Annotated in this window: 48 protein-coding genes and 1 pseudogene (1 of these 49 only partly in view); 28 read left to right on the top strand and 21 right to left on the bottom strand. The window is 41.6% G+C overall.

The genetic code is table 11. The features are described from left to right. Window positions 1–27: 27 nt before the first annotated feature. Both CWB72_RS11815 and radA read right to left on the bottom strand, forming a co-directional pair. The gene (locus tag CWB72_RS11815) at window positions 28–951 is read right to left on the bottom strand and encodes a hypothetical protein (protein ID WP_138631609.1); all 924 of its coding nucleotides are present in this window, start codon (window positions 949–951) and stop codon (window positions 28–30) included. Window positions 952–966: 15 nt separating this feature from the next. Further along, complete coding sequence (gene radA, locus CWB72_RS11810; protein ID WP_138631607.1) at window positions 967–2,337, bottom strand: DNA repair protein RadA; 1,371 nt, start codon at window positions 2,335–2,337, stop codon at window positions 967–969. 206 nt (window positions 2,338–2,543) lie between these two features. Between radA and CWB72_RS11805 the strand changes: the two genes are divergently transcribed. Then, the gene (locus CWB72_RS11805; RefSeq protein WP_138631605.1) at window positions 2,544–5,045 is read left to right on the top strand and encodes a PilZ domain-containing protein; all 2,502 of its coding nucleotides are present in this window, start codon (window positions 2,544–2,546) and stop codon (window positions 5,043–5,045) included. Window positions 5,046–5,074: 29 nt separating this feature from the next. Here CWB72_RS11805 and ampE read toward each other — a convergent pair whose 3' ends face one another. Next, window positions 5,075–5,926, bottom strand: coding sequence for a beta-lactamase regulator AmpE (gene ampE, locus CWB72_RS11800; protein WP_138631603.1), 852 nt, complete (start codon window positions 5,924–5,926; stop codon window positions 5,075–5,077). A 7-nt stretch (window positions 5,927–5,933) separates the two neighbouring features. Continuing rightward, window positions 5,934–6,479 (bottom strand): 1,6-anhydro-N-acetylmuramyl-L-alanine amidase AmpD, encoded by a 546-nt coding sequence (gene ampD, locus CWB72_RS11795; protein ID WP_240700924.1) that lies wholly within the window; start codon window positions 6,477–6,479, stop codon window positions 5,934–5,936. A gap of 140 nt (window positions 6,480–6,619) precedes the next feature. Between ampD and nadC the strand changes: the two genes are divergently transcribed. The 7 genes from nadC to yacG all read left to right on the top strand — a co-directional run bounded on the left by nadC (window position 6,620) and on the right by yacG (window position 13,367). After that, window positions 6,620–7,486, top strand: coding sequence for a carboxylating nicotinate-nucleotide diphosphorylase (gene nadC / locus CWB72_RS11790; RefSeq protein WP_138566895.1), 867 nt, complete (start codon window positions 6,620–6,622; stop codon window positions 7,484–7,486). A 390-nt stretch (window positions 7,487–7,876) separates the two neighbouring features. Continuing rightward, window positions 7,877–8,377: a pilin gene (locus tag CWB72_RS11785; RefSeq protein WP_138631601.1), complete on the top strand. Its 501-nt coding sequence runs from the start codon at window positions 7,877–7,879 to the stop codon at window positions 8,375–8,377. Window positions 8,378–8,428: 51 nt separating this feature from the next. Further along, window positions 8,429–9,664, top strand: coding sequence for a type II secretion system F family protein (locus tag CWB72_RS11780; protein ID WP_138566893.1), 1,236 nt, complete (start codon window positions 8,429–8,431; stop codon window positions 9,662–9,664). A gap of 35 nt (window positions 9,665–9,699) precedes the next feature. Continuing rightward, complete coding sequence (locus tag CWB72_RS11775) at window positions 9,700–10,587, top strand: prepilin peptidase (RefSeq protein ID WP_138631599.1); 888 nt, start codon at window positions 9,700–9,702, stop codon at window positions 10,585–10,587. An 18-nt stretch (window positions 10,588–10,605) separates the two neighbouring features. Next, window positions 10,606–11,217, top strand: coding sequence for a dephospho-CoA kinase (coaE, locus tag CWB72_RS11770; protein ID WP_138631597.1), 612 nt, complete (start codon window positions 10,606–10,608; stop codon window positions 11,215–11,217). A gap of 133 nt (window positions 11,218–11,350) precedes the next feature. Beyond that, window positions 11,351–13,033 carry a type IV-A pilus assembly ATPase PilB gene (gene pilB, locus CWB72_RS11765; RefSeq protein WP_138631595.1) on the top strand — a complete coding sequence of 561 codons (1,683 nt, stop codon included), beginning with the start codon at window positions 11,351–11,353 and terminating at the stop codon, window positions 13,031–13,033. A gap of 94 nt (window positions 13,034–13,127) precedes the next feature. Continuing rightward, window positions 13,128–13,367, top strand: coding sequence for a DNA gyrase inhibitor YacG (yacG, locus tag CWB72_RS11760; RefSeq protein ID WP_138631593.1), 240 nt, complete (start codon window positions 13,128–13,130; stop codon window positions 13,365–13,367). A 72-nt stretch (window positions 13,368–13,439) separates the two neighbouring features. On the opposite strand, the gene CWB72_RS11755 is transcribed toward yacG, so the two are convergent. Continuing rightward, window positions 13,440–13,874, bottom strand: a complete 435-nt coding sequence (locus CWB72_RS11755) for a Spy/CpxP family protein refolding chaperone (RefSeq protein WP_138631591.1) — start codon at window positions 13,872–13,874, stop codon at window positions 13,440–13,442. Window positions 13,875–14,023: 149 nt separating this feature from the next. On the opposite strand from CWB72_RS11755, the gene CWB72_RS11750 reads away from it, so the two are divergent. Genes CWB72_RS11750 through CWB72_RS11740 form a run of 3 tightly spaced genes read left to right on the top strand, consistent with a single transcriptional unit; the run spans window position 14,024 to window position 17,056 of the window. Next, on the top strand, window positions 14,024–14,707 hold the full coding sequence (locus CWB72_RS11750; RefSeq protein ID WP_130254650.1) for a response regulator transcription factor: 684 nt from the start codon (window positions 14,024–14,026) through the stop codon (window positions 14,705–14,707). Then, window positions 14,688–16,085 carry an ATP-binding protein gene (locus CWB72_RS11745; protein ID WP_138631589.1) on the top strand — a complete coding sequence of 466 codons (1,398 nt, stop codon included), beginning with the start codon at window positions 14,688–14,690 and terminating at the stop codon, window positions 16,083–16,085. The genes CWB72_RS11750 and CWB72_RS11745 overlap by 20 nt, the downstream gene beginning before the upstream one ends. Further along, on the top strand, window positions 16,082–17,056 hold the full coding sequence (locus CWB72_RS11740; protein WP_138566886.1) for an alpha/beta fold hydrolase: 975 nt from the start codon (window positions 16,082–16,084) through the stop codon (window positions 17,054–17,056). The genes CWB72_RS11745 and CWB72_RS11740 overlap by 4 nt, the downstream gene beginning before the upstream one ends. On the opposite strand, the gene CWB72_RS11735 is transcribed toward CWB72_RS11740, so the two are convergent. Next, window positions 17,005–17,907 carry a cation diffusion facilitator family transporter gene (locus tag CWB72_RS11735; protein WP_138631587.1) on the bottom strand — a complete coding sequence of 301 codons (903 nt, stop codon included), beginning with the start codon at window positions 17,905–17,907 and terminating at the stop codon, window positions 17,005–17,007. The genes CWB72_RS11740 and CWB72_RS11735 overlap by 52 nt on opposite strands. A 110-nt stretch (window positions 17,908–18,017) precedes the next feature. On the opposite strand from CWB72_RS11735, the gene trmL reads away from it, so the two are divergent. Both trmL and CWB72_RS11725 read left to right on the top strand, forming a co-directional pair. Beyond that, window positions 18,018–18,482 carry a tRNA (uridine(34)/cytosine(34)/5-carboxymethylaminomethyluridine(34)-2'-O)-methyltransferase TrmL gene (gene trmL, locus CWB72_RS11730; RefSeq protein WP_130254646.1) on the top strand — a complete coding sequence of 155 codons (465 nt, stop codon included), beginning with the start codon at window positions 18,018–18,020 and terminating at the stop codon, window positions 18,480–18,482. Window positions 18,483–18,571: 89 nt separating this feature from the next. Continuing rightward, the gene (locus tag CWB72_RS11725) at window positions 18,572–22,234 is read left to right on the top strand and encodes a bifunctional diguanylate cyclase/phosphodiesterase (protein WP_171037283.1); all 3,663 of its coding nucleotides are present in this window, start codon (window positions 18,572–18,574) and stop codon (window positions 22,232–22,234) included. A gap of 80 nt (window positions 22,235–22,314) precedes the next feature. On the opposite strand, the gene gpsA is transcribed toward CWB72_RS11725, so the two are convergent. From gpsA to CWB72_RS11705, 4 genes are read right to left on the bottom strand one after another with little or no spacing between them, the layout of a single operon-like run. Beyond that, window positions 22,315–23,322, bottom strand: a complete 1,008-nt coding sequence (gpsA, locus tag CWB72_RS11720; protein WP_138631583.1) for an NAD(P)H-dependent glycerol-3-phosphate dehydrogenase — start codon at window positions 23,320–23,322, stop codon at window positions 22,315–22,317. Window positions 23,323–23,326: 4 nt separating this feature from the next. Further along, complete coding sequence (gene secB, locus CWB72_RS11715) at window positions 23,327–23,809, bottom strand: protein-export chaperone SecB (RefSeq protein ID WP_138479843.1); 483 nt, start codon at window positions 23,807–23,809, stop codon at window positions 23,327–23,329. A gap of 36 nt (window positions 23,810–23,845) precedes the next feature. Next, window positions 23,846–24,103, bottom strand: a complete 258-nt coding sequence (gene grxC / locus CWB72_RS11710; RefSeq protein ID WP_138631581.1) for a glutaredoxin 3 — start codon at window positions 24,101–24,103, stop codon at window positions 23,846–23,848. A 13-nt stretch (window positions 24,104–24,116) separates the two neighbouring features. Further along, window positions 24,117–24,548 (bottom strand): rhodanese-like domain-containing protein, encoded by a 432-nt coding sequence (locus CWB72_RS11705; RefSeq protein ID WP_138631579.1) that lies wholly within the window; start codon window positions 24,546–24,548, stop codon window positions 24,117–24,119. 215 nt (window positions 24,549–24,763) lie between these two features. Here CWB72_RS11705 and gpmM point away from each other — a divergent pair, with 215 nt between their 5' ends. The 5 genes from gpmM to CWB72_RS11680 all read left to right on the top strand — a co-directional run bounded on the left by gpmM (window position 24,764) and on the right by CWB72_RS11680 (window position 30,031). After that, entirely contained in the window at window positions 24,764–26,308 is a 1,545-nt protein-coding gene (gpmM, locus tag CWB72_RS11700; protein WP_138631577.1) for a 2,3-bisphosphoglycerate-independent phosphoglycerate mutase, read from the top strand. Beyond that, on the top strand, window positions 26,308–27,441 hold the full coding sequence (locus CWB72_RS11695) for a murein hydrolase activator EnvC family protein (RefSeq protein ID WP_138631575.1): 1,134 nt from the start codon (window positions 26,308–26,310) through the stop codon (window positions 27,439–27,441). Before gpmM ends, CWB72_RS11695 begins: the two co-directional genes overlap by 1 nt. Window positions 27,442–27,481: 40 nt before the next feature. Next, the gene (locus tag CWB72_RS11690) at window positions 27,482–28,714 is read left to right on the top strand and encodes a S41 family peptidase (RefSeq protein WP_138631573.1); all 1,233 of its coding nucleotides are present in this window, start codon (window positions 27,482–27,484) and stop codon (window positions 28,712–28,714) included. 48 nt (window positions 28,715–28,762) lie between these two features. Beyond that, complete coding sequence (locus CWB72_RS11685) at window positions 28,763–29,509, top strand: divergent polysaccharide deacetylase family protein (RefSeq protein ID WP_138631571.1); 747 nt, start codon at window positions 28,763–28,765, stop codon at window positions 29,507–29,509. A 102-nt stretch (window positions 29,510–29,611) separates the two neighbouring features. Then, on the top strand, window positions 29,612–30,031 hold the full coding sequence (locus CWB72_RS11680; RefSeq protein ID WP_138566875.1) for a CBS domain-containing protein: 420 nt from the start codon (window positions 29,612–29,614) through the stop codon (window positions 30,029–30,031). Window positions 30,032–30,112: 81 nt separating this feature from the next. On the opposite strand, the gene pepB is transcribed toward CWB72_RS11680, so the two are convergent. Further along, window positions 30,113–31,408, bottom strand: a complete 1,296-nt coding sequence (gene pepB, locus CWB72_RS11675; RefSeq protein WP_138631569.1) for an aminopeptidase PepB — start codon at window positions 31,406–31,408, stop codon at window positions 30,113–30,115. Window positions 31,409–31,490: 82 nt separating this feature from the next. Here pepB and sfsA point away from each other — a divergent pair, with 82 nt between their 5' ends. The 8 genes from sfsA (at window position 31,491) to CWB72_RS11635 (ending at window position 37,859) form a co-directional block, all read left to right on the top strand. Further along, the gene (gene sfsA / locus CWB72_RS11670; RefSeq protein WP_138631567.1) at window positions 31,491–32,195 is read left to right on the top strand and encodes a DNA/RNA nuclease SfsA; all 705 of its coding nucleotides are present in this window, start codon (window positions 31,491–31,493) and stop codon (window positions 32,193–32,195) included. A gap of 171 nt (window positions 32,196–32,366) precedes the next feature. Further along, window positions 32,367–32,810 (top strand): RNA polymerase-binding protein DksA, encoded by a 444-nt coding sequence (gene dksA / locus CWB72_RS11665; RefSeq protein ID WP_130254634.1) that lies wholly within the window; start codon window positions 32,367–32,369, stop codon window positions 32,808–32,810. A gap of 9 nt (window positions 32,811–32,819) precedes the next feature. After that, window positions 32,820–33,713 (top strand): tRNA glutamyl-Q(34) synthetase GluQRS, encoded by an 894-nt coding sequence (gene gluQRS, locus CWB72_RS11660; protein WP_138631565.1) that lies wholly within the window; start codon window positions 32,820–32,822, stop codon window positions 33,711–33,713. A gap of 390 nt (window positions 33,714–34,103) precedes the next feature. Next, window positions 34,104–35,471, top strand: coding sequence for a polynucleotide adenylyltransferase PcnB (pcnB, locus tag CWB72_RS11655; protein ID WP_138631563.1), 1,368 nt, complete (start codon window positions 34,104–34,106; stop codon window positions 35,469–35,471). Further along, entirely contained in the window at window positions 35,468–35,956 is a 489-nt protein-coding gene (gene folK, locus CWB72_RS11650; RefSeq protein ID WP_138631561.1) for a 2-amino-4-hydroxy-6-hydroxymethyldihydropteridine diphosphokinase, read from the top strand. The genes pcnB and folK overlap by 4 nt, the downstream gene beginning before the upstream one ends. Window positions 35,957–35,977: 21 nt before the next feature. Beyond that, window positions 35,978–36,772, top strand: coding sequence for a 3-methyl-2-oxobutanoate hydroxymethyltransferase (panB, locus tag CWB72_RS11645; RefSeq protein ID WP_138631559.1), 795 nt, complete (start codon window positions 35,978–35,980; stop codon window positions 36,770–36,772). Further along, window positions 36,772–37,620, top strand: coding sequence for a pantoate--beta-alanine ligase (gene panC, locus CWB72_RS11640; protein WP_138631557.1), 849 nt, complete (start codon window positions 36,772–36,774; stop codon window positions 37,618–37,620). Before panB ends, panC begins: the two co-directional genes overlap by 1 nt. A gap of 14 nt (window positions 37,621–37,634) precedes the next feature. Next, entirely contained in the window at window positions 37,635–37,859 is a 225-nt protein-coding gene (locus CWB72_RS11635) for a hypothetical protein (RefSeq protein ID WP_130254628.1), read from the top strand. A gap of 58 nt (window positions 37,860–37,917) precedes the next feature. On the opposite strand, the gene CWB72_RS11630 is transcribed toward CWB72_RS11635, so the two are convergent. The 10 genes and pseudogenes from CWB72_RS11630 to CWB72_RS11585 all read right to left on the bottom strand — a co-directional run bounded on the left by CWB72_RS11630 (window position 37,918) and on the right by CWB72_RS11585 (window position 49,728). Continuing rightward, window positions 37,918–38,886, bottom strand: coding sequence for a PstS family phosphate ABC transporter substrate-binding protein (locus CWB72_RS11630; protein ID WP_130254627.1), 969 nt, complete (start codon window positions 38,884–38,886; stop codon window positions 37,918–37,920). Window positions 38,887–38,990: 104 nt separating this feature from the next. After that, complete coding sequence (gene phoR, locus CWB72_RS11625) at window positions 38,991–40,298, bottom strand: phosphate regulon sensor histidine kinase PhoR (RefSeq protein WP_138631555.1); 1,308 nt, start codon at window positions 40,296–40,298, stop codon at window positions 38,991–38,993. A gap of 27 nt (window positions 40,299–40,325) precedes the next feature. After that, complete coding sequence (phoB, locus tag CWB72_RS11620; protein WP_058028827.1) at window positions 40,326–41,015, bottom strand: phosphate regulon transcriptional regulator PhoB; 690 nt, start codon at window positions 41,013–41,015, stop codon at window positions 40,326–40,328. Window positions 41,016–41,558: 543 nt separating this feature from the next. Further along, the gene (fba, locus tag CWB72_RS11615; RefSeq protein WP_138631553.1) at window positions 41,559–42,623 is read right to left on the bottom strand and encodes a class II fructose-bisphosphate aldolase; all 1,065 of its coding nucleotides are present in this window, start codon (window positions 42,621–42,623) and stop codon (window positions 41,559–41,561) included. Between the two features lie 154 nt (window positions 42,624–42,777). Beyond that, window positions 42,778–43,956, bottom strand: a complete 1,179-nt coding sequence (locus tag CWB72_RS11610; RefSeq protein WP_138631551.1) for a phosphoglycerate kinase — start codon at window positions 43,954–43,956, stop codon at window positions 42,778–42,780. A 42-nt stretch (window positions 43,957–43,998) separates the two neighbouring features. Next, window positions 43,999–45,012 carry an erythrose-4-phosphate dehydrogenase gene (gene epd, locus CWB72_RS11605; protein WP_138631549.1) on the bottom strand — a complete coding sequence of 338 codons (1,014 nt, stop codon included), beginning with the start codon at window positions 45,010–45,012 and terminating at the stop codon, window positions 43,999–44,001. A 109-nt stretch (window positions 45,013–45,121) separates the two neighbouring features. Further along, window positions 45,122–45,742, bottom strand: a complete 621-nt coding sequence (locus CWB72_RS11600) for an exonuclease domain-containing protein (RefSeq protein WP_138631547.1) — start codon at window positions 45,740–45,742, stop codon at window positions 45,122–45,124. Continuing rightward, window positions 45,743–47,529, bottom strand: a pseudogene (locus CWB72_RS11595) (DUF294 nucleotidyltransferase-like domain-containing protein). Window positions 47,530–47,728: 199 nt separating this feature from the next. Next, the gene (locus CWB72_RS11590) at window positions 47,729–49,453 is read right to left on the bottom strand and encodes a sodium:solute symporter family protein (RefSeq protein ID WP_138631546.1); all 1,725 of its coding nucleotides are present in this window, start codon (window positions 49,451–49,453) and stop codon (window positions 47,729–47,731) included. 11 nt (window positions 49,454–49,464) lie between these two features. Beyond that, window positions 49,465–49,728 (bottom strand): DUF4212 domain-containing protein, encoded by a 264-nt coding sequence (locus tag CWB72_RS11585; protein ID WP_058028820.1) that lies wholly within the window; start codon window positions 49,726–49,728, stop codon window positions 49,465–49,467. A gap of 379 nt (window positions 49,729–50,107) precedes the next feature. On the opposite strand from CWB72_RS11585, the gene CWB72_RS11580 reads away from it, so the two are divergent. Both CWB72_RS11580 and purU read left to right on the top strand, forming a co-directional pair. Further along, window positions 50,108–53,542 (top strand): PAS domain-containing hybrid sensor histidine kinase/response regulator, encoded by a 3,435-nt coding sequence (locus CWB72_RS11580; RefSeq protein ID WP_138631544.1) that lies wholly within the window; start codon window positions 50,108–50,110, stop codon window positions 53,540–53,542. A 76-nt stretch (window positions 53,543–53,618) separates the two neighbouring features. Next, window positions 53,619–54,395, top strand: the 5' portion of a protein-coding gene (gene purU, locus CWB72_RS11575; protein WP_138631542.1) for a formyltetrahydrofolate deformylase. It continues 54 nt past the right edge of the window; 777 of the gene's 831 nt are visible here — the first part of the coding sequence; it begins with the start codon at window positions 53,619–53,621; its stop codon lies off the right edge, out of view.

The following is a 54,395-nucleotide window of genomic DNA, read 5'->3' as shown; positions in this document are numbered from 1 at the left end:
TATACAGATCTGAGGTTAAATTAGCAATTAGCTGCCTTTAATTTCTAAATTAAATAATTCAGCCAACTTGTCAGGTTGCTGGGCAATCCCCATAACTTGCGCGGCAAGTTCTGAGACAGGCTTATGCTCTTCTAACTTCATCGAAATACTTAAGCTATTTAAGCCATTTACAAAATTCATCAATTCCATTTTGTAAGCCTCCTCTAGGGGCAACATATCAACTTGCATTTGCGCCTGCTGTACAAAGCTTAACTTATCTAATTGCACTGCAGATAGCTGCTGTTCAACTACACTATCAAACTGACCTTTATTATTAAAAGTAAAGCTAAATGACTGTGGCTTTAGCGCCTGCATTGCTGTCATCATTTTACTTTGTAATTGGAGCTCTTGCTCCATCGTTAACTGGCTTTGTTGCTGCATCTTTTGTGACTCTAAAGACACTTCCATAAACGATTGCGCGTTACCAAACGAAACTGCCATATCCATTGATGCAACTTTGCCCGCTACAAAACCAAGATCAAAATCACTTTGACCAGTTGATTCATCGTACTTTAAGCTAGAAGTAATGTCATAACTGGCATTTAATAACTCAGCAGGAGTCGTTTGCTCTGCCTGCTTAATCAATGATTCAGCTAAACGAAGGCCTTTTAAATCCATTGCTGTATAAGGACTTATTTTGTCTGTTTCATAGCCTTCAATAATTAGCTGATTGATACTAGCCAGCGCTTCACCTTCAGGACCTGTAAAGTTGATCCCTGTTAGGCTCACTTCTTGATTAAAAATCGAGTAATTCGCGTCTTGATACTCAACAGAAAAGCCTGATGTTTCTGTAAATGTTGAAATTTGCTTTTCGATTTCAACCGTCAATTTTTCGTTTATCTTATACTGAGCGACACCGTAGCCCGCAGCAAGAGTACCAACAACTGCAATTGCAATAAGCGGTTTATTCATGTTTTAACTTCCTAATTAAAATAATGCGTCTAGGGCTTCACTGAGGCTGTTCACACCTATCACTTCCATCCCTTCTATTAGCTGTTTGGGCTTATTCGCATTGGGGACAATAGCACGTTTAAAGCCGTGTTTTGCAGCTTCTCGCAGTCTTTCTTGACCACTGGGCACTGGGCGTATTTCACCACCTAGACCCACTTCACCAAATACTACTAGTTGTCTATCGAGAGCAAAGTTCTTAAAGCTAGATACCAAGGCTGTGATCAAGGCAAGATCAGCACTGGTTTCAGACACCTTGACTCCCCCTACGACATTTACAAATACGTCTTGATCAGAAACTTGCAAACCGCCATGGCGGTGCAATACAGCTAGTAACATGGCCAAACGATTTTGCTCTAAACCAACCGTAACACGACGCGGGTTAGCTAACTGAGAGTAATCAACTAAAGCTTGTACTTCTACAAGTAAAGGTCGCGTGCCCTCCCAAATTACCATCACCAATGAACCTGGTGTTTGCTCTTCACCGCGATTCAAAAATATCGCAGATGGATTTGAGACTTCTTTTAGCCCTTGCCCTGTCATGGCAAAAACGCCTAATTCGTTCACTGCACCAAAGCGATTTTTGTTGCCACGTAAAGTTCTGAATCGGCTATCACTACTGCCTTCCAATAAAATCGAGCAATCAATACAATGCTCTAACACTTTAGGGCCTGCCAACGTACCATCTTTTGTTACATGACCTACCATGATAATTGCGACCTGATTTTGCTTCGCAAAACGAGTCAAGTAAGCAGCACTTTCTCTGACCTGAGAAACACTGCCAGGTGCTGATTGAACATCGCTCATATGCATAACTTGAATAGAGTCAATCACCATGATGCTAGGCTTTTCTTGTAAAGCTAACTGACAAATAGTTTCAACATTAGTTTCTGCCAATGTTCTTAATTTGTTCGTTGGCAAACCTAAACGATTGGCTCGCATGGCAACTTGTTGCAGTGACTCTTCACCGGTGACGTAGAGGGTATTCATAGATTCAGCAAGTAAGCACATGGTTTGCAGTAAAACAGTACTTTTACCCGCTCCCGGTGAGCCACCTATTAAAATGGCACTTCCCGGCACAACGCCCCCACCCAAAACCCGGTCAAATTCTTTAAACCCTGTAGAGAATCGCGGCAGAGTCTCTAAATTGACTTCATCTAAAGTTTGCACTTTCGCGTCAACCATACCTGCATAGCCTGCCATAGCTGAGCTGATTGGTGCTGATTTTATACTAGGCACTCTAAACTCAGTCACCGTATTCCAAGCCTTACATTCAGAGCATTGACCTTGCCATCTGGCAAACTCCGCACCACATTCACTACAAACAAATGCTGTTTTTTTCTTTCCCATATAAAGGCACACTTCTTGCTTAAAAATCACTGAGTAAAATTATATTAAGTTTTGTCATATAAATCTGGCACTTTACTAATTTAATGCTCAAGAATAAGTTAAATATGTTCTATTATTGTCATAGTATTAACTCGATAACCTAAAAGAAAAAATTAATACCCAATTGAGCAAACTTTCAGTGCTCTGGGTTAGCATGACGGTTTTATATGGCTGAAGATAAGCTGCAACAATATCAACCTTTGATAGAAGAACTCAAGCAAGAGTTAGGCACTCCTGGCTTTGATCAGTTCTTTGCACAAAAAACAGTCCAATTATCCAAGTCAGACCAGTTTCTTTTAAAAATGGAAATGTCACGCTTATCTCAGCCTGTTGCTCGCTTTATAGATTTACGTGGTCAAGTTGCCGGTGAAGTAAAGCCATATATCTATGAGGGTAAGCAGCATTTTATGGACGACTTAGCCATAGCTGTATTTGAACAAGAAATTGTTAAGCATGGTAAGTACACTCTGGCCGTATATGAAGCCGTGATGCATACCGATAACAACTTCCGTGTAATGCAAAAACGCGCACAGCAAAAAGACGAGGAAGACGATGCGCCTGTTGTTGTCTCTAATCATGGCGCTAAATTAATAAAGTTTGCTTCTTACGAAAGCCGTATTGAAGAGCGCATGAACTATGCGATCAAGATAACAGTTGAAGTCTCTCGCAAGAACATTATTTCAGCCAGTACTTCTGATATTTCTTTAAGTGGTGCAAAAATTAAAGTGCACCCCAAAGCCGTCTTTGAGAAAGGTCAACTACTCACGATTAGGCTAGTTGGACTAGAGCAGGATTTTGAACTGGGTTTAAAAAGCGGCATTCAGTATGAAGTGGTTGCTGTAGAGCCTGTTAGCCGTGAGTATCAGCATGTGCGTTTAAAGCGCACCTTTGTTGAGAACAACCCTGGCTTTGATGAGTTTTTAAATAGTTTTATTCATGGCAATAAGCGTAGATACAAAATAAACCTAGATAACACTATGGATGCTGTTGTCTGTAAGGGCTATGAGCAATATTATTTACCTAGAGTTAGCTCACTCTTTGTATTTTTGAATAAAGTAAATGACAAGCTAACTCTGCCATCAATGGTACTTACTAATGAAAATAACGCCTATATTCATTACTACTTTGAAGATGAGAGAAAGAAATCCTGCCTTTACAGCATTTTCAATCAAAAGCGTCTAGCCCACTTAAATAGCCTACCCAGCGCGGTAAAAGAAGCCATTTTGTATACTTTTACTCATTCAGATGGTGGTAAAATTTATTACTACTCGGCTTTTGATTATGAACTCACTAAAGAGCCAGAACTGGCTTCATTATTTTTTGGCTTTGGCGCTAAAAAAGACAGCTGGCGTGCCTTCAAGGTACAAATAATGCCAAGCTATCATGAAGATGCATATATTCCACTATCTTTACCCAGCAGCGCAGGCAAGAGCTTAGAAAAATTAAATAAGCGCCCAACACCTAGAGTGCAAGGCTTTATTCAAGACGTACAAAATTTGATGCTGTTAACAGACATCACAGATCCAAGGCGCACAGAAATATATAAAAAGAACGCTTTTGCTCAGTCTCAGGTTAACTTACTTAAACACTTTGGGCATGGTAAAGCCAATACGCCTCCATACCTTGAGGTTGTCGCCCTTGAATATGTCAACCTTCGAGCGCATAAACGTTACCTATATAAAACTGGGGCTGTTTTTTATGTTGACACAACAACAGTGATTGAAGGACATACTCGAGATTTATCCGTAATGGGGTTACAAATAGAGGTAATTAACCCTATAGATGTAAAGAAAGGTGACTTAGTCAATATTGATTTACCTGAACTACAAACCATCACCAAAAAGCATAATTTAAAAGGTTTACGCTATAAGGTCATGGCAGTAAGTAAATCAAAGACCATCATTAATTTAAAAGTACATAAGGTGACTGAAAACAAACACCCTGCTATTGAATTTTTTACTCAATTAATTGAAAAAAACAAAAGCAAATTACAAGCCTGTGAAGAGTCTCCTAAAGTACCAGGGCTTTCAACAGCATTGCGTAACATGATTACCAAAAGTGTGTGTCAGTTCCCGCTTTATCTGCATAAAGAGTCTGCGCATTTTAACGTAGGGGCTGTTGGGAGAGGTCTTTACCCCACAAAACTGCACAAGGTGCTAGAGAGTTTCAATCAGAATAATCAAGAACACATTGAAATTTCACCGGTATTTCCGAGCAACTTTATCGAAGATGAACTATCTGACGCGCTGAGAAAACGCACTCGACAAGATAAACCTCTAAAGTACACCCTATTTCTGCGCTTTGACCCCGATAAGAAAACCCTATCTGAAGCAGTAAAGAGCCAAATATTGAAAGATGAAGATTCTCTGGATAGTTTATTTTTGTTTATCAAAAAAGCATTGCGTAAAGAAATCTTATTTGTTTTTCAATTGCATGTGTCTAAAACAGGCCGACCTGATACGGACTATTTAGCCAACGAATTAAAATACGTCAGTCACTATGCACTTCACAAAGCCAAAGACCTTGAAGAAGCATTATGGGATGTAACAGGCGTGTGTGATTTGATAGATATTACCGACGAAGTCTTACCTACGTTAGATATAGAAGCAAACCTAGTTACAGGTATGGCAGAAAAAAAGCGACTCTGGTTTGAGTCGCATACACTCTAATTTTGTTAGTGCTTTTCAGAATACATCATTTATGCCACACCGCCGAACAGCGTCAGCAGCGCAATCAAAGCTAAATAAAACAGGATATTACGCTTAACTAACCGCATCATACAGGTTGCTTCATAGGTACAGCCTTCATATTGCTGCTCTATTTGCTCTGCAGCCAAAGCTGTTGTTGTAACCACTTTTCTATTTGGCGTTTTAAAATCTAGCGCATATTTGATAAAGCAGCCTGTCCCTTTTGAAAAGTTACCAATAATTAAGTAGCCAAAACTGGTGATCCGCGCTGGCAACCAATTTAACCAAAACAGCATATCTGCAAGTACATGACTACGACTAGATAACAGGCTATTTTCGCTCTGTTGTGTATCGTCAAATAAACTTCTTATCACGGCATACATTATTGCGCCAGAGGCACCCAATACGACAAACCAAAAGATAACGGCACAATAATGCCTAAAGTTCACCCAAGCCAACGTTTGCCCTACCCATTCGCCCCCTTGCTCAGTTTCAGTACGCTGTTGACCTAACTGCAATGCGTATAAAGTGGCGGCCTCGTTATCACCTCTGGTTAAAGCGTTTAAATAACCTTTATATAGCCCACGAGGTTTTGCACAGCCAAAGCACACTAATAGAAAAAGTGCATTGAGTGCTAATTCAAATAGAAAGAAACCTGTTAAATCCATTAAGAAATAAACGCCAATAGCTGGCAACAACGTCCACAAAGCAAACGCAAATGAAGACTTAAATAGACCGTTGTTCGCCAGTAGTGATTGGCTCATAGCCACATAGCGACGACTGTAATGATCTATTTGCCAATGCGCATCTCTTGCACCTAACCGCTCAATGGCCAACGCTAAAATTATTGAGATTAAAATCATAGTTTACTCATTCATTTAACAAAGTTAGAAATTTTTGCCATGCAAACGCCTCGCCCGGATCTGTTTTTCTACCGGGCGCAATATCACAATGGCCGACAATATTATCTGGCGTTATATTTGGGTAAAGCTGCATTATATACTGAGTGCAAATCACTAATGAGGAATATTGCTCATCGGTATATGGCTGTGTATCTGTTCCTTCAAGCTCAATGCCGATACTAAAATCATTGCAACGTGAACGGCCTTTAAATTCTGAAACACCCGCATGCCAAGCCCTTTTATCAAAAGGAACATATTGCAGTACTGCGCCATTGCGCTGAATAAAGCAATGCGCTGAAACTTTTAACCCTTTCAAGTCAGTAAAACTTGGGTGAGCTGAACAGTCTATTTCCCCAGTAAAAAGCGCATCAACATGCTCTGTTCCAAATTGCCCTGCGGGAAGAGAAATATTATGTATCACTAATAAATCAACATCCATTTCTTGTGGGCGTTCATCAAAGAACGTGCAAGGTCTTTGCCTTGCCTCTGGCAAGTAAAAATCAGAGGTAGTCACGCGTAAAACCATTTACTTATACAATGACCTAACCTTAACAAGCTTTGTTTAATTTCACTAGCGCGATTGTCTTAAACTCATGGACACAGTAAAATTTAGTTCTCGCAAATGGCCTTAGACAACATAAGTGACGCTTATTTATGCAAAACCAACTTCTTACTTCAGATCTTATTTCAGAATTAGTAACTCAAGCTTTAAACGAAGATCTTAATTTTCAATCAGCTGCAGATGGCGATATCACAGCGCAATTGATCCCAGCGGAGCAACAAGCGCATGCTTATGTGTTCACCCGTGAAGATTGTGTTTTTTGTGGCAAAGCGCTAATTCTCGAAGTGTTTAAGCAAGTTGATGAAAGCGTTGAAGTAGAAGTGCTCGTTAATGATGGTGACCTTGTTACGGCAAATAGCCAACTATTTACTGCAACTGGTTCTGCCCGTGCCATCTTAACTGCAGAACGCACTGCACTAAACTTTGTTCAAACACTGTCTGGTACAGCAACAACCACAGCACATTATGTGAAAGCATTAAACAACAGCAGCACTCAGCTATTAGACACTCGTAAAACAGTACCGGGGTTACGTGCTTTACAAAAGTATGCGGTAGCATGTGGTGGCGGTAAAAACCACCGTATTGGTTTGTTCGATGCATTCTTAATTAAAGAAAACCACATTGCGGCCTGTGGCGGTATTGCAGCAGCAGTAAAGCAAGCTAAATTGAATCACCCATCAAAACCTGTTGAAGTAGAAGTTGAAAACTTAAACGAGCTACAGCAAGCGATTGATGCAGGCAGTGACATCATCATGTTAGATAATTTTAGCGTGCCACAAATACAACAAGCGGTAGAAGTGACAGCTCAACGCGCTAAACTTGAAGTATCAGGCAATATGACCATTGAAATATTAGCCGAATATGCACAAGCCGGTGTTGATTACATCTCTAGTGGCGCACTGACTAAAAATGTACAGAGCATCGACCTATCGATGCGTTTTAAAAATACGTCAATGTAATTGTGTGTAACAAGAATAAATTGTGCAATTATTGACAATTGCAGTTAAAGCTAATCTAATGAAACACTTAACACGAATATGGTAACAAATTATTAATTTATTTTGCTGTCATAGGTGTTATTATAAGCCCTTGTTTGTAGTGCAAGTTTAAAAAATAGGAATATACTATTATTTACACTTGTCGAGAACAGAGTTAACTATTAAGGTAGTGAAAACATTAACGCTAACCTAAAATAAGCCACTAATCTTTTTACTGGCTGAGTTAAATTAGCAAACACTTATTGTTGCATCGACTTTAATGATAAAGCGTAATAAACAGCGTTAAGTTACAATAATTTAATAATCTAGCTTACCAAGGTGAGTTAGCAATTTTCCTTTAGGAGACACATCATGACGCAAAATCAAAAGGGTTTTACCCTAATCGAATTAATGATTGTAGTTGCAATCATCGGTATTCTAGCTGCAATCGCATTGCCTGCTTATCAAGACTACACAGCTCGCGCTAAGTTGAGCGAAGTAATACTTGCTGGAACAACTTGTAAAACAGCTATTTCAGAAGTTTCTCAAACAGGCTTAAGAGCAGCTCCAACTGCCAATGGCTTTGGTTGTGGTGAAGCTGCACCTACAGGTGGTATTTCACAGTATGTTGCATCAATTCAAACGTCAGCTGACGGTGTAATCACTATCGCAGCTCAAAATATCCCTCAGCTAGGTACTAACGTAAACATTACTCTAACTCCCTACCTAAATGCTGACGCTAGTACTGCTGCAGCTGCAAAAAACTTTCACACAGCCACTGGTGGTGAATTATCTGCTGTGAGAGCTTGGGTTTGTGCTTCAGCTGGTACTAATGGTGTTGAAGCCAAATACTTACCAGCTAGCTGTCGTTAATTTTAACGCACTAACTTAAAGGGCTGTTTATTCAGCCCTTTTTGGTTATTTATGAAAAAAGATAAAGATAACGTAGATAAACTCGATACCTTTCAGTGGACCGGTTTAAGCGCACGAGGCAAAAAGCTCGAAGGCGAAATGACAGGTACTAGCATTGCCCTTGTTAAAGCGCAGCTTCGTAAACAAGGCATTACCCCCTCTAAAGTAAAACGCAAACCTAAACCTTTATTTGGTATAGGTGCAGGTGGCCAAAAGATTACCGCCAAAGACATTGCGATTTTCACACGACAAATTGCCACCATGCTGACCGCGGGCGTACCGCTTATTCAATCTTTAGAAATGATTTCATCTGGGGCAAAAAACAAAAGTTTAAGTAAACTCGTTGGTAGTATTGCCGATGAAGTAAAAGCCGGTCACCCTCTAGCTCAAGCTTTACGTGTATACCCCCGTTATTTTGATGAACTCTATTGCGACCTTATTCACTCAGGGGAACAGTCTGGTGCCCTTGATAAAATTTTTGACCGTGTTGCTGTCTATAAAGAAAAAGCTGAAGCGTTAAAGTCAAAAATTAAAAAGGCCATGTTCTACCCAATCGCCGTTGTTGTAGTGGCGCTGATTGTAACCTCTATTTTACTTATTTTTGTGGTACCCCAATTCCAAGATATTTTTAGCAGCTTTGGCGCTGAGCTCCCTGCATTCACCCTATTTGTGATTGGCATCTCTGAGTTTATGCAAGAGGCCTGGTGGATTATTGTAGGCATCATTGGTATTAGTATTTATTCTTATAAAGAAGCCCTCATTCGCTCCGCTGCTGTTCGCCACTTTAACGACAGACTGGTATTACAACTGCCTGTTGTCGGGATGATCTTACACAAAGCCGCGGTTGCCCGTTATGCACGAACCTTATCGACCACCTTTGCAGCAGGCGTCCCCTTGGTTGACGCACTTGATTCAGCCGCAGGCGCATCGGGTAATGTGATCTATAAAAATGCCATTACCGAAATCAAAGCTGAGGTGAGCTCAGGTAACCAAATGAACTGGGCGATGCGTAACTCTAAGCTCTTTCCTGACATGGTGATCCAAATGGTCTCGATTGGTGAAGAATCAGGTGCACTTGATGGCATGTTAGAAAAAGTAGCCAATATTTACGAACAGGAAGTCGATGATGCAGTTGATGGTCTTTCTAGCCTGCTTGAGCCTCTGATCATGGGTGTATTAGCCGTGCTGGTTGGTGGTCTTATCATTGCCATGTACTTACCTATCTTCCAACTGGGCTCTGTGGTTTAAGCCCCGTTTTCGTTTGCTTTTAAAGTGATGTTTTAATGCAAGAAGTAATTTATTTAATGCAAACCCAGCAGTGGTTTTTCCTCCTTACCATTGGCTTAGTTAGCCTATGTATTGGCAGCTTCTTAAACGTGGTGATTTATCGCTTACCTATTATGATGCAGCGTGAGTTTCACAATGAATGTCGACTCTCATTAGCTGATGAGCTGAAAAATAAAAATAAACTTGAAAATAGCACGAAACAATTCAACTTAATCAAACCCAACTCGACTTGCCCTCATTGCAAAACACCGATCAAAGCTTGGCATAATATCCCTTTGCTGGGCTGGTTAATGCTAAAGGGCAAATGTGCCAGCTGCTCGGCTAAAATCTCTATTCGTTATCCTTTAGTAGAACTTGGTACTGCGTTGGCTTCACTTTGGGTTGCCCTGCAATTTGGTGCAACTGAGCTAGGTTTACTTTATATTTTTATCACTTGGGTATTGGTCGCGCTTATTTTTATCGATATCGATCACATGCTACTTCCTGATCATCTCACTCTACCTCTTGTATGGCTTGCACTTATCGCCAGTGTATTGGGTTATACCATATCACCCAGTGAAGCCATTGTTGGTGCCGCAGTCGGTTATTTAAGCTTGTGGACGGTATTCTGGGCATTTAAGCTACTAACCGGAAAAGAAGGTATGGGCTATGGCGACTTTAAGCTACTTGCGATATTCGGAGCGTTACTTGGCTGGCAGGCTATTTTAACCATTGTTTTACTATCAAGTGTCGTGGGGGCTGTCATTGGTAGTATTCAGCTGGCTGTGCAAGGCAAAGAACATAGCACACCAATCCCATTTGGCCCTTATCTAGCAATTGCAGGTTGGTTAACCATTTTATATGGCGTAGAAATACAAACTTGGTATTTCAATCTTTTAGGCTAACATGGTTGAGGTCTCCCCATGAGTAATTGGATCTTAGGATTAACCGGTGGCATAGGCGCAGGTAAAACTTTAGTGTCTAACCATCTAGCGAGCTTAGACATTGATATTGTCGATGCTGACATTATTGCCCGAGAAGTTGTCGCGATTGGCTCTGAAGGGCTAGATAAAATCGTAACTCGTTTTGGTCAAGATATTTTGTTACCTGATGGCGCATTAGATCGCGCCAAATTACGTGAAATAATTTTTTGCGATATAGAGCAAAAAACTTGGCTTAATAATTTACTTCACCCACTGATCAGACAAAACATTACATCTCAATTGGCCAATGCAACCAGCCCTTATGTAGTATTAAGTGCACCGCTTTTATTTGAAAACCAATTAGATGCTTTATGTCACCATACTTTGTTAGTGGATGTGCCTGTAGAGGTGCAGATCACCCGTACCTCTGCCAGAGATATCGTCAGTAAAGAACAAGTTAAGAGTATTATCGCCGCGCAAATGCCTCGCGAAGAAAAGCGCCAAAGCGCAGACTCTATACTCAACAACCACCGCGACATAGACACCGTACTGGCAGAGCTAGAAGAATTTCATGAGACGTTTCTAAAACTAGCGGCCACAAGCAAGCGATAATTTGGTCTTTCTAATTCATTGTTTCGTAATAAGCAGCAAATGAGATAGAAAGTTAATACTTTGAGATAGGTCTGTTTTTTGCTTTCTAATTTTTTGCTAAGCTAAACACAGTTCAAGTCGTCATAGAGGCATTATGGAACATCACTCACCCCTTTTACGGAAGTTCATTACGCTCGGCCGAATTACAGCAGAGCAATTGAAATTAAAACAAGCTGAAGCACATTCGACGGCAGAACTTATTTGCTTGTGCAGTGGCATGACAGGTCAAGAACTTGCCGAGCAATGTTTAGATTTATTCCGTGTGCCCATGTTTGATCTCAGGGATTTTGATGTTGAACAGTTGTCAAAAGAGCTCATTAAAGAAAAACTCATTCGCCAACATCATCTACTGCCATTGGTTAAAAAAGGCAGAAAGCTCTTCATCGCCACCTCTGATCCGACCGATTATGGTGCATTTGAAAATTTCGAGTTTAGCACAGGCTTACAGTGTGAAGTTGTAGTCGTTGATTACAAGCAACTTGAACAAAAAATAGATCAACTGTTTGATGCCAACGGTGGCATCTCTATGAGCGAGGATGATTTTAAAGAATTCTCGGGCATGGATGTTGAAGATACTCAACAACAGCAAGACACCAACGATGAAAAAGACAAAGATGATGCCCCTATCATTGTCTACATCAATAAAATATTAATGGATGCCATTAAAAAAGGCGCATCAGATTTACACTTTGAGCCATACGAACACAAATACCGTATTCGCTTTCGTATCGATGGCATGCTACACGAAATGGCCAGCCCGCCAACCAGTTTATCAACGCGTTTATCGGCCCGTATCAAAGTTATGTCTCGCTTAGATATTGCCGAAAAACGTAAGCCGCAAGATGGCCGTATTAAATTAAAGATTTCAGATCGTAAAAGCATCGATTTTCGTGTCAGTACCCTACCTACCTTATGGGGTGAAAAAATCGTTATGCGTATTCTTGATTCATCAAGTGCCATGCTTGGCATTGATGTATTAGGTTACGAACCTGAACAAAAAGCCCTCTATATGAATGCACTGGCACAACCTCAGGGTATGATCTTAGTTACCGGTCCTACCGGTTCTGGTAAAACAGTTTCACTGTATACGGGCTTAAATATTCTCAATAAGCCGGAGCGAAATATTAGTACCGCTGAAGATCCGGTCGAGATCAATCTTGAGGGTATTAACCAGGTTCAGATCAACCCAAAAGCAGATATGACCTTCGCTAATGCGCTTAAAGCCTTCTTACGTCAAGATCCCGATGTGGTGATGGTTGGTGAGATCCGTGATTTAGAAACTGCCGAGATCTCTATTAAAGCAGCACAAACTGGTCACTTAGTGATGAGTACACTACACACTAACTCAGCGCCAGAAACCTTAACCCGCTTACTTAATATGGGTGTACCTGCCTATAACGTAGCGAGTTCTATCAGCTTGATCATCGCACAACGTCTAGCGCGTCGTTTATGCCCCAAATGTAAAACACCTGAAACCTTGCCTGAAGAAGAACTCAATCGCCAAGGTTTTGTGAAAGCGGGGATCAGTGATGTCACGCTATACAAAGCCAATGGCTGTGATCACTGTACTGAAGGCTATAAAGGTCGTGTTGGTGTCTATGAAGTTGTAAAAATCACGCCTGAAATCGCTCAAGTCATTATGGAAGGTGGTAACTCGATTCAAATCGCTGAAATGGCTGCAAAAGCTGGGTTTGCAAACTTACGTATTTCGGGTCTAAAAAAAGCCGCTGCGGGCGTCACCTCTTTGGCAGAAATAAACCGAGTAACCAGTTTCTAGATACTTAATTCTAGGCGCTATAATCTAGTATCTGGTAGCAAAGCGCATTGGTTTTAATTACACTGTGGCCAAACCGAATCAACAGAGAATGATGATGGCCACAGTTGTAAAATGCCCGACTTGCCAAGCAGATGTCGTATGGGGTGAGCAAAGCCCTCACCGCCCTTTTTGTTCAAAGCGTTGTCAGTTAATTGATTTAGGCGAATGGTCTGAAGAAAATAACAAGATATCAAGTAAGCTCTCTGCTAGCGAAGAGCTCGATGAGCAAGCTAAACAAGATATGATTGAAGACATTGAAGCTATGCTAGCCAAAAATGATAACTTCTTTCATTAAATTCACAGGTTATACAGAACAGCAAAAAGCATGACCGATATGGTCATGCTTTTTGCTTTGTAATGATAACAATTAATTATGGTGACTACCTTGCTTATTTTTTCGCTTTTCGCGCAATTCGGCTAGTTTTTCTCTTTGCTCAACGGTAAGCAACTGCCAAATTTGATGGCGACTTTTTAGATGAGCCAACATTTTTTCAGAACGCTCTGCTTTAATATCAGCCATTAATGCTTTAGCTTGTTCTTCATCAAAACTTTCGGCCTCCACTAAGGCTCGAAAGGCCTCTCTATTCGCTTTTCTCTCTGATTTAAATGCCTTTTTATCTACTCTCAATTCATCAATGATGGATTTGATTTGGGTCTGTTGGTCAACGGTTAAGTCAAGTGCAGCAACAGCACGTTTTGATAATAAAAAGTCTCCATGACCCTGACCTTTGGCATTTACCGCTAGGGTTGTCAAAATACTACCGGTTAATATCACAGCGCTCAAAATGGTTGATAATTTCATAACTTATTCTCTCTCGGGTTAACTTGATATTAAGCTTATCAAGTGCAATGCAAAGTAACGCAAGGGAACGTAAAGAGTGTGTAAAGTTCTGCAATCTGATGTGATAATCAGTACACTAAAACAATAACGTATTAGTTGTTAGGTATAGCATGAGCCAATTACTCCTCATAGAAGACGATCTCGAACTCAGTAACTTACTATGTGAATATTTGCAAAGTCAGGGGCATTCTGTATCTCAAGCATTCGATGGCGAAGCGGGTGTCTCAGTGGCACAAACTGAACAGTTTGATGTAATTTTATTAGATATTATGCTGCCAAAAATTGATGGCTTTGAAGTGTTAAAGCGCCTTCGAATGACCCACCTTACACCTGTGATCATGCTAACAGCCAAAGGAGATGACTTTGATCGTATTTTTGGTTTAGAGCTAGGTGCTGATGATTACATCTCAAAACCTTTTAATCATCGAGAATTATTAGCCAGAATAAATGCCATAACTCGCCGAGTTGAGTTTGTAAAACAATCTGAAATTGCCGAAATACTCGAATATAACCATGTATCTCTGAATTTAGCTGCTCGCACTGTTCACGTAAATAAGGCACAACTTACCTTAACCGGCACTGAGTTTTCTGTACTGCAATTATTAATGGCCCAAGTTGGCAAAGTTGTCACAAAAGAAACCATAAGCCAAGAAGTACTGGGGCGTCGGCTCGCACCATTTGACCGCTCAATTGATATGCACGTCAGTAATTTACGTAAAAAGATTGCGCAACATAGTGCAGCTAATTGTATTCAAACTATGCGAGGCAGCGGTTATGTCTTTTTGGCTCAGTAAAGCTGACTTTAAACAAGTTTTAAGTAGCCGCTTATTTTACAAAGCATTTGCTGGGTTTTGGTTAACCATTGCCTGCATCTTTTTACTGCTTGTATTATTCACACGAATTCAAGGCGAATTGCTGGACAATGCGCCTTTACAAGGTAGACATTTAGATAGCTTACAGCACTTAAAGCGAAATCTAGTTCGCCTTGTTGAGAACAGAGATAAAAGCTTACAGCAGGCTGTCGACCACCCTCGTTTGTCTCGCCATAGCTTAATTTTATTGGTCAATGATAATATCGATAAGAGCGTAGTCACGGGGAATAACGAAACAAACTTAAACCTATCAATCTTGAATGATATTGGCACTCAAAACCCGCCCAGCCAAACCAGGACGGCTCGCTATATCGCTTTTGGCCCTCTTGATGTGTCGATTCATCAAGAACACTATCGTCTATATCAAATAAAGCCGCTTCCAAAATCTATGATTTTTCATTCCATCCGAATGCTGCCTGTTTGGATGAAACTTTTAGCGGTATTTATTCCCTCGGTCATATTGAGTGTGTTCTTAACTATTTATTTGATCTTACCTCTTAACACCTTAAGTCGCAGTGCCAGACGATTAGCAGAAGGAGAACTTGATAGTCGAGTTGATGTAACTACTAAGCGTCAAGATGAGGTTGCTCAGTTGATCCATGACTTTAACTTTATGGCAGATAAGCTCACGCATAGTATTCAGGCTCATAAACAATTGCTGGCGGATGTATCCCATGAACTGCGAACACCATTAACTCGATTAAATTTAGCCAATGCCATGGCACAAGACAACGCCAATGAAACAACTCAAACTTACCTAGAGCGAATAGAAAAAGAAGCACATTGTTTAGATAAAATGCTGACTGACGTTCTCACTTTGTCACGTTTAGAATATACCAATCACCCACTCAATATTGCACCAATAAGTTTAACAAGCTTATTAAATGAATTGCTCTTAAACGCACAATTTGAAGCTCAACAGCATCAGAAAACCTTAACCCAAAATGCCATGCCAAACATTGAGCTTAGTTGTGATGCAATGCTGATAAGCTCTGCGATAGAAAATATCCTGCGAAATGCGATTAAATATGCACAATCAAATATACAATTTACTGCGTTAGAGCAAGGTAATAGGTTAGTAATTAGCATTCAAGATGATGGCCAAGGTGTCGATGAAACGACTTTGTGTGAGTTAGGCAATGCTTTTTATCGAACCGATAACGCTAGAGCTCGACAATCTGGTGGAATTGGCTTAGGTTTAGCCATTGCCAAACGGGCGCTTATCGCACACCGAGGCAATGTACAATTTGCAAATCATCAACCTCATGGACTGATCGTGACTATCACGCTACCAATATGACCTTTTACAGCTACTCAAATAAACTAGATGACCATATTCAAACCATAGAGCAACATTGGCAAAAAGGGATACATAAGCAGCTATCAGGCAAGAAAGGCCGCTTGTTTTACACTATACATACTCCCGAACATGTTGAGTATGCGGTGGTGTTAATTGCCGGCAGAATAGAAGCAAGCCATAAATATCGAGAGCTTATTTGGGAGCTAACGCAAAATAATATTGCGGTATATTGTTGCGATCATATTGGGCAAGGGCAGTCAGAACGTTTAACTACAAATAAGCAAATGGGCTATATAGAACATTTTGAAGACTATGCTGATGACCTAAATATATTTATGGAGCAAGTAGTAAAGCCTAGTACCAATAAGCATATATTTTTACTTGCTCACTCCATGGGTGGCGCAATTTGTTGTGATTATTTATCTCGCTATCAAAGCAATGCCATTGGCGCATTTATCTGTGCACCTATGCTGGGCATTAATACCGCACCTTTTCCAAACAAAGTTGCTCGATGGATAACCCAGTCAGCAAGTAGTTTGGGGTTTTCAAAGCACTATGCTTTTGGACAGTCTGACTACAAAGATAAGCCGTTCATTGATAACGACTTAACGAATAACCCTGAGCGATATGCTCAATTTAGAGCGCTCTATACTGAGCATTCACACTTACAACTTGGCGGGGTAAGTTTTGCGTGGTTACAAGCAGCCCTTAATTGGACCTCACAATTACCTAGCTTAAATAACCCGATTCCTCTTCATGTAGCTTTGGCTGAGCAAGATTCTATTGTAAATAACCAAGCAACCAAGTTATGGTTCAGTATGCAAAATAACTCGGAAGTAACCTTTTCAGAGTTTGCATTGTCTAAACATGAGCTACTAAACGAGGAAGACTCAATCCGCCAACCTTTATTACTACAATTTTATGATTTTTGTGAGTCACACACCTCTTCAGATATAGACACAGGATCTTGATGCACCATGATATCTATATGCTCCCCAAAAACAGTGCGTATCTTCTTGCACACTTGATCTGAAATAGAGTGAGCTTGTTGCAAACTGAGTGTCTGATCAAGTTCGATATGAAATTGTATAAACTTGAGTTTACCGCTTTGCCGAGTTCTTAAATCATGCACGCCATGTACGTCAGGATGTTTAGAAATCGTAGCAACTAACTGCACTTTTTCTTCGTCAGGCAATTCTTTATCCATTAAGTGATTGGCACTTTCTTTAGCGATTTCCCAGCAATTAAATAACAAGTAAATCGCTACACCGATCGCAAATATAGAATCAGCAAATAAATAACCAATAGAAGCTAAGTAGATACCTACTAGTACAGCAGCATTTAATAATAAATCTCCCTTGTAATGTAAAGAGTCAGCTTTGACAGCAATGGATTCTGTATGCTTAACAACATATTGCTGCACAGCCACGACCAAGAGCGTACAAACAATGGCAAAAGCACTTACCCATACACCTAATATTGATTGCGCCAAAGGCACCGGATTTATAAGTCGCTCAATACCATGAAAAGCAAGAAAGCACGCAGAACCAGATATAAAAGCTGCTTGACCAAGCCCAGCTAACGCTTCAGCTTTACCATGCCCAAATCGATGTTCATTATCTGCTGGGCGAAGCGCATAACTCAATACTAAAAAGCTCATCATAGAAGCTGAAATATCTAGCAAAGAATCAGTTAACGAGCCCAGCATCGCTGCACTGCCTGACGCTAACCAAGCCCAAGCTTTAGCAGCAATCATGATGCTGACTATCGCCATGGTAAACAAACTCGAAAAACGAACCAAAACATCATATTGACGGGGCATATACAGACTCCTTCAAAGCTCACCAAAACGATTACAAGCTAACACAGCTAAATAACTTATTGCTCAGTATACTTTTCGGTATACTTAGCTCAATCATTTTAGAGGTGAATATGTTAGATATTGTTTTATACCAGCCTGAGATCCCACCGAATACTGGGAATATCATTCGTTTATGTGCCAATACAGGCTACACGTTGCATTTAATCGAACCGCTAGGTTTTGAGTGGGACGACAAACGCATCCGTCGTGCCGGATTAGACTACCATGAATTTAGTGAAGTAAAGCGTCACCCATCTTTTGAAAGCTACTTAGAAACAGAACAGCCAAAACGTGTCTTTGCATGTACAACAAAAGGCAGTACTTACCACCATGAGCCACAATACCAAGCTGGTGATTGCTTAATGTTTGGTCCTGAAACGCGAGGCTTACCCGAAGACATTATTTTTTCACTACCGGCAGAGCAAAGAGTACGTATTCCTATGAAGCCAGATAGCCGAAGTATGAATCTATCCAACGCTGTTGCCGTATTTGTGTATGAGTCTTGGCGTCAATTGGGCTTCCCAAACTCGAAATAAATGATTATTTTTTAACAATTTACTCGCACAGCAATGAATTATTCACTAATATTGAATACTAACAAGGAGTGATGAGGTTATTTAATATTATGAAGTTATGGCATTCATTGCTGTTTTGCCTAATGGTTTTTTGCGCACCTCCGGCTGCGTCGCAACTTAATGCTTCCCCAATTACCATTGCAAGCGAGAATAAGCAGCATTGGTTTTTGTATGATAATGGCTTAGTTAAATTCGACGGTCACTCTCATTTTAATGCCCAGCAACTCACCCAAACACTTACACCACCATTTTTAAGTATTTTAGAACAGTCCCCTTTTCTCTGGATTGGTCATCAAAATGGACTAAGTCGGGTCAATACCCGCACATCCGAGTCACGAACCTGGTTACAAACCCCCGTATCTAAAATTAGTCAGACAACCGACAGCATTATTTTTCAAAGTAGACATCGTTTATATCAACTGAAAAATAATGCGGTTTCCTTACTGCCTATCGATGTGCAAGCCCAGCTTTGGCAAACCTCAAAGGATGGACTGACTTTTATTTCGAAAAGCAATGAATTATTTAGATGGAGTGCAGTATCAGGGAAGCAGCGTTTAGCGAGTCTTCCTTGGGAAGTTGACCAGCTATTACTTTATAAAGATAAGGTGATCCTAAAAAATGCACATAACCAAGTGTTTTTATTTTCAGAGGATTTAGCACATAAGCCATTATTAAATGCTGAAAATCTAAATATCTTTGACTCTCAGTTGTTTCATTTTGTCAAAAATGTCATTTATAGCTACGACCTAAATAACCATACTGAGTACCAATACCAAGTAAATAACTTGCCTATTGATGACTTAAAAGTAACGTCACAATCAATGTGGATATCTCAATTAGGAAAATGGCAAAAGTTTCAACCCACTCACTTGATATTACAAAATGACATTGCAAATTCCGAAGAGCTCAAGTTATACCAACAAGGTGTACAAGCATTTAACTTATTTGCTCAAAACCAACCTGTAAATGCTGTGAGATATATTGATGGTGGCCGTTGGGCGGTTGCCACAGCAAAACAGATTTTTATGTTTAATGGCGAAAAAGGCGACTTCTTACCATTGTTTGATAAAGTGGATACTCAAGCACTTTATTTCACAGGTGCAGGAAATTTATGGATTAAAGATGAGCACGGCTTTAGCCAATTTGACCTCAGCCGAAAGGTACAGCTTCATCAGTATGAAGTGCAACATATACATAGTGTCACCCAAGTCTCTAATACTCAATTTATCGCTTCAACCCCCGATGCACTGTGGTTATTAGAGAAGGGTCTAGCACATCAGCTCTCATTGCCTTTTAAAAATTTAGTTTTTGATGATGTACTTTATTCCAAACATAGTAACACGCTGCTGCTCAGCACTGAGTTAGGGTTATTTGAGTTATCATTGGTCAATAATCAAATAACTGGTTTTGTACAACGCAACCAATTCTCGGGAAAATATTTAAGTAATGCTGAAGAACAGGGTATATGGCAGTTTGATAAACAAGGTATAGCGCATTATCAAAACGGCATTACAAAACGCCTCATCGCACCATTTGAAAGCCAGCGCCAAGTCTTGAGCTTTAGGCAAAAACTGATGCTATTAAACGACAGCTTTTCGCTTATTGCCCAACAAGTCCAATCACAAGATATCCCTTTAACTTTATCTCATGTGAAATCTTATTATCAGGATAAAGTAACCGAATCTTTCAACCCTAGTTTACCGCTTGTTATTGAGCCTAACGCTAAACGCCTTAGTCTTTGGTTTTCTACTTGTGTACAATGCCAACTCAGTTATCGCTTATCTGATAACGTACCATGGCAATTGCTCGATAACCAGAAACTGACGCTAACCCCTACAGAAATGAGCTCATTAGAGGTATTAGCGTCGAGTAATAACGTCTCTAGAACACTTAGTATTACTTCAGCACAAGCACAACATGTCTGGTGGCATTGGTTACTCTTAGTCACCCCTTTTGCTGCGCTTGTTATTTGGTTATTAAAGCGCCAGCTACAGACTTCTAAGTCTAAGCTGACTGAGCATTTCAGTGATATGCTAATGACGCATTCCAAAGATGCCATTTGGCTTGCCGACGAACAATTTAATGTACTCAAAGTCAACCAAGCATATAGTGATATTACAGGTTTTTCAGCGGAAGCATTAGTGGGCCATAAGCCAAAAATTTATACTGAACAAGGCAGAAATAGAGCCTTAGAGCAGCATATTGTTGCCGAGAGCCAACTCAATGATTATTGGACTGGAGAAATTTGGACTCTAAATGCAAGCCATCAAAAGCTTGCCCTTGATGTTACCGTAACTAAGTTGACCCATGAAGAGCATCCTTCTGAGGTATTTTATTTAGGTGTACTCACGAATATTTCTGAACGAAAAGCGAACGAACAAGCGCTGCTCAATTTGTCCACACGTGACAATATTACTGGGCTTGCTAATAGAGCATTATTTATTGAGTCTTTAAACCAGGCCATCGCAAGCTGCAACAAAGCATTCCCTTCGCTATTAATCGTCCTTATCGACATTGATCATTTTAGAAAAATTAATGATTTAATGGGTCATGACAGTGGAGATGCACTACTTAAAGAAGTAGCTAAGAGACTATCTGAGCATTTAGATAAAGGATTCACACTCGCACGAGTAAGTAGCGATGAATTTGCTGTACTTATTCCTCCATATTTATTTTCTGGTATGACAATATTTTTTGCTAAAAAGCTCGCGGGTGACATTTTAAAATGCATTAACCATCCTTTTACACATCATGGTGTTGAAACCTCTGTCAGTGCCTCTTGTGGTCTGGCTATTTACCCTGATGATGCTATGGATAGTGAACACCTTATCCGCTGTGCTGATTCAGCTTTAGATCATGCCAAACATAAAGGCCATAATAGTTATCAGTTTTTTGATAAACAACGCCACCAACTTGATCCCACTATTTTATCCCGCGAGTCAGCTTTACTAAGAGCCATAGAAGACAAGCAATTTACATTGTTTTATCAACCAAAATATCAGGCTGATGAGCGAAAACTAGTTGGCTTTGAAGGGCTAGTTAGATGGCAACAACAAGACAGAACAATTGAAAGTCCAGCGAACTTTATCCCATTCGCTGAAGAGTGTGGCGCAATCATTCCTATGACTAACTATTTGCTTGAGGTTGCTTGCCAGCAAATAAGTCATTGGCGCATGTTAGGTCTCACAGGCAGCCATGTCGCAATTAATATCTCAGCTAAACACTTTGAGAGCGACTTTCTCGTCGACACAGTGAGAAATTGTTTATTGAAATATAAAGTGCCAGCTTATTGTTTAGAATTAGAAATTACAGAAAGCGCCATGATGGCTGATCCCGAACAAGCATTAAAAATTATGATGCAACTCAAAGCTCTAGGTATCACGATTGCGCTTGATGACTTTGGTACTGGGCACTCCTCATTGGGCTACCTGAAACGTTTCCCGATAGATGTTCTAAAAATAGATCGCTCTTTTATCGTCGACATTGAACATTCAGATCAAGACAGAAATATTACTGCAACAATTATACGGCTTGCCAAATATCTAAATATTAAAGTCGTTGCAGAAGGGGTTGAAAATGAAAGGCAGGCTTACCTATTAAACGTCATGGGTTGTGGCATTTTGCAGGGCTATTATTTCTCTAAGCCGCTTCCAGCTAATAAAGCTACTCAACTGTTAGAAAATGCGCTCGAAGAAACCGCAACACTAAGCTAGCATGCGCACCTCATTAAAACTTATAACACTTAAAAAACGGCGCAATTAAGCGCCGTTTTTTATTATTACTTTTTTGAGTGTTACTCAGACTTTTGCTCTCTACCTAACAGCGCCATGGCTGCCTCTTTTACATCTTTATTTTCATAAAGTACTTGGTAGATTTGCTCACAGATTGGCATTTCAATACCGCTGCGTTGAGCCAATAAATACACTTCTTTGGTATTGCGGTAACCTTCAACAACCTGTCCTATACTCTCCATCGCTTCGTCAACATCTAACCCCTTTCCAAGGGCAAGACCAAAGCGACGATTACGAGATTGGTTATCTGTACAGGTAAGGATCAGATCTCCCAGCCCCGCCATGCCCATAAATGTTTCAGGCTTAGCGCCAAGTGCACAGCCGAGTCTACAAAGTTCAGCCAACCCCCTTGTAATCAACATAGTACGTGTATTAGCACCGAAACCAAAGCCATCAGACATACCGGCACCAATGGCGATAACATTTTTTACTGCACCACCTAGCTGAATACCAATAAAGTCATCATTGCTGTAGACACGAAACGAACGACCACAGTGCAGTAATTTAGCTAAATCACTGGCAAACTCAGCTTCAGTTGCAGACACCGAAATAGCTGTCGGCAAGCCTGCCGCCATTTCTTTGGCAAACGTCGGACCAGACAACACCGCTAAAGGCACTGCTTCTCCGAGCTTTTCAACGGCAACTTCTTGCAGTAAGCGTCCAGTATTAGGTTCTAACCCTTTTGTCGCCCACACCACTTTAGCACCCGCATTGAGCATAGGTTGAATTTGCTCTAACGTTTTTGCAAAAGCATGGCTTGGCACAACCACTAAGATGATCTGACTAGACTTAACTGCTTTTGCTAAATCACTCTCAAGCTTTAAAGTTTCAGGGAAAGTAATATCGGGAAGATAACGTTGATTTTTACGCTCAGCTGCTAGCGTCTCAACATCATCGGCATTTCGACCCCATAAGGTTACTGCATGTCCATTTCGGGCAAAACTAATAGCAAGGGCGGTGCCATACGACCCCGCCCCTAGTACAGATACAACTGATTGTTCTGTTTTCATATAATTATGCGTCAGCTGGTTGCTCTGCTTGTGCTGCACGTTGCTGCATGTACTGAGCAAATAGCGCGTCAAAGTTTACTGGTGCTAGGTTAAGTTGTGGGAAAGTACCCTTGTTCACTAAACCTGCTACCGCTTCACGTGCATATGGGAAAAGAATGTTCGGGCAGAATGCACCTAGCATGTGTGCCATTTGTAGCTCTTCAAGTTCAGCGATTTGGAAAATACCCGCTTGTTGAATTTCACATAGGAATGCTGTTTCTTCACCGATAGAAGCGGTTACAGTCAGTGCTAGTACTACTTCAAAGATACCTTCGTCTAACTTGTTAGAGCGTGTATCCATGTCTAATTTTACTTCAGGCGTCCACTCTTTTTGGAAAATAGCAGGAGAGTTAGGCGTTTCAAAAGACACGTCTTTTGTGTAAATACGCTGAATTGTGAATTGTGGTCCTTCCTGCGGAGCAGCAGCTTGGTTTGCTTGTTCTGTCATGAGTGTTCCTAAAACTTGTATTTCTTAATGTAATTATTATGCGTTCAATAGGGTGTCAAGTATACCCTGCGCTTCGATTGCCATCATATCATCGCAACCGCCAATATGCGTGTTATTGATAAAGATTTGTGGAACGGTAGAACCACCATTTGCTTTTTCAATCATTTCATCGCGTAATTCAGGCTGAGCAGCAATATCATATTCAGTGTATGTTACACCTTTACTGTCTAATAATCCCTTTGCTCTGTGGCAAAAAGGGCAGTAATCTTTCGTATAAATAACAACGTTGCTCATAAAATCCTCTTGATTATTTTCCGGTCGCTACAGGCAGGTTAGCATTTTGCCATGCGCCCATACCACCGCTTAGTACATAAACATGCTCGAAACCCGCCTTTAACGCGTTGTTTGCGATACCATTTGCTGTCATGCCTGTTGTACATACCAATATAATGGGATTAGATTTAAACTTTTCAAGACTTGTAAAGTCACTTTGTTTCGCTTTTTCAGCGCTCAGTTGCACAGCACCTGCAATACGGCCTGCGTTAAATTCTTTTGCCGGGCGAATATCAACGACTTGACCTTCTTCTTTGTTGACCAGCAGTGTCAGTTGCTGCGGGTTAATTTGGCGAATTGCAGAAAATTTGCTTTTAAACCAGCTCATTACAATCATCGCAACAAGGGCCAACCAAATAATGCTTAGCACGGCATTATTGCCGATAAATTCAATATATTGTTCCATGAAATTTCCAACTACTCTGGATCTAATGATTTAGATCTTGTCTTAAAGCTCAATGACTGGGTAGTATACCGCTTGCTATTGTTTGGGTATACCCTTTTATATATGTGTTATTTACTTCACGCTAAGATGAAGATTATTCCTTTTCAAAGGGCTGAATATTCATACAAAACACGGTATGCTACTCGCAGAGTTCGTGCCTTAGTTTAGGAGCCCAAATGACTGCACAGAAAAAACCACTTGTTCTAATGATTTTAGATGGTTGGGGATACAGAGAAGAAAGCGAAAGCAACGCAATTTTAGCTGCAAATACGCCCGTTTTAGATAACTTATGGGCCACCCGCCCTCATACACTCATTTCAGGTTCAGGTTTGGATGTAGGTCTACCAGATGGGCAAATGGGGAACTCTGAAGTTGGTCACGTAAATTTAGGTGCTGGCCGTATCGTTTATCAAGACTTTACTCGTATTACTAAAGCAATCGACGACGGGGAGTTTGAGCACAACCCTGTATTAGTAAACAACATCGATAAGGCGGTTAATGCAGGTAAAGCAGTCCACTTAATGGGTCTATTAAGCCCTGGTGGCGTGCATAGTCATGAAGATCACATTATTGCGGCCATTAAACTTGCTGCAAATCGTGGTGCAAAAGCGGTTTACTTCCATGCCTTTTTGGATGGCCGTGATACACCACCTCGCAGTGCGCAAGCTTCAATTGAGAAAATCGAAGCGCTATTCACAGAATTAGACTGTGGCCGCCTTGCTTCAATTGTGGGTCGTTACTATGCAATGGACCGTGATAACCGCTGGGAGCGTGTAGAGTCAGCCTACAACCTAATGGTGTGTGCTGAAGGTCAACACACTTTCAACAATGGTGTTGAAGCTCTCTTAGCAGCCTACGACCGTGATGAAAACGACGAGTTTGTTGCAGCATCACTGGTTCAACCTGATGCAGCACCTGCTTCAACCATCAATGATGGTGACACTGTTATTTTCGTAAACTTCCGAGCTGACCGTGCCCGTCAAATGACGCGTGCGTTTATCGATGCTGACTTTACAGGATTCGAAAAGAAACAAGCACCTGAATTAAGTGCGTTCGTAATGATGACTGAATATGCTGCAGACATTAACGCACCTATAGCCTTCGCCCCTGAAAAACTGCATAACGTACTTGGTGAATGGCTAGCGAAACATGATAAGACACAACTACGTATTTCTGAAACAGAAAAATACGCACATGTAACCTTTTTCTTCAGTGGCGGTCGTGAAGAGTTATTTGCTGGTGAAAAGCGTGAACTGATCCCTTCTCCACAAGTTGCCACTTATGACCTGCAACCAGAGATGAACTCAACTATGTTGACTGATAAGCTGGTTGAAGCAATTGAAAGCGGTGAACATGATGTGATCATCTGTAACTATCCGAATGGCGATATGGTTGGTCACTCAGGTGTATTTGAAGCCGCAGTAAAAGCCTGTGAAGCCGTTGATGCATGTATTGGTCGTGTTGTTGAAGCGTTAGAAAAAGTCGGTGGTGAAGCACTGATCACAGCTGATCATGGTAACGCTGAGCAAATGACCAATGCAAAAACGGGTCAAGCTCATACGGCCCACACTAGCGAGCCGGTACCATTCATTTATGTAGGTCGTGATGCACACCCACACACAGGCAAAACATTAAGTGATGTGGCACCGACTATGCTACACCTACTTGGTATGGAACAACCTGCAGAAATGACAGGTTCACCTATTATGACCATTAAGTAATGCGCAAAAGCTTACGCATTATTTTCGGCATAACGACTATGTTGGTATTGGCTTTTGCCAATGCCAACGAGTCTCGTACTAAGCAAGATTTAAACGCGGTACAAAAAGAACTCGAAAAAAGCCAAAAAAGCTATCAACAACAAAACGAAAGATTCAATAAACTGAAACGCAAGTTACGTGATTTCGAATTACAAATTGCACAGCACGCTAAAGCACTGTCATTGACCGAGCAAGGGATCAATGAGAATCGCCAACAACAATATACCCTCGAAAGTGAGAACAAATGCTTAGAACAACAAAAAAGTAATCTACAAACACTTCTCGCAGGGCAATTAAAAAGCGCTTACATGACTGGCAGTCATGACTATTCAAAAATGTTACTCAATCAAGAGCATAGTGCTACGCTTGAGCGTACCTTGAGCTATTACGATTACTTCAATAAAGCCCGCATCACACAAATTGAAGCTTTAAAGAAAGTCATAGAACAACTAGCTGAAAACCAACAAACACTTGAACAGAAGCAACTGCAACTCAACGATTTATTTACACAGCAAACAGAGCGTTTAGCCGCACTCAAGGCCACCAAAGAACAGCGTCAAAACAGCCTTTCACAACTTAATAGCGCATTAAAACAAACACAAAGCGCCATCGCTTATTTGAAAGAGAATGAACAAACCTTAATCACCACACTCTCGCAATTAAATGAACAGCAAAGCGAGTCATTGGTGCCAGTAGAATTAATTGGGTTACGCAATAAAAAAGGGAAACTGCCTTGGCCGAGTAAAGGCCGCCTAAAACACCGCTTTGGCCAACGCAAACATGCTGGCATGAATTGGAAAGGAGTATTTATTGCAGCAAAAACAGGAGATAACGTTAAAGCCGTACAACAAGGCCAAGTTGTTTTTGCCGATTGGCTCAATGGCTTTGGTTGGGTCATTGTCGTCGATCATGGTCTTGGTTACATGAGTTTATATGGTCACGCACAAACGCTTTTAAAAGATGTCGGTGATCAAGTTCATAGCGGTGAAAGTATTGCATTAATAGGTCAGAGCGGCGGACAAGCTGATCCTGGTCTATACTTTGAGTTACGGCATAAAGGAAGCGCTGTCGATCCAGTAAAGTGGTGCAAATAAGTTAAAGAATAACCTTGCTGCACCTGACTAGGAGCAGCATATGAATTCATTCTTAATCAATTCAAAACCGTTAGATTGCCTTAAATCTAAATTTATTTTCTTATGCATGTTTATGATGCTGAGTTTATACATCAGTTGTTCAGCCATCGCATCTACAGCACAATTTACTCAGCAACAAACCAACGAAATTCTTTATCATATCCATACCTATTATGTGGATGATGTACCACTAAGTCAGTATCACAAAAGCAACTTAATCGATGTCTTTGACCAACTTGACCCTTACTCAAAGTATTTAAGTGCCAGTGAACTTGAAAGCTTATTCAGTGCCGCTAATGGCCGTTACACAGGCATAGGCATTGAAGTTGAAGAAGTTGACAATCGCATTGTGATTTTAGGGACATTACCCGGCTCACCCGCTGAGCAAGCAGGTATTGAAGGCGGCGATAAACTGGTAGCAATAAATTCTGAAGATGTCACTAAAAGAGACATTGCCCACGTTTCTAAGTTACTAAAAGACGCGGCTCTAAAAACCATCTACATAACCGTTGAGCGTGCAAAAAGCGAGTTAACATTAGCACTAAGACGTGAAGAAATTAATGTTGAAAGCGTATTTAGCCAGCTTTTAAGCAGCCAAAACGCCTATATTTCTCTGCAAAGCTTCAATAATCACAGTTACCATGACGTTGCACGTCACATCAACAAACTGACTTCAAATAACGGTGGCCCACTTGCAGGACTAATCATCGACCTACGTGATAACCCTGGTGGCACTTTAAGCAGCGCGGTGGCTATTTCTGATTTATTTTTGCAAGCAGGCACCATAGTCACCACTAAAGGGCGCTTTTATGATGCAAACCAAAAATTTGTCGCACAACATGGCGATATTTTAAATGGCGCCCCGATTGTGGTGTTAATCAACGAGCAGTCCGCTTCTGCAGCAGAAATCTTAGCTGGCGCTTTACAAGATAACCAACGCGCAATCGTCGTCGGTAGCAAGTCTTATGGCAAAGGCTCAGTGCAGTCACTGATCCCCATCGGCGATGGTACAACCGCACTAAAACTGACTACTGCAAAATATTTTACACCTTCTGGTCGCTCTATAGATGGAGTGGGTATTAAGCCTAATATTTTACTGGCTGAACAAGGGCTTTCACATTTAAATAAACGCGCTATAATGGCTGGTGAACTTTCGAGCAACATGGCTAATTTAGCTTTGCTAGACAAGCATTTAGTTGACGCAAAAAGTTACTATAAAGAAAAAATTAAATAAGAGAGTACTCACTCTCAAGCTACAGGCTCATAAATAGAAGAATACACTGTGCGCTCATTATTTTGGTTATTGCTAAGTTTTTTTTACTCAGCGTTACCTTTACATGCTAAACAAATTGCCATAGTGATCGACGATGTGGGAAACCACCAGCGCGATCTCAATTTGCTATCTCTGCCCGGTGAGCTGACTTTTGCCATCTTACCGCACACTCCCTATTCTCAAAAATTTGCATACCTAGCCAGCCAACAAAGTAAAGAGCTACTTTTGCATGTGCCTATGCAAGCAATTGAAGACAAAGCGCTCGGCCCTGGCGCATTGACTTTAGACATGGATAAACAAACGCTACAAATGACACTAGGTCACGCACTAGCCAGTTTACCTCAAGTCAGTGGCGTGAATAACCATATGGGCTCAGCATTGACTCAATATAGCGACCCAATGAAATGGACGATGGAAGTCTTACGCAAACGCGGTTTATATTTTCTTGATAGCCGAACAACTAATGAGTCACAAGCTCAAACTATGGCTGACTTATATGGTGTGGCTAATATTGCACGTCAAGTCTTTCTCGATAATGAGAAACAAGATGCCTACTTTGCTCAACAGTTGGCTGAAGCTAAAAGCATCTCCTTAAGAAATGGCCAAAGCGTACTTATCGCGCACCCATATCCTGAAACTGTGGCGTTTTTACACGAACAAATCCCACTATTACTTGCACAAGGCTACGAGCTCGTTTCCCTATCGCAACTCGTTCACACTCGCTATGTTCAACTTGCGAAAAACACGGGGCAATAGTGACAAGCATCACTGAGAAATAAAACTTTGATCTCGATTTAAGCAAGCCAGAATAAAATGGGTTATAACTTTATAAGTTGATCCAAATTAGGACTGTTTAAAATGCTTCATATTGTTTCTGAACTAATGACTGCCGATCCATTTGCAGTACATCACCAGTCAACCGTTAAAGAAGTGCACGACTTGATGCGCGAGAAAAACATTCGCCATATTCCTGTGATCGATGCACAGGGTATTTTAAAAGGCATGCTGACACAAAAGATCATGGTCGCACAAGTAATGAAAATTATGGCAACCTTTGGCCCTAATGCGATTGAAAGAAAGGAAAAACAAATCATTGCCCAAGACATTATGGCAACTGACTTTGCCAGTATTCGGCCGGAGCAATCACTCAGTGAAGTGGCACAGTTTTTTGCAAAAAACCGTCATGGTTGTATGCCTGTAGTCGACGAAGAAGGAAAGCTACTGGGGATTTTAACCTCATCTGACTTTGTCAGACTTGCAGCGGCCCTTTTGTCTTAATCCCTAAGCTATTTTAAGAACAAAAAAGGAGGCTTAGCCTCCTTTTTCAATGAACTTATGGCTTATAGCCTATGTAAAAGCTTACGCTTTTGCTTGTAGCGTTCTTGCTACGGTACGCATACCTAATGTTGTCGCACCAGCAGACCATAAGCTACCAGCGCTGTTTTGGAATGAAGCGGCTAGATCGATGTGTACCCAACCTTGACCTTCATTTGGTACAAAGCGCGATAAGAAACCCGCAGCATTCGATGCACCGCCGAAGCCGCCACCTTTTTGCGCTCGGCTATTAGCAGTGTCAGCGTAAGGTGAAGGACAGTTGTTTTGGTGCCACTTTTCAAGTGGTAATGGCCAAGCTGCTTCAAACTCATCTTCAGCGAACTGCTGAACTTCAGATACTAATGCTTTATCAAGACCGAATAATGCATTGTATTCTTGGCCTACGGCAACCAATGCAGCACCCGTTAACGTTGCCGCATCAATGATCAATGGTGCCCCCGTTTCACCAGCGGCCATTAGACCATCAGCCAGAACTAAGCGTCCTTCAGCGTCCGTATTTACGATCTCAACTGTTGTGCCGTTTTTATAAGTAAGAATATCACCTAGCTTGTATGCATGACCTGAAATTAAGTTTTCCGCACAACATAAGAACAGCTTGATGCGTTTGTCGATGCCGCGTTGAATGGCAATCGCTAAACCCGCAGTCACTGTGGCCGCTCCCCCCATGTCGCACTTCATTGATAACATGCCTTCACTAGGTTTAATTGAGTAACCACCTGAATCAAACGTAATGCCTTTACCTACAAGCGCAGCACTTACAGGCGCGTCTTCGTCACCTGTTGGGTTGTAATCAAGTTCAAGTAATACCGGCGGGCGTTCACTACCACGACCTACTTCGTGGATACCGATCCACTGATGTTCAAGTAGTGCGTTGCCTTTGATGATGTTGTAACTCACATGCTCAGGCGCTAGAGATTGAATAAACTCAGCCGCTTTGCTCGCTAGACTCTCAGGGTAAACATCTTCAGCCGTGCCGTTAATCATCTGTCGCGTCCAAGTTGCCGCATTTTTTAATGCAGCAAGTTCAACTAAATCTGACTGTTCATTGTCAACAAACTCAACACCATCAAGTTGCTTAGCAGTGACAAAACCTTGATAGAAAGCCCACTGTGATTCAGTGCACCAAGCTTCACTTTGTAATACCACTTGCTTAATACCTTGTTGAGAAAGGCTACGCGCTGCTTTTTGTACTAATTTAAGTGTTTCGTTTTGCTGCAGGTGAACAATGGCACCAAGTTGATCAAACGATAGTAATGCATCAGCACTCCATGGCGCTGTAGGTGCTTGTTCACTGATGCGAACAATGAATTTATCAGACATAGATTGTGTTCTCTTATACGCTTATTAGTAGCATTAAGTGTACACTAGCACCGAGTATCACCCAACCTATTGCGATTAAACAATGAAGTTCACGCCAAAGCTCGAAAAAGCCACCTTAACAAAGCGCTATAAACGCTTTTTAGTCGATCTAGAAACACCTAATCAAGCATTTACAGTTCATTGTGCTAATACAGGAAAAATGACCGGCTGTGCTGATCCAGGCTTTAATGCTTACTACTCAACCAGTGATAATCCTAAACGAAAATATGCTCACTCGTTAGAACTCACTGAGAATTCAGCAGGCGACCTTATTTGTGTGAATACCGCGATTGCAAACAAAATGGCGATTGAAGGTATAGAACAAGGTACAATTTCTGAATTGCATGGCTATGCGCATTTGCAACCCGAAGTGAAATACGGACAAGAAAATAGTCGCATTGATATTTTGCTTGAAGATGAACACAAGCCACTTTGCTATGTTGAAGTCAAATCAGTCACTTTATTAGAAGACGGACAAGGTTACTTTCCCGATACTCAAACTGTTCGCGGTCAAAAACACCTCAGAGAATTAATAAACATTACCCAACAAGGACATCGCGCTGTACTACTATTTATGGTGATGCATACGGGTATAAAGTCTGTAAAGGCAGCAGCCCATCTTGACTCTAAATACGCGCAATTGCTGAATGACGCACAGACTGCAGGCGTAGAAGTTATCGCTTATAACTGTGAAATAAGCCCGCAGAAAATAATCCTAAAGCACAAAATTCCCGTACTTAACTCTTGAATTAGTCATCTAAGCCCCCATATAGCCTGCCAATATTAAGTTGTTCTCTTAATCTGGCACCTACTGTATTTAACCAACCCACAGTAAAAAAGGTTTGCTTAGGGGAGCATATTTTGCTATTTATAGCCGCCGGCGATAGCCGCCGTTATGTTAAGGATTTAGGAGAATGCTATGCCAGACCAAAAAAAATTAGGGTTATTGGCTCAAGCCGGTTTACAACCATATCAAGAACAACCGGGCGAAGAATACATGAATGATGCACAACGTGCGCATTTCAAGAAGATTTTAGAAGCATGGCGTTTAGACCTTCGTAATGAAGTAGACAGAACAATGAACCATATGCAGGATGAAGCGGCAAACTTCCCTGATCCGGTTGACCGTGCTGCGCAAGAAGAAGAATTCTCTTTAGAGTTGCGTACCCGAGATAGAGAAAGAAAACTCATCAAGAAAATCGAAAAAACACTCAACTTAATCGAAGAAGATGACTTCGGTTACTGTGAGTCGTGCGGCATTGAGATCGGTATTCGTCGTCTTGAGGCTCGTCCAACTGCAGACCTATGCGTAGACTGTAAAACGATAGCTGAAATTAAAGAGAAACAGAACGGCCGCGCTTAATTACGGTATATGCATAGCGAAGCATTGTCCATTTCAGGGGGCTATCGAGGCCGATTTGCCCCTTCGCCTTCGGGCTCCCTTCACTTCGGCTCACTCGTCGCCGCTCTTGCCAGTTATTTAGACGCCAAAATACATCAAGGCTCGTGGCTTGTACGAATAGAAGACATAGACACACCTCGCGTCGTGAAAGGTGCTGATAGTGCCATCTTAACTGCTCTAGAAAAGTTTGGTTTACATTGGGACGAACAAGTTGAGTACCAAAGTCAACGTCACGCGCTTTATCAAGACACCCTATCACAGCTTAAACCCGATCTTTACGCCTGTAACTGTACACGTAAAATGATCAAACAAGCGGGTGGGCTGTATCAAGGCCATTGTAAATCACTTGCACTGGACTTTAATGATCATGCTATTCGTTTAACGCAAACGCATCCGGTTTATCAATTTACTGATTTACTACAAGGTCAGGTAAATGTACCCCATGCTTTGGCTGACGAAGACTATATTGTCAAACGTCGCGATGGCTTATTTGCCTATCAGTTAGTAGTCGTGGTTGATGATATTGAACAAAAGATCAGTCGTGTTGTACGTGGTGCCGATTTAATAGAGCCCACAGCAAGACAAATTAGCCTATTTAAACAGCTCGGTTACACAGTCCCTGAATATGCACATATACCTTTAGTTGTAACTGAGCCTGGCTTTAAACTCTCAAAACAAAATCATGCTCCCGCAATCAATATTAATGACCCGATCCCTGAATTATTGCGAGCATTAAGCTTTTTAGGACTCGACGTCAATGATGACATGAAACTCAGTAATGTTGATGAAATTTTGACTTGGGCAAGTACACAGTTTTCTCTTGCCGTTATTCCAAATGAACTCGAAAAGAGCATCAAAGTATAACTGGTTGCAATTCAAGCACATTCACACCTGATAACGATACACTAAACCCACTTTTAGATCAGTTTATTTCTTCTCCTAGCTTAATTTTTTAGTGACGCTAGTATATTATTAGCCACTTTAATTTTACCTATATAAGCTGAGCTGTGGTTAAGAGATTTTCTAATTTATTGATATTGAATTAGTAAACGTTTTTTCAGTCTGCAGCCGGAAACTTTTAGGGATAACAAGGCGAATTTACGCGTCAATAGCTGGCCTATTGCAAGTAAATTCAACGTAGTTAGCGTTAAAAGTAACCGCTGGAGATAGATTTATTATCCAGAGCTCAGGTTATTAAATAGGTCACCAACTGAGCGTTTTAGGAGACGGGTCATTATTTCCAAGCTAATTAACATGTGCAAAAAGTGGGTCAAGCCAGACTCAGCAGATGCACACCATACAACCTCGGCAACACCCGCTTTAATCACTCGTGCCGAGCATGGTATCTCGCGCAAGCAATTTAGCCCGAATGCCATCAAAGTTTTGTATCGCTTGAAAGATGGTGGCTACGACGCTTACCTCGTTGGTGGTTGTATTCGTGATATTTTAATGGGGATCCAGCCAAAAGATTTCGACGTTGTTACCAATGCTACACCAGAAGAAATCAAAAAATTATTTAGAAATTGTCGCCTGATCGGCCGTAGGTTCCGCTTAGCGCACATCGTTTTTGGGCGAGAAATTATTGAAGTCGCCACCATGCGCGGCCATCATGAAGCCGATGAGCGCAAAAATGCGACCAGCCAATCAAGCGAACATGGCCAACTGCTCCGTGACAATGTATACGGCAGCATCGAAGAAGATGCTCAACGTCGCGATTTCTCAATAAATGCCCTTTATTACTCGATTAATGACTTTAGCATCCATGATTTTGCACGTGGTGTCGAAGCTATTAACGCGCGTAAAATTGAACTGATTGGCGACCCTGAAACTCGTTACCGTGAAGATCCAGTGCGTATGTTACGTGCGGTACGCTTTGCAACCAAGCTCGACATGGAAATTGCGCCTGGCACGAAAAAACCTATTTTTAAGCTCGCTGATTTACTGGGTAATATTCCACCTGCGCGCTTGTTCGAAGAAACACTAAAACTATTTTTAAATGGCAAAGCGGTTGAAAACTACTTACAGCTTCGTGAATTTAGCCTATTCAAACAGTTATTCCCTGCATTAGATGAAATCTTAGAGCAGAGTGAAACCGGCTTTGAAGCGCGCTTTATTGAGCAAATGTTTGCCAATACCGATACGCGTATTAATCAAGATAAAAAAGTCACGCCAGCATTTGTCTATGCAGCGTTACTTTGGTTCCCGCTGCAACAACGTACTCAACAGATCATCGAGCAACAAGGCATGTCAGAGTTTGACGCTTTCAATCAGGCTATGAATCAGGTGTTGAGCCAAAATGCCCAGCACGTGTCTGTGCCAAAACGCTTTACATTAGGTGCACGTGATATCTGGCATATTCAAATGCGTTTAGACAAACGCTCAGGTCAACGCGCTTATCGCTTAAGCCTGCAGCCTCGTTTTAAAGCCGCTTATGACTTCTTACTGCTGCGCGTAGAAAGTGGCGAAGACGCTCAGCAAGCGTTAGCTGACTGGTGGACTGAATATTTAAAATCAGATGTCACAGGTCAAAAAGAGCTTGTCAAAAACTTAGGCCAGTCTGATAGCAAAAAGCCGCGTCGCCGTTACCGCAGAAAGCCAAAGAAAAAAACAGGTGATGCATGATCCCAGTTTATATTGGCTTAGGTGCCAACCTTGAAGCACCTGTTGCACAGCTGCACAACGCGGTTAAAGCCCTAAGTACACTTGTTGACTGTGAGCTTGAAAAAGTTTCACAGTTTTATTCATCTAAGCCTATGGGGCCGCAAGATCAGCCTGATTATGTTAATGCCGTCGTATTACTCAATACCACGCTTGCACCAGAAGCTCTACTTGATAAATTACAACGCATTGAACTTGAACAAGGTCGTCAGCGTAAAAATGAACGCTGGGGCCCAAGAACCCTAGATTTAGATATTTTGCTATTTGGCGAGCAAACCATAAACACCGAGCGCTTAACCGTGCCGCATTATGGTCTATGTGAACGTGAGTTTGTGGTATATCCACTATTAGAAATCTCACCTGAACTTAAGCTCCCCAATGGTAATACACTGGCTGATATCGCTCAGCAAGTGCCACTCAATGGTTTAATACCGTTAGAGTTGAATTAAATTAACCCTAAGAGGAACAACATGGCTAAAGTGACCGTCTCTACACTGGCTAAAATGAAACAAGAAAAACAAAAAATTACCGCATTAACGGCTTATGATGCGAGTTTCTCTCAGCTTTTTCACAACCAAGGTGTTGATGTTGTTTTGGTTGGTGATTCACTGGGCATGGTTTTGCAAGGCGGTGACGACACGCTTGCAGTTACCACTGATGACATTGCCTATCACACCAAATGTGTTCGCGCAGGATCAAAAGATTTATTTGTGATCGCAGATATGCCATTTATGAGCTATGCCAACGTAGAACAAGCTTGTAACAATGCTGCACAGTTGATGCGTGCTGGTGCAAATATGGTGAAGTTAGAAGGTGGTGAGTGGTTACATGACAGCATTCGTACACTTACTCAGCAAGGCATTCCAGTATGTGGTCATTTAGGCTTAACACCGCAGTCTGTTCACGTATTCGGTGGTTTTAAAATTCAGGGCCGAAAGTCTGAGCAAGCAGATAAAATGGTTGCAGACGCACAAGCACTAGAAGCTGCTGGCGCACAACTGCTGGTCATTGAGTGTATTCCTTCAGCGCTGGCTAAACGCATCACTGAGTCTGTAAACATTCCTGTGATTGGTATTGGTGCAGGCAAAGACACTGATGGCCAAATCTTAGTGATGCATGACCTTGTGGGTATTTCAGCGGGTTACATTCCTAAGTTTTCGAAAAACTTCTTAGCCGAAACAGGCAACATGCACGATGCAGTTAAAAAATACTGTGATGACGTTAAGTCAGGTGCCTTCCCAAGTAGTGAGCACGAGTTTAACTAATGCAGTCAGTCAGTGAAATAAAATCGCTTCGCAGCCAAATTAAGGCTTGGCGTCAACAAGGCTTAAGTATTGCGTTTGTACCAACCATGGGCAATCTTCATCAAGGCCACTTTTCACTTGTTGAAAAAGCGAAAACGCTTGCGGATAAAGTAGTTGTAAGTATTTTCGTCAATCCAATGCAATTTGGTGCCAACGAAGATTTAGACAGCTACCCAAGAACATTAGACGCCGACAAACAAGGTCTTGCTGAAATTGGTACGGCGCTCGTGTTTACGCCGACTGTTGATGTTATGTATCCAAATGGCCTGGATGCGCAAAGTTACGTAGACGTACCTGATGTTTCTATGGGCTATTGCGGTGGTGCGCGACCTGGTCATTTCAAAGGCGTAGCAACCGTCGTTACCAAGCTATTCAATATGGTACAGCCAGATTTTGCTTTTTTTGGTGAGAAAGACTTTCAACAGTTGCAGGTTATTCGCGCTATGGTTCGAGACCTGTCTATGCCAATTGAAATCATTGGTGTACCAACACAGCGAGAAGTGTCTGGGCTGGCGATGAGCTCTCGTAATGGTTATTTATCAGAACAAGAGAAAGACACAGCCAAAGTGTTGTATCAAACCCTGTTAAATGCGGGTCAATCGCTTGAGCAAGGCAACAAAGCGTTCGAGGCGATTGAACTTGAAGCAAAACAAACACTTGAACAGGCTGGTTTAAAACCTGATTACTTTGCCATTGCTGAAAAAGACAATTTAAAACCTGCTACACTTGAAACAAAAGAGTTTGTTATTCTTGCGGCCGCTTTCTTAGGTAAAGTGAGACTGATCGATAACTTACAAGTTTCTGCGTAGAAGGATAATTAAAAATGAAAGCTTTGCTTATTGTCGTCTCTGTTTTGTTAGTGGGCTGTGGAGCAACCAGCAGTGAACTCAATCAATGTGCACAACAAAACTATCAATGTGAAAGTAACTGTGCGCAGCGTCATACTGAAAACACGCTAGGGCATCAGATCTGTAGCAATGAGTGTATTGACGGTTACAACAGCTGTAAGGCCGAAACCGAAGCTTTACTAAATAAAACTTTAAACTAATTTTTCAGACAAAAAAAACCGCTGAACTTCAGCGGTTTTTTATTTTTAATCTATTCGATTAAAGAAGACCTAGCTTCTTCATTTCTGTAGCAGCAACCTTGCTAGGAAGTGGTACATAACCATCTTTCTCTACGATTTGCTGACCTTCTCTAGAAAGTACCATCTTTAAGAATTCAGCTTCGATTGGTGAAAGTGGTTTGTTAGGGTGCTTGTTCACGTAAACGTATAAGAAACGTGATAGTGGGTATTTGCCCTTAGAAACATTATCTAAAGTTGCATCTACGAACTTATCACCCTTTTTCGCTAGTGGTACAGTACGAACACCTGAAGTCTTATAACCAATGCCTGAGTAACCAATTGCATTGATTGAAGAAGAGATAGACTGTACTACTGATGCAGAACCTGGTTGCTCATTTACGTTATTACGGAAGTCACCTTTACATAGTGCTTTCTTTTTGAAGTAACCATAAGTACCCGATACAGAGTTACGACCATAAAGCTGTACGTCTTTACCAGACCAGTCACCGTTAAGGCCTACATCACCCCAACGGTTGATTTCACCGTCAGCACCACACTTACGTGTTGAAGAGAAGATTGCATCAACTTGGTCAATACGAAGACCTTTGATTGGGTTATCTTTATGTACAAATACTGCTAATGCATCAATTGCTACACGTACTTCAGTTGGCTTGTAACCGTAGCGCTTTTCAAACGCTTCGATTTCTTTTGATTTCATCTTACGGCTCATAGGACCGAAGTTTGCAGTGGCTTCAGTTAATGCCGGTGGCGCAGTTGAAGAACCCGCTGCTTGAATTTGGATATTTACGTTTGGGTAAATACGTTTATATTCTTCAGCCCAAAAAGTCATCATGTTTGCAAGCGTATCAGAACCTACAGATGAGAAGTTACCTGAGATGCCGCTTGTTTTGTTGTACATAGGTAGCTTTTCATCTAAAGCTGATGCTGGTGTTGATAAAAGAGTTGTTACCGCTACACCCATTGCAGCTACTAAACTTTTAAATTTCATTTGGGTTTCTCCAGTTGTTCGTCCCAATTAGTTAACGAGGTTCATTTTGCAGCGATTAAATGACAGTTAAATTACTTAAAAATGACAATTTTATGACCACTGTTTTATTTATTGTCATAATCAGCAATACGTGTTTTTGGAAAAGCAAAAGAAAAACAAGAACCTTTGCCTACTTCACTGCTGATATCTAAATGTGAATCATGACGCGTTAATACATGTTTAGTGATAGCTAAACCTAACCCTGAGCCACCGGTTTTACGACTTCTTGCTTTATCAACTCGATAAAAGCGCTCAGTCAATCGATTAATATGCTCAGGGGCTATGCCATCGCCATTATCATTGACCGAAAAATACGCTTGATCATCTTTTATTTGCCATTGCACATGAATATTGCCGTTTGGTTTAGTGTAGTGCACCGCATTGAACACCAAATTCGAAAACGCGCTACGCAACTCATCCGGTGCACCGACAATATCAAGATCAGGGTCAACATCGAAACTGATCTCATGTCCTTTTTCTTTATTCAGGGAATTTGCTTCGGTCGCAATCAGTGCCAACATATCAGGCACTCTAACCGGTTTGTCATTATCGTATTTACGTGCTCCTTCTATACGAGAAAGCGACAGTAATTGATTGACCAAGCTATCCATACGATGACATTGCTCTATCATAGTCTGATGTGCTTTCGCCCACATTGATGGCGGTGGCAGATTCTCTTCGTCCATCATTTCTAAGTAGCCAGTCACTACCGTCAGCGGCGTACGAAGCTCATGGGATACATTGGCAACAAAATCTTTACGCATCTGCTCTAACTGCTTAAGCCGAGAGATATCGCGCACCACCATCATAAGCTGGCCCGCATAAGGCATTACCCTAAATTCAAGGGTTTGCTCTTGATTATGCGATACCTCAAGCTCTAATGGCTCATCGAACTTTTGCTTGTTCATGTATTTAGCAAATTTTGGATCCCGCACTAGGTTATCTAAGCGCTGACCATGATCGGTTGGCCATTGCAGTCCCAATACTTTCAGTGCAAGCTGATTACACCAAATAATGCTTAAGTCTGTTTGTAATACCACGACCGCATCAGGAACCGCTTCTGCACCTTCACGAAAACGACGGATCAACTCAGCCAACTCATTACGCTTTTTACGATTACGATGCTGAAGATGGTAGATCCCTTCGAAAATCTGCTCCCACGCCCCCTCACCTTCCGGCGGATTAAAACTGCGCTGATTGAGCAACCAATCACTGAGTCGATAGAGTTGATGATAATGCCAAAGTAACAGCGCGAGCGCGCCTAAAAACAGCAAGATGAAAGGTGCGCCAATTAAAACGCCCACTAAAGCCAGTGGTATAAAATACAAAAACAGGCGTTTAACTAACGCCTGTTTATTTATTACTCGATACATAAATACAGTGTATCCAAAGCTGAGTGCTTACATTTTACTAGAAAAACGGTAACCTGCACCGCGAACTGTTTGCACAAGTCTATCATGACCTAGCGGTGCAATTGCCTTACGCAAACGTCTAATATGCACATCCACAGTGCGATCTTCAACATATACGTTAGTGCCCCAAACATGATCTAATAATTGCTCACGGCTGTAAACCCGCTCAGGGTGCGTCATAAAGAAATGTAGTAAACGGAATTCTGTTGGACCCATGTCTAATTCATTACCTGCCGATGTGACTCGGTGAGAAATAGGGTCTAAACGCAAACCGTGCACTTCAATCGCTTCTTCAAGTGAAGTTGGAGACACACGACGAATAACCGCCTTAATACGTGCCATTAATTCTTTAGGAGAGAAAGGCTTAGTAACATAGTCGTCTGCACCTACCTCAAGTCCTTTTACTTTGTCTTCTTCTTCACCGCGTGCAGTTAACATGATGATAGGGATCTGACGCGTGAATTCGCTTTGCTTAAACTTTTTCGCAATTTGAATACCGCTGCCACCCGGAAGCATCCAGTCTAATAAAACCATATCAGGGTATGGCTCTACCATTGCAGCCATAGCCGAATCATAATCTTCAGCTTCTATTGCCTGAAATCCATTTTGCTCCAATACGAAAACCAACATTTCTCTGATTGGTGCTTCATCATCAACTACAAGTACTTTACGTGACATTCCCACAGTTCTCTTCGATTTACCCAAGTTGGTTTCATTATTATGACTTAGTATGACAGTTTTATGAAAAAATAATCCGATCTTAAAAAGAAATATTTATCAGGTCATATAAATGACAAAATACATTATTCCATAAAGAACAATAATTTATGGGAATTCCCTTGTTATTTAAGCAGCTATTTTAAAACCACTTAAATCAGATCTATTTTTACATCAGTTTACTGAAACCAAGTTTAATTGATCGGATCACGCAAATACGCACTGATTAAATAGAGATCAACTTTTGACTAAGTAGCGCACTGAGAGATCAGTTTTATACCAACAGCAGTCGTATTAAGGATCTCAATTTGGATCTTGATACACAGTTTTAGGGTTGTTTTGAGTGTAAATTACTCGACAAGTTAGTAAGAAATCGATCCCAGATCGCGTAAGTTGGTAAGATCTTGATCCTAAATATCGGGAATTCAGATCTAGATTAGTAAAATACTGATCCAAAAAAGCCCCAATACTGGGGCTTAATATAAAATCAGCTAGACTTGGTTATTACTTGATCTGTGGATCAAGCTCACCTGATAAATATTTCAGGTGCATGTCGTCTAGTGAAATTGGTTTGATCTTCGCTGCATTACCTGCAGTGCCAAACGCTTCATAACGCGCCACACAAATCTCAGTCATCGCTTTCGTCGCTTCAGCTAAGAATTTTCTTGGGTCAAAGTTAGACGGGTTATGAGCTAGGTGACGACGGATAGCCCCTGTTGATGCTAAACGTAAGTCTGTATCGATGTTTACTTTACGCACACCGTACTTGATACCTTCTACGATTTGATCAACTGGTACACCGTAAGTTTCAGGGATCTCACCACCAAACTCATTGATAACCGCTAACCACTCTTGCGGTACAGAAGAAGATCCGTGCATTACTAAATGTGTATCAGGAATACGTGCGTGGATCTCTTTAATGCGATTGATTGCTAAGATGTCACCTGTTGGTGGACGTGTAAACTTGTAAGCACCGTGTGATGTACCACAGGCAATTGCTAACGCATCTACGCCTGTCCTCTTAACGAAGTCAGCAGCTTCTTCAGGATCGGTAAGTAGTTGGTCTTCAGTTAGTTTACCTTCAGCTCCAATGCCATCTTCTTCACCAGCTTCACCTGTTTCTAGTGAACCAAGTACACCTAGTTCACCCTCAACAGACACGCCACACGCATGTGCCATTTCAACTGTACGACGTGTTACTTCTACGTTGTATTCATATGAAGAAGGTGTTTTACCATCTTCCATTAATGAACCATCCATCATCACTGATGAGAAACCTAATTGGATAGAACGCTGACATACACCTGGAGATGTACCGTGATCTTGATGCATAACAACTGGAATATGTGGCCATTCTTCAACAGCCGCTAAAATCATGTGGCGAATGAAAGGTGCGCCTGCATAAGCACGTGCGCCTGCAGAACCTTGAACGATTACTGGGCTGTTTGTTTTATCAGCCGCTTCCATGATGGCACGCATCTGCTCTTGGTTGTTTACGTTGAACGCTGGAACGCCGTAATCATGCTCTGCTGCATGATCAAGAAGTTGACGCATACTGATTAAAGCCATTTTGCTTTCTCCAATAGTCGATAGCTTTGCTATCTAGTTTGAACGGATATATCGAAAGTAGCCTTTCGCTAGTTGCTACTGATTTTTTATTTACCTTAACCTGAGTGAGAGTGATTAAGATAAAAAGGCCAGCAAAAGCTGGCCTGAAAAACTGTTACGCGTTTGCTCTTTTCTCAAGCATAGCAACAGCTGGTAGTTTTTTCCCTTCTAAGAATTCTAAGAAAGCACCACCACCTGTTGAAATGTAGGAAATTTCATCAGCAACGCCATATTTGTCGATTGCAGCCAATGTGTCACCGCCACCTGCAATTGAGAAGGCGTTAGACCTTGCAATTGCATTGGCAATCGCTTCAGTACCATTACCAAACTGGTCAAATTCGAAAACACCCACAGGGCCATTCCAGACAACCGTGCCTGCATTTTCAATGATTTTAGTCAGAGTTTGTGCTGTATCAGGACCGATATCGAAGATCATGTCTTCATCAGATACTTCAGTCACATCTTTGATTATTGCCACTGCAGATTCAGAAAACTCATTACCCACAACGACATCTGTTGGTACTGGAATGTCACCATCATTAGCACGCGCTGCTGCTGTCAATTTGTTTGCTTCGTCGATTAAGTCGGCCTCAAAAAGTGACTTACCAACAGGGAGGCCGGCTGCCGCCACAAAAGTATTTGCAATACCGCCACCAGCAACTAACTGATCAACCACAGTTGATAGTGAATCAAGTACAGTCAGTTTAGTCGATACTTTAGAACCACCTACAATCGCTACAAGTGGGCGTGCTGGGTTATCAAGTGCTTTACCTAGTGCATCAAGTTCTGCCGCTAACAGTGGGCCCGCACACGCAACTTCTGCAAATAAGCCAACGCCATGCGTAGACGCTTGAGCACGGTGAGCTGTACCGAATGCATCCATCACGTATACGTCACATAATGCAGCAAGCTGTTGAGCAAGTGCTTCGTCGTCTTTCTTTTCACCGACATTGAAGCGTACGTTTTCAAATACAACCACCTCATTGTCGGCAACTTCAACGCCATTTAGGTAATCTTTTTCTAAACGTACGTTTTGCTCTAACGCCTCGTTTAGGTAATCAACCACTGGCTGAAGTGAGAATTCTTCATTGTATTCGCCCTCAGTTGGACGACCAAGGTGAGACATCACCATCACTTTTGCACCTTTTTCAAGTGCAAGTTTAATAGTCGGAAGTGAAGCGCGAATACGCGCATCAGACGTTACTTTGCCGTCTTTTACTGGCACGTTTAAATCTTCACGAATTAAAACACGCTTGCCTGATAAATCTAGATCCGCCATTTTGATGACTGACATTGATGTCTCCTTTAAGAACGATACTGGGTAATAGCTTTGTTGTTATTTAGCGGCCATCATGGCCTCAGCGGTGTCGAGCATACGGTTCGCAAACCCCCACTCGTTATCACACCATACTAAAAGTTTTACTAACCTTTTATGACTGACACGTGTTTGCGTGCCGTCAATGATACAAGAATGTGCATCATGGTTAAAATCTACCGACACCAAAGGCTCTTCGGTATAACTTAAAATATTTTCTAATCGGCCTTGTGTATTAGCCTGAATTGCTTGATTTATTTTATCTAAATCAACGTCTTGATTTAGCGTAACACTTAAATCCATGGCCGTCACATTTATCGTCGGAACACGTACTGCGATGGCTTCAAAGCGACCTTCAAATTTAGGCAAGATGCGCTCAATACCACGGGCTAATTTAGTGTCGACTGGAATAATTGACTGACTCGCTGCACGAGTACGGCGCAAATCACTGTGATATGCATCGATCACTTGCTGGTCGTGCATCGACGCATGGATCGTGGTAATAGCACCCGACTCAATACCAAAGGCATCATCAAGGACTTTGATCACAGGTACAATACAGTTTGTTGTACAAGAACCATTAGAAACAATTGTGTGCTCAGCTTTAAGTTCTTCTTCGTTAATGCCATACACTATGGTTGCATCAACATCTGCATCGGCAGGTTGAGAGAATAAAACTTTTTTAGCACCTGCTTTTAGGTGTTTTTGAGCGTCTAGTCGACTATGAAAAACGCCGGTACACTCAAGTACCACATCAACTTGCAAAGCCTGCCAAGGTAAGTGAGCTGGATCTGACTCACTAAACAATTGGATCTTATCGCCATTTACTTCTAAGAAAGGGGCATCATGCGAAACCGAATAAGCAAAACGACCATGAGAGGTATCATATTTAAGTAAATGCGCAACGGCTTTGGGATCGGCTAATTCGTTAATAGCCACGATTTCAATATCTTGATGGCGGCCTGATTCATATAATGCACGCACAACATTGCGTCCAATACGACCAAACCCATTTATTGCCAGTTTTATTGCCATTAAGTTGTGGACCTAGCTAAATGCAGAGACAGGAAAATAACTTCCTAAAAGATGGCGCTATTGTAATCGACATAGGCAAATTATGTATACACTTGCGCGAAAAAAAATCTTACATCAAGGCTGAAAGTTTTAGTGGTTTGCCCGCCCCAATTTTATTTATTAAGACTAACAACAACTCGGCAGTTGCTAGGGCATCGGTGAGTGCATTGTGGACTTCATAGTCTGGTAGTTGATAACGAGCCCGACAATTCGCCAGAGTCAGGCTGTCTTGATGTAATTCGGTGTTCTGCTTTAATTGACGCCTTTTCTCTATTTGCATTGTGTCGATAATGGCCAAAGGGAGTGCCTCTAAACCTAACGCTTTGCTATTTACTTGAATAAACCCCCAGTCTATATAAGCGTTGTGGCACACTAATACCTTACCGTGCAAAACGGCGCATAACTCTTTCATTAACACCTTAAGAGATACCCCTTCATTAAGCGTTTGCTCATCAATACCATGAAAAACTGGACTCTGTTCTAACTGCTTCACATCACTATTAATGATGTGCCTCGCACTTTTTAATTGAATTCTGTCACTGCGCATCGTCACCCAAGCCGCCGATACAATTTCATGTACTTTAGGATCAAGCCCTGTGAGTTCAAGATCCAAAACCACAAACTCCACTTCATCAAGTGACTTGCCTTTGGCTTTTAAATAGCGAAGCGCTTTTTGTACTAACTTCTGCATTTACAAACAGCCTCTGGCAAACTTAAACGCGCAGGCTTGCTGTGCTTGCTTAATCAGATAAAACGCTTCTTTTAACTGATGTTTTTCTAAAGAGGTAGGCATTTCAGGGTCAATACAATTGCCCGGCAAGCCCTCTTTATTCAATTGTGTTTTGAGTCGTAATTGCGTCAGGTAACGCCAACAATCTTTGAGGTTATAAATATCTTTAGCACTTATCAGTATTGGCCCGCCTTACTCCAGCTTTTAGTGCATAGAGCCTTGCAATATCATTGATGATCACAACACCGCGCTTTTTCAGATCCAAATACTTGTGCTTAGAATCACTTTTCTCAAGCTTAAATTGCTGGAATAAGCCAATCGGTACTGAGTTCGCGTTAATATCTGTGGCCATGGCAGCAAAGAAGAGTTCATTTTTGCTTATTCTTTCCAGCGACACACATAAATCGCTATATAGCTCATGAACCATCAATAAAGCGTAGATCAAAAAAGATCTTACAGTTCAACATGGCTTGTGGCGTGGGGGATTTGATCCATTTAAAAAATCGCTCTGACCACTCATTTAAGGTACCGCAACACTCAGGGTTACTTGCCATAATATTACCAGGACAACGCTTAATACCGCATTCAATCAGTTGCTCACAAACAAATTCACCCATCCCTTTGAAATAAGAGCTTTGCGCTTCGGTTAAATTGTTCGGTAGCAATAAGCCATTGCCTTGGTCTGAATGCAAAGTCTGCTCTTCACGAGCTTGTGAACCAAAACAAATAAAACTAAACGCACATGGCGCTGTACCATGCTCTTGCTGATAAATACGAATTAATCGACTGGTCAGTGCATCAGTCAGGCCACTTAATAGTTTGCCCATAACCGAGATATCATCAATGTTATGAGAAAAGCTCTTTAATAATGCAGGGATCTCTTGTGCATACAGGCGTAACTGCTGAACAGATGTCGCTTTATAAATCCGGCCAATAAGTTGTACCGGATCGCTTTTTTGCTGGCGCAACAAGTCTGTACTAGTCAACATACCCAGTGGTGTGTAATTTTCATCGAGTACAGGCAAATGATGTATGTTGTGTTTAAGCATTAAATACAAAGCTGAAAACACCCGATTATTTTCGAAGATGAATTTTGGCTTGCCCGTCATGACCTGATTTATTGCAATATTAGGGTCGACATCTTTGGCCAGAACACGATTTCGCAAGTCTCTATCAGTGAGCACCCCGATAAGACTGTCTTGCTCGGTTACCATAATTGAAGAGACCCCATGATCACTCATTTTCACCGCGGCATCACGAATTGATGCATCTGGCCCGAGTGTTATTGCCTTTCTGGTCAATAGCTCACTGATTTTTTCTCAGACCAGTTATCACTTTTCTGCTGATAATGAGATGACAGTAAACGATTAGCATGAGCGCGCACAAAGAGTTGTTCGAACGCCTTATATTCACGACGTAAATAGTCAAAACTGGTTTGGTTTAAGATGTAGATTAAATCGGGAGTCGACACCTCTATGCGGTTTTGAATGGCATCGCCGGTGAGTAAAGACGGAAATCCAAAATAGTCACCTTCTGCAATTTGCGTGATCACTTCCTCTTTGGCATTGACCTGAGCGGACTAAGTATAAATTTGGCTCAGTTGATTTTAGCCACTGCGACTGGTTGTCTTTGTTTAAGTAAACAATTTCTAAATGGGACACAAAATAGTAGGTCGCCGCTTCTGTTAATTGGCTAAATGGCGCCTGTAAGGCAACAAATTTTGCGACTTCAGCAACTTCTGGGGTCATGCTCTACTCCTAAGTCACCCGCCTATAAACAACTAAAAAAATGAAAAGAGAGGACTGTTAGTGTTTACGCTTAGGTATGAATCGTTTTAGCAAAATGCTGCTATAAAACCGAATTTATAGAAATGTAAAAACAGCACTTTGCTAAAACGAATAAAAGCCCAGCCTTGCCGGCTGAGCTTTGTGCTTATTCGCTCAAATATTAGTGGGCGTGTACCTCACCTGAGCCTTTAGGGTTACGAATACTGTCAACCATGTCTTGAACTTCTTTTGGTGTTTCAGCAGTTAGTTTAAGAACAACCGCAGCAACGATGAAGTTAACTAGCATACCGATGATACCAATCCCCTCTGGAGAGATACCGAATAACCAGTTTGTTGGTGCATTAAGTTCAGGGCTGATGAACTTGAAGTAAATGATATAAGCCGCTGTGAAGCCAATACCTGTGATCATACCTGCAATCGCACCTTCTTTATTCATCTTCTTAGAGAAGATACCCATGATGATTGCTGGGAAGAAGCTCGCTGCAGCTAGGCCGAATGCAAATGCCACAACTGAAGCCACAAATCCTGGCGGGTTGATACCGAAGTAAGCTGAGATTGCAATTGCTATCATCGACGCTAAACGCGCAGCTAGTAGCTCTTGTTTATCACTGATATCTGGTTTCAGCGTACGCTTAAGTAAATCATGCGATACCGAGGTTGAAATTACCAGCAGTAGACCCGCTGTGGTTGATAGTGCTGCTGCAATACCACCCGCTGCGACTAATGCAATAACCCAAGCAGGCAGATTCGCAATCTCTGGGTTCGCAAGTACCATGATGTCACGGTCAATCTTCACTTCGTTAGCACTGTTTGGATCTGAGATCTTACCTGCAGAGTACTGCATCTTGCCATCGCCATTCTTATCTTCGAATGTGATCAGGCCTGTTCTTTCCCAGTTTTTAACCCAAGCTGGTGCTTCTTCATATAACGTACCGCTACCATCTTTACCATTGATTGTGTCAATCATGTTTACACGCGCAAATGATGCAACCGCAGGTGATGTTGTATAAACAATCGCGATGAATACAAGCGTCCATGCTGCTGAGATGCGCGTATCTTTTACTTTTGGTACTGTGAAGAAACGAACGATTACGTGAGGTAGACCCGCTGTACCTACCATAAGTGCTGCAGTGATAGCGAATACATCGATCATGCTTTTAGAGCCTTCGGTATACTGAGAGAAACCCAGCTCGGTACTTAGTCCATCGAGTTTATCGAGCATGTATACGCCCGAGCCATCGGCTAAAGTTGCACCAAAACCTGTTTGCGGTAATAAATGACCAGTCATCATCAGTGAAATGAATATAGCAGGTACTAAATAAGCAAATACTAAAACACAGTACTGAGCAACCTGCGTATACGTGATACCTTTCATACCACCTAATACTGCATAGAAAAATACGATAACCATACCAATGTAAACGCCGGTCTCAATGTCTACTTCTAAGAAGCGAGAAAATACAACACCTACACCACGCATTTGGCCTGCGATATATGTGAAACAGATAAAGATTGCACACAAGATAGCTACTACTCGGGCAACTTGAGAGTAATAACGATCTCCTATGAAATCTGGCACCGTAAATTTACCAAACTTACGAAGATAGGGTGCGAGACAAAGTGCCAGTAGTACATAACCACCTGTCCAACCCATTAGATAAACACCACCGTCGTAACCGGCGAAAGAAATAATACCCGCCATTGAAATGAATGATGCTGCACTCATCCAGTCTGCGGCTGTTGCCATACCGTTGGCTACAGGTGGTACACCACCGCCAGCAACATAGAACTCTTTCGTTGAACCCGCACGAGCCCAAATTGCGATGCCGACATAGAGCGCAAAGCTCAAGCCAACAATAATAAAGGTAAGAATCTTAACATCCATCTTCGTGCTCCTTATTCATCTACGCCGTATTTTTTATCAAGCGTATCCATTTTGAACACGTAGACAAAAATCAAAGCTACAAAGGTGTAAATTGCGCCTTGCTGTGAAAACCAAAAACCTAATTTGAATCCAAAAAAGCGAATTTCATTAAGTACATCTACAAGTAAAATGCCAAAACCAAATGACACTACAAACCATACTGTTAATAGCTTAAACATGAGGCTCAGATTCTCTGACCAATATGCTTTTGCTTGTTCTTCGTCTTTAAAAGCCATTTTTGTTGTCCCCTATCACTTGCCAATTAATTGGCTGTCTTGGTGTTAATCGTCACTATCTACATTAGCAACGCCCTTACAAGTTGAAATTGCTACCTTAGTCGCAACACCAAGTTAACGTTTACGTAAACTGCATATAAACACACTAAAAACATCAAACTTAATTATATTTAACAGTCACTTAGCAAATCAAACGTTCGCATTTTGAGCAGAAAGGGCATTTTTGGGATGGTATAAGACATTAGTCTAATTTAGTTAGAACAATAAATACAAAGTCTATATTAAACAGTTAGTTAAACATTAAATTGAGATACAAAAAGGATTACAAAAAAAGCAAATGTGATAAGGTTGTTTGGTCGACGATAAAAAAGATAAGACTATGAGCGCTGCACTGATATTTGTTTCTCTTTGTTATATAGGGGTTTTATTTTGGCTGGCAAACTGGGGAGATAAAACAACCCCCCGTGCGTTAAAGTTTAGCCATCATCCTTTTGTGTACGCATTGGCACTCGGCATTTACTGTACCTCATGGACTTACTATGGTGCCGTGGGCACTGCTGCAGCGAGTAGTTGGCATTATTTGCCTATCTTATTAGGCCCCGCTCTCTTATTTTTATTCGGACAAGGCTTTTTGAGAAAACTGGTATTGGTCAGTAAAAAACAAAATATCACCACCATTGCCGATTTTATCTCTGCCCGCTATGGCAAACGACAAACCACCGCCGTTATGGTCACCATGATAGCTTTATTGGCGACCATTCCTTATATCGCGCTGCAACTTAAAGCGCTGAGTTCTAGCTTTTTATTACTGCAACAAGATGAACAGCTTTCAGGTACTGTTTTAGCACTTACCGGTACCTTAATCATTGCACTCTTTGCTATCTTTTTTGGTACACGAAAAGTCGACGTCACCGAATACCGTTCAGGCTTGATGCTGGCCATTGCGTTTGAGTCTATTATCAAGCTGTTAGCACTCGTTGCTGTGGCGGCTTTAGCATTAATAGCACTATATAATCAGCCAAAACATAGCTTAAATTTACTCACCCACTGGCAAGACTTTAACTTTAGTAGCTTCAATTTTATTGGTCAGAGCTTGATCGCGGCTGCGGCTATTATCTGCCTGCCCAGACAGTTTCATGTGACTGTTGTAGACAACCAAGATAGAAAGCACTTACTAACAGCCCGATGGTCTTTTCCTCTATACCTTATGTTAACTGCAGCGATGATCATCCCGATTGCTACCGCTGCTATTCACCCTAATATTGGCTCTCATTTGGCGGCTGATAGTTTTGTATTGGCACTGCCAATTTCTACTGGCCACCCTATTTTAACGACGTTTGTCTTTATCGGTGGACTGTCTTCGGCAACCGCCATGATTGTTGTGGCAACACTGACACTCAGTACTATGTTGTCGAATGACGTGGTATTGCCACTGGTATTAAAGCGGCGTTTTCACCGCGCCCCGGCGCTGGGTAACTATAAGTATTCTATTCTCTTGATCCGCCGCTTTATCATCGCCGCTATTTTATTATTGGCTTATTTATACCAACAACATTTTGGTCATGGTGAATCGCTAGCAAGTATGGGTCTAGTGGCATTTTCATTGGTAACCCAATTATTACCTGCCATTGTTGGCGGCTTGTACTGGCGAAAAGGTCATGCTTACGGCGTTTATGCTGGTTTATTAGCTGGGTTCATTTGTTGGACGCTGTTTTTAATAATGCCTATGGTCGATATGGGATTCTCTCTCAACTTCGAGGCAAGGCAGCAGCTTATTACTCAGGGCACCTTAATCGCCCTATTTGCGAATATTAGTTGCTACATCAGTTTTTCATTAGGTGCCCATGAGCGCTTAATCGATAAAATCCAAGCTGCAGCTTTTGTCAATCCACGTGAAGAAGCAGCTTTGATTAAACGCATGAACAAAAACGTCAAAGCAACCGTGTATGACTTTAAAGTACTATTACAGACTTTCTTAGGTGTTCAGCGTTCACAACAATTGCTAGGCCATTATACGTTATTGAATGATATTGATGACAATAACGCCTATCCAGATCCTGAGTTTATCGCCTACTGTGAACGCGCCCTCACCGGGGTTTTGGGTGCCTCGTCTGCTCAAGCGCTTATTCATACCGTTGCCTCGGGCAAGCAAATGGCATTTGAAGAGGTCGTTAACTTTTTTGATGAGACCACTCAAGCACTGCAATTTAACCAAAACTTACTTTATACATCACTCGAAAACCTCTCTCATGGCATTTCTGTGGTAGATAAAGACTTAAATCTCGTTGCTTGGAACAAGCGCTATGCTGAGATGTTTAACTACCCAGAGGGCTTTTTAGAAGTCGGCCAGCCGATTGAAGAAGTCATTCGTTTTAACGCCCAGCGCGGCGAATGTGGCCCAGGAGAAATTGACCGCCTTGTGGAAAAACGTGTTCAACACTTGAGAAATGGCACACCCCATCACTTTATCCGCCACCGCCGTGATGGTCAGGTGTTTGAAATGACGGGTAACCCACTACCTGAAGGCGGGTTCGTGACCAGTTTTAGCGACGTCACCATGCACATCGCCACACAAAATGCCCTAGAAGAAATTAACATGGATCTTGAAAACCGCATCGAAGCGCGCACTCAAGAGATCCGAAATATTAATAAAGATTTAGAGGCACAAATAGACTCACGCATTGAAACTGAGCACGCCTTAATCGCAGCAAAAAAAGAAGCAGAAAAAGCCAATGACAGTAAAACCCGCTTCTTAGCACTTGCTAGCCATGATATTTTGCAGCCGCTCAATGCCGCCAGACTATACTCAGCAGCGATTGATCCTAACCACTTATCCTCTCAAGATAGAGGCAGCTTTGATAAGCTCAACGACTCGCTCGACTCCACCGTTCACCTGATGTCATCTTTACTTGATATTGCCAAACTAGAACAAGGCGCCATGCAGCCAACTCCAAGACATTTTAGTATCGATGATATTCTCTGCCCACTTGCCAATGAGTACGCGATTTTATCGAGTGAAAAAGGTCTTAAATTAAAAGTCAGAAGCAATCAGAATATTGTGCATAGCGACACCACTTATTTACGCCGTGTGATCCAAAATTTAGTCTCAAACGCAGTTAAATACACTGACACTGGCAAAGTATTGATTGCCACCCGTAAACGCAAGCATGGCTTATTTCTTGAAGTGTACGATACGGGCCCTGGGATCAGCGAATACGAACAAGCTAAAATATTTAACGACTTCTACCGCATACACTCAAATGACAACAAAGGTGTGGGTCTGGGCTTAGGGGTCGTAAAACGTCTTTGTGATCTTTTGTCTATTGTCTTAGAGGTGAAATCTATCCCCGGTAAAGGAAGCCGTTTTAGCATATTAATCCCTTATGGTGATACTAATTTAGTGGCAAAGAAAACCCCCACAACTTCCAGCATGCCACTTGGCGATAATAACGCTAAGCTCAATGTCATCGCCGTTGACGACGATCCTGAAAATCTAGAGGCCATGTCGAGTTTATTAGCTAAGTGGCAAACTAACTTCGATCTATTTAATGATGTTGATTCGGTTCTTGCACATGCTAAATCAAATAAAGCACCTGATTTAATTCTAATGGACTATCAGCTGGGTACTGAATGTGATGGCATCACCTTAATCAAAACTTTGAGAGAAATATGGCAATTACAAGTGCCTGCCGTGCTCATTACTGCTGTACGTGACCAAGAAGTAAAAGCTGAAGTGAAGGCTCTGAACATTCATTATCTATCAAAACCGGTAAAACCGGCAAAATTGAAAGCATTAATGAATTTTGGGCGTTAATTAGCATGAGTTAGCTATTTTCATTCCTCTGTAATAAAGCTAGAGTGACAATCCGACTTTGCAGAGGAATGAGGAAATGCAAACAATACTAACCACACAATGTGATGACGATGTAGGTCTGATCGCAAAAATTACCGGGCTCTGTTACGAGCATAATCTAAATATCACCCGCAACAATGAATTTGTTGATAAAGAAGCAAAACGCTTCTTTATGCGCACCGAATTAACCGGAGAACCCAGTGATGCTTTTCTTGAGCAACTAAAGAGTCAGTTGCCATCAGGAGCCAAAGTTGAGCTTTTTGACGAGTCAAAAAGAAAGGTGGTATTACTGGCTACAAAAGAAGCTCACTGCCTTGGTGGCGTGCTTCTTAAGCAATATGAGCAAGCGCTTAACATCGAAGTACAGGCTGTCATTGCCAATTATCCAGATTTAGAAAAGCTGGTGTCAGGCTTTGATATTCCTTTTCATTGTATTTCACATGAAGGGTTAAGCCGTGCAGAACACGATAAGCTCGTCGGAGATGCAATTGCACAATATCAACCTGACATTATTGGTCTTGCCAAATATATGCGTATCTTGTCACCTGAGTTTGTTGCACGCTTTGAGAACAAAGTGATTAATATTCATCACTCTTTCTTGCCAGCGTTTATTGGCGCAAAGCCTTATCATCAAGCATTTGATCGCGGCGTAAAGATTGTCGGTGCGACCGCACACTTTGTTAATAATGAACTCGATGAAGGGCCTATCATTGCACAGAATGTGACGCCAGTGACCCACATACACAATGCTGAAGCCATGGCAAAAATGGGCCGAGATATAGAGAAAACGGTGTTCTGTAATGCCTTACAACTC

This window comes from Pseudoalteromonas phenolica, assembly GCF_005886345.1.
GTDB classification, from domain to species: domain Bacteria; phylum Pseudomonadota; class Gammaproteobacteria; order Enterobacterales; family Alteromonadaceae; genus Pseudoalteromonas; species Pseudoalteromonas phenolica_A.
This window is presented reverse-complemented; position numbering and strand designations above follow the sequence as displayed.

Bases quoted from the DNA above. Each gene is read 5' to 3' on its own strand.
- CWB72_RS11815 (WP_138631609.1), bottom strand. From the start codon at position 951: ATGAATAAACCGCTTATTGCAATTGCAGTTGTTGGTACTCTTGCTGCG.
- radA (WP_138631607.1), bottom strand. From the start codon at position 2,337: ATGGGAAAGAAAAAAACAGCATTTGTTTGTAGTGAATGTGGTGCGGAG.
- CWB72_RS11805 (WP_138631605.1), top strand. From the start codon at position 2,544: ATGGCTGAAGATAAGCTGCAACAATATCAACCTTTGATAGAAGAACTC.
- ampE (WP_138631603.1), bottom strand. From the start codon at position 5,926: ATGATTTTAATCTCAATAATTTTAGCGTTGGCCATTGAGCGGTTAGGT.
- nadC (WP_138566895.1), top strand. From the start codon at position 6,620: ATGCAAAACCAACTTCTTACTTCAGATCTTATTTCAGAATTAGTAACT.
- CWB72_RS11785 (WP_138631601.1), top strand. From the start codon at position 7,877: ATGACGCAAAATCAAAAGGGTTTTACCCTAATCGAATTAATGATTGTA.
- CWB72_RS11780 (WP_138566893.1), top strand. From the start codon at position 8,429: ATGAAAAAAGATAAAGATAACGTAGATAAACTCGATACCTTTCAGTGG.
- CWB72_RS11775 (WP_138631599.1), top strand. From the start codon at position 9,700: ATGCAAGAAGTAATTTATTTAATGCAAACCCAGCAGTGGTTTTTCCTC.
- coaE (WP_138631597.1), top strand. From the start codon at position 10,606: ATGAGTAATTGGATCTTAGGATTAACCGGTGGCATAGGCGCAGGTAAA.
- pilB (WP_138631595.1), top strand. From the start codon at position 11,351: ATGGAACATCACTCACCCCTTTTACGGAAGTTCATTACGCTCGGCCGA.
- yacG (WP_138631593.1), top strand. From the start codon at position 13,128: ATGGCCACAGTTGTAAAATGCCCGACTTGCCAAGCAGATGTCGTATGG.
- CWB72_RS11755 (WP_138631591.1), bottom strand. From the start codon at position 13,874: ATGAAATTATCAACCATTTTGAGCGCTGTGATATTAACCGGTAGTATT.
- CWB72_RS11750 (WP_130254650.1), top strand. From the start codon at position 14,024: ATGAGCCAATTACTCCTCATAGAAGACGATCTCGAACTCAGTAACTTA.
- CWB72_RS11745 (WP_138631589.1), top strand. From the start codon at position 14,688: ATGTCTTTTTGGCTCAGTAAAGCTGACTTTAAACAAGTTTTAAGTAGC.
- CWB72_RS11740 (WP_138566886.1), top strand. From the start codon at position 16,082: ATGACCTTTTACAGCTACTCAAATAAACTAGATGACCATATTCAAACC.
- CWB72_RS11735 (WP_138631587.1), bottom strand. From the start codon at position 17,907: ATGCCCCGTCAATATGATGTTTTGGTTCGTTTTTCGAGTTTGTTTACC.
- trmL (WP_130254646.1), top strand. From the start codon at position 18,018: ATGTTAGATATTGTTTTATACCAGCCTGAGATCCCACCGAATACTGGG.
- CWB72_RS11725 (WP_171037283.1), top strand. From the start codon at position 18,572: ATGAAGTTATGGCATTCATTGCTGTTTTGCCTAATGGTTTTTTGCGCA.
- gpsA (WP_138631583.1), bottom strand. From the start codon at position 23,322: ATGAAAACAGAACAATCAGTTGTATCTGTACTAGGGGCGGGGTCGTAT.
- secB (WP_138479843.1), bottom strand. From the start codon at position 23,809: ATGACAGAACAAGCAAACCAAGCTGCTGCTCCGCAGGAAGGACCACAA.
- grxC (WP_138631581.1), bottom strand. From the start codon at position 24,103: ATGAGCAACGTTGTTATTTATACGAAAGATTACTGCCCTTTTTGCCAC.
- CWB72_RS11705 (WP_138631579.1), bottom strand. From the start codon at position 24,548: ATGGAACAATATATTGAATTTATCGGCAATAATGCCGTGCTAAGCATT.
- gpmM (WP_138631577.1), top strand. From the start codon at position 24,764: ATGACTGCACAGAAAAAACCACTTGTTCTAATGATTTTAGATGGTTGG.
- CWB72_RS11695 (WP_138631575.1), top strand. From the start codon at position 26,308: ATGCGCAAAAGCTTACGCATTATTTTCGGCATAACGACTATGTTGGTA.
- CWB72_RS11690 (WP_138631573.1), top strand. From the start codon at position 27,482: ATGAATTCATTCTTAATCAATTCAAAACCGTTAGATTGCCTTAAATCT.
- CWB72_RS11680 (WP_138566875.1), top strand. From the start codon at position 29,612: ATGCTTCATATTGTTTCTGAACTAATGACTGCCGATCCATTTGCAGTA.
- pepB (WP_138631569.1), bottom strand. From the start codon at position 31,408: ATGTCTGATAAATTCATTGTTCGCATCAGTGAACAAGCACCTACAGCG.
- sfsA (WP_138631567.1), top strand. From the start codon at position 31,491: ATGAAGTTCACGCCAAAGCTCGAAAAAGCCACCTTAACAAAGCGCTAT.
- dksA (WP_130254634.1), top strand. From the start codon at position 32,367: ATGCCAGACCAAAAAAAATTAGGGTTATTGGCTCAAGCCGGTTTACAA.
- gluQRS (WP_138631565.1), top strand. From the start codon at position 32,820: ATGCATAGCGAAGCATTGTCCATTTCAGGGGGCTATCGAGGCCGATTT.
- pcnB (WP_138631563.1), top strand. From the start codon at position 34,104: ATGTGCAAAAAGTGGGTCAAGCCAGACTCAGCAGATGCACACCATACA.
- folK (WP_138631561.1), top strand. From the start codon at position 35,468: ATGATCCCAGTTTATATTGGCTTAGGTGCCAACCTTGAAGCACCTGTT.
- panB (WP_138631559.1), top strand. From the start codon at position 35,978: ATGGCTAAAGTGACCGTCTCTACACTGGCTAAAATGAAACAAGAAAAA.
- panC (WP_138631557.1), top strand. From the start codon at position 36,772: ATGCAGTCAGTCAGTGAAATAAAATCGCTTCGCAGCCAAATTAAGGCT.
- CWB72_RS11635 (WP_130254628.1), top strand. From the start codon at position 37,635: ATGAAAGCTTTGCTTATTGTCGTCTCTGTTTTGTTAGTGGGCTGTGGA.
- CWB72_RS11630 (WP_130254627.1), bottom strand. From the start codon at position 38,886: ATGAAATTTAAAAGTTTAGTAGCTGCAATGGGTGTAGCGGTAACAACT.
- phoR (WP_138631555.1), bottom strand. From the start codon at position 40,298: ATGTATCGAGTAATAAATAAACAGGCGTTAGTTAAACGCCTGTTTTTG.
- phoB (WP_058028827.1), bottom strand. From the start codon at position 41,015: ATGTCACGTAAAGTACTTGTAGTTGATGATGAAGCACCAATCAGAGAA.
- fba (WP_138631553.1), bottom strand. From the start codon at position 42,623: ATGGCTTTAATCAGTATGCGTCAACTTCTTGATCATGCAGCAGAGCAT.
- CWB72_RS11610 (WP_138631551.1), bottom strand. From the start codon at position 43,956: ATGTCAGTCATCAAAATGGCGGATCTAGATTTATCAGGCAAGCGTGTT.
- epd (WP_138631549.1), bottom strand. From the start codon at position 45,012: ATGGCAATAAAACTGGCAATAAATGGGTTTGGTCGTATTGGACGCAAT.
- CWB72_RS11600 (WP_138631547.1), bottom strand. From the start codon at position 45,742: ATGCAGAAGTTAGTACAAAAAGCGCTTCGCTATTTAAAAGCCAAAGGC.
- CWB72_RS11590 (WP_138631546.1), bottom strand. From the start codon at position 49,453: ATGGATGTTAAGATTCTTACCTTTATTATTGTTGGCTTGAGCTTTGCG.
- CWB72_RS11585 (WP_058028820.1), bottom strand. From the start codon at position 49,728: ATGGCTTTTAAAGACGAAGAACAAGCAAAAGCATATTGGTCAGAGAAT.
- CWB72_RS11580 (WP_138631544.1), top strand. From the start codon at position 50,108: ATGAGCGCTGCACTGATATTTGTTTCTCTTTGTTATATAGGGGTTTTA.